Source organism: Luteimonas sp. GW821-FHT14E02, assembly GCF_058803905.1.
On record NZ_JBXAPK010000011.1, the window covers coordinates 1 to 56174 of the forward strand.

The following is a 56174-nucleotide window of genomic DNA, read 5'->3' on the forward strand; positions in this document are numbered from 1 at the left end:
GGGATTGCTGTGTCGAGAAAAGCGTTTTTCTTTGGTTCGTTTCTTTTGGGGCTTACCAAAAGAAATGAACTCGCCCCGACAGGGGCGAAACGCTGTTGCTCTTGAAGAACAGTAAGTACAACTCAAACCCAAACAACCTCCAGCTTCTCAAAAACGAAGCCCAAAAATCTCCCAGGAATCGCCCCCAGGCCCGATAACGCGCAATCAGAAACTCAGGCGCCCACTCACACTTCCAGCGTCGCCAGATCGCCCTTCGTTTCCAGCCAGGTCTTGCGATCGCCGGCGCGCTTCTTGGCGAGCAGCATGTCCATCAGCGAACGCGTTTCCGCATCGTCGTCGACGGTGAGTTGCACCAGGCGGCGCGTATCCGGATGGATCGTGGATTCGCGCAGCTGCAGCGGATTCATTTCGCCAAGCCCCTTGAAGCGGGTGACGTTGACGGCGCCCTTGAGCTTCTCGCGTTCGATGCGTTCCAGCAGCAGGCGCTTTTCCTCCTCGTCGAGCGCATAGAACACCTGCTTGCCCACGTCGACGCGGAACAGCGGCGGCATCGCCACGAAGACGTGGCCGGCCGCGACCAGCGCCGGGAAGTGGCGCAGGAACAGCGCGGTGAGCAGCGTGGCGATGTGCAGGCCGTCGGAGTCGGCGTCGGCGAGGATCACGACCTTGCCGTAGCGCAGGCCGGTGATGTCGTCCTTGCCGGGATCGCAGCCGATCGCCACGGCGAGGTCGTGCACTTCGGTCGATGCCAGCACGCCGCCGGAGGCGACTTCCCAGGTGTTGAGGATCTTGCCGCGCAACGGCAGGATCGCCTGGAAATCCTTGTCGCGCGCCTGCTTGGCGGAGCCGCCGGCGGAGTCGCCTTCCACCAGGAAGAGTTCCGTGCGCGAGAGATCCTGCGAGATGCAGTCGGCGAGCTTGCCGGGCAGGGCGGGGCCTTGCGTGACCTTCTTGCGGACGATCTGCTTCTCGGTCTTCAGGCGCGCGCTGGCGCGCTCGATGGCGAGCTGGGCGATGCGTTCCCCCAGATCCGTATGCTGATTCAGCCACAGCGAGAAGGCGTCGTGCGCGGCGCTTTCGACGAAACCGGCGGCCTGGCGTGAGGACAGGCGTTCCTTGGTCTGGCCGCTGAACTGCGGGTCGGTCATCTTCACGCTGAGCACGAAGGCGACGCGGTCCCACACGTCCTCGGGCGCGAGCTTGATGCCGCGCGGCAGCAGGTTGCGGAAGTCGCAGAACTCGCGCAGCGCGTCGGTGAAGCCGGTGCGCAGGCCGTTGACGTGCGTGCCGTGCTGCGCGGTCGGGATCAGGTTGACGTAACTTTCCTGCACCAGATCGCCCTCCGGCACCCAGGCCACGGCCCAGTCGGCGATTTCGGTGTCCTTTTTCTGCCCGCCGACGAACAGGTCCGCCGGCAGCAGTTCACGGTCGACGAGTTCGCCCTTCAGGTAATCGCGCAGGCCGTCCTCGTAATACCACTGCTCGCGCTCCTTGGTGGCTTCGTCGTACAGCTTGACGGTGAGGCCAGGGCACAGCACGGCCTTGGCGCGCAGCAGGTGCTTGAGCGCGCGCAGGCCGAACTTCGGCGTGTCGAAATATTTCGGATCGGGCCAGAAGCGCAGGCGGGTGCCGGTGTTCTTCTTGCCGACGGTGCCGACGACCTCCAGCTTGGAAGCACGGTCGCCGTCCTTGAACGACATCTTGTATTCGTTGCCATCGCGCTTGATGTACACGTCCACGTGCTTGGACAGCGCGTTCACCACGCTCACACCGACGCCGTGCAGGCCGCCGCTGAAGGTGTAGTTCTTGTTGCTGAACTTGCCGCCGGCGTGCAGGCGGGTGAGGATCAGCTCGACGCCGGGAATCTTCTCTTCCGGATGGATGTCCACCGGCATGCCGCGGCCGTCGTCGGAGACTTCGCAGCTGCCGTCGGCGAACACGGTGACTTCGATTTCGCGGGCGTGCCCGGCCAGCGCCTCGTCGACGGCGTTGTCGACGACTTCCTGGGCCAGATGGTTGGGGCGCGCCGTGTCGGTGTACATGCCGGGGCGGCGTTTGACCGGATCCAGCCCGGACAGGACTTCGATGTCTGCGGCGTTGTAGCGTGAACTCATTTACGGATTGAGACAGGTTTGTGAGGCGGCGCATAGCTTAGGCGATGTCGTTGCCTGCCGTCGTAGTGCGATCGAGCGAGTGGGATTCAGTGTGCCGTGACTCGTTCAGCCGCGAGCCGATCCGGACGGGGTAGGGTGGGCGCGTCGCAAAAGGGGCTTCCATTTCCCGATCCGCGACTACAGGAGAATTCCATGACCCATCGCAAAATCCTGCTGACCGCCGCCATCGCCGCTGCATTCGCGGCTCCGGTCGCGTTCGCGCAGCCGCAGGACACCGCCGACAAGGCGGCCCAGGCCGAACAGGCGAAGAAGGCCGCGGAAGCCAAGGCCCGCGAAGCCGAGCAGAAGGCGAAGGATGCCGAGCGCAAGGCCGCCAAGTCGCAGGCCGCGCAGCCGGAGGAAGAGGAAGAAGAGGAAGAAGAGGAACGCAAGAAGCCGTTCTGATCGCCATCTCGTCCTTCCGTCACATTTCGCTGTTTGATCCGAATGCCCCGGCCGCCTGGCCGGGGCATTTTCGTGATTGCGGAGGTCGCACAAGGCCAGTATCGTGACTACAGAGCCGACAGGGCGGCGTCTCGCTCCGTTCGCGTCAACTTTCATGGAGTGAATGCGATGAACCGTTCGATCGCTGTTGTCAGTGTGTCCCTGGCCCTTTCCGTTCTGGGCATGTCGCAGGCCGCCGCGCAGGACCTGCCCCCGCAATTGCAGATGGATTCCCAGCGCGCCGGCGTGGCGAGCGAGGGGTATCAGCAGGGCATGACCGATTCGGAACGCAATGAAGATCGTGCCGCGATCCAGGCCGAGAAGCAGAAGGAACAAGGAATCAACATGACGGCCTATGGCCAGGGCGGCAGTCCGGGCTATCCCGGCGCTGCGCGGGATGGCGACGGTTACGGTTACGGAGAGGACGAACTGTCCGGCCGCGCGATCGGCACCAGCGTGGGCAGGGCGGCGGCCGTCGATCTGGTCAATGCGGCGGCGGGCATCGCCAACCGGGCGATTCTGGTCCGTGACGAAGACCGCGGCGCGGATCTCTATGTCGACCAGGACGGCATGATCAGGAATCGGGAGCGCGGTGGGAACGGCGGCGCGCAGGGCCAATAATTTGAGGCACATCGCCGCTCGCGATCGGCATGGATCGTGACGCCGGCGACATCTCTGGCCGATCGGGGCATCTAGTCACGATGCCGGTTCGGCCCCACCGAACCGATGGTGGGATCGCTGCGATCCCGTGCTGATGGTGTGGTTCGGGACGACGCGCAGCGCCTGTGATCATCTGAAAGCGGTTTCCCGGCGAACTGCCGGGGACGGAATTTCGTGCATTTCAGCCGCGAATCGGCGGCTTTCCCGCGCCGCGCCGAATCGAAAGTGAATGAAGACGCCGTTCATTCACCCGCGATACGAAACCGGCTGCGTAGCGTGCGCCGCGTTGTCGAACAGCTGCCTTGCGGCTTCGCAACATTTCCCTTCGCATTCGCAGGAGATGGTACGAATGAATACTCGCAAGTTGATTCTGGCCAGCGTGGTCGCTTCGGTCCTGATGGTGCCTTCCGCCTTCGCGCAATCGGCCGGCGTGGAAGCGAAGACCGGTATCGGCGTCGGCGCTGATGCCGCCAAGGCGGGCGCACAGGCCGATGTCGGCGTCGGCGTGGATGCGGGCGCGGTCGGCGATGCCGCGCGCGGTGCCGTGAACACGGGCGGCAAGATCGGCAAGAAAGCGCTGAAGGCTGGCAAGCGCGTCGGCAAGAAGGCCGCGAAGACGGCACACGACGGGGTCGATGCGACCGGCAAGCTGGTCGACAAGACCACCGGCGCGGTCTCCGGCGGTGTCGATGCCAAGACCGGCGTGAGCGCGGGCGTGGCCGGTCATGAGATCGAGGCCGGCGCGGCTGCTGGCGCCGACGCAGGCGTGGGCGCCGGTGCGGTTGGCCGGACGGCGACCGGCGCGGTCGGCGGCGTGATCCAGGGCGCGACTGGCATCGCCGGCTCCGCCCTCGACACGACGACCGATGCAGGCACCGCCGCGACGGGCAAGGTTACCGATACGGCCGGCAAGGCCCTCGACGCTGTGGGCAACACCTCGGTTTCGGCCGGCGCGGATACGTCCGTCGGCGCGAATGCCGCAGCGGACGCGGCCAAGGCCGGTGCCGCCGCCGTCGATGCCAACGCTGATGCCGAGGCCCGCCTGAAGGCCGGCAAGACCGCGGAACCGGGCCACTGAACCTCGCGTCCCCGACGTAATACGCACCACGCGCCCCGGCCCGTCCGGGGCGTTTTTTTGGTCTACGGCACAGGGCGGTTAGAATATGGCTTTACGGCAGCGGCCTTGCCCATGACTCCCCTGATTTTTGTTACCGGCGGCGTGGTCTCTTCCCTCGGGAAGGGCATCGCGGCCGCGTCACTGGCTGCCATCCTCGAAGCGCGCGGGCTGCGCGTGACGATGATGAAGCTCGATCCCTACATCAACGTCGACCCGGGCACGATGAGCCCGTTCCAGCACGGCGAGGTCTACGTCACCGACGACGGCGCCGAGACCGATCTGGACCTCGGCCACTACGAGCGGTTCGTCAACGTCCGCCTGTCCGGCAAGAATTCGATCACCACCGGCAAGATCTACGAGAACGTGATCCGCAAGGAGCGCCGCGGCGACTATCTCGGCGCCACCGTGCAGGTGATCCCGCATATCACCGACGAGATCAAGCGCTGCATCGACGCCGCCACCGAGGGCTACGACGTGGCCCTGGTCGAGATCGGCGGCACCGTCGGCGACATCGAATCGCTGCCGTTCCTGGAGGCGATCCGCCAGATCCGCACCGATCGCGGCCCCGACAAGGCGCTGTTCATGCACCTCACCCTGGTGCCGTACATCGCCGCGGCCGGCGAGCTGAAGACCAAGCCGACCCAGCACTCGGTGAAGGAGCTGCGCTCGATCGGTATCCAGCCGGACGTGCTGCTGTGCCGCAGCGAACAGCCGCTGCCCGACGGCGAGCGCCGCAAAATCGCCTCCTTCACCAACGTGTCGGAGAAGGCCGTCATCTCGGCGGTCGATTTGGACAACATCCACAAGATCCCGATGTGGCTGCACGCCCAGGGCCTGGACCAGATCGTGGTGGAGCGCCTGCGTCTGGACAAGGCGGAGCGGTCGGCCAATCTTTCGGAATGGCTGGCCGTGGTCGATGCCGCCGAGCATCCGATCGACGAGGTCACCATCGCCGTGGTCGGCAAGTACGTCGATCACAAGGACGCCTACAAGTCGGTCGGCGAGGCGCTCAAGCATGGCGGCATCCGCCAGCGCACGCGCGTGCAGCTGAAATGGCTGGAATCGCAGGACATCGAGCGCAACGGCGCCGAGGCCGAACTGGCCGGCGTCGACGGCATCCTGGTGCCCGGCGGCTTCGGTGATCGTGGCTTCGAGGGCAAGGTGCTCACCGCGCAGTACGCGCGCGAGCGCAACGTCCCGTACTTCGGCATCTGCTACGGCATGCAGGCGGCGGTGGTCGATGTGGCGCGCAACCTGGCCGGTCTGGAAGGCGCCAACAGCACCGAGAACGACAAGCAGTCGCCGCATCCGGTGATCGGCCTGATCACCGAGTGGCGCACGCAGGCGGGCGAAGTCGAGCGCCGCAGCGAGGAAAGCGATCTCGGCGGCACGATGCGCCTGGGCCTGCAGGAACAGCGTCTGAAACCCGGCACCAGGGCGCGCGAACTGTATGGCAAGGACGTGGTCGGCGAACGCCATCGTCACCGCTATGAATTCAACAACCGCTACCGCACGCAGCTCGAGGACGCCGGTCTGGTGATTTCGGCCAAGTCGATGGACGACCTGCTGGTGGAGATGATCGAACTTCCCCGCCATCCCTGGTTCATCGCCTGCCAGGCGCATCCGGAGTTCCTGTCCACGCCGCGCCACGGTCACCCGCTGTTCGTCGGCTTCATCCGCGCCGCGCGCGAGCACAAGGCCGGCGGGCGCTTGCTCAAGGAGGCGAGCGCTTGAACCAGCGCGACCGACAACGCCGCGACTCGTACAGCCGGATCATTCCGTAAAGGGCATCGACCATGCATCACTCGCGCCTCTGTTCCATCCAGGTGGATTGCAATGTCTCCGATGTCGACGAGGCGGCGCGATTCTGGGCGGGCGCATTGGGCTTTCCCGTCGATCTGGATCATCCCGGCAGCCGCGAGAACTATCGCCAGCTGGCCACTCCCGACGGCGAGCCGATGGTGCAGATCCAGCTCGTGAACCACGAAAGCCGCGTGCACCTGGATATCGAAACCGACGATCTTCCCGCCGAAGTCGCGCGTCTGGAAAAGCTCGGTGCTACGGTACACAAGCATCTGGAGCGCTGGACCGTGATGCAGGCGCCGACCGGACAGCGCTTCTGCGTCGTGCGGGTGCAACGCGCCGGTTTTTCACAGAACGCCAATCGTTGGAGCTGATTTCATCCTATGAATCTTTGTGGCTTTGAAGTCGGTCTCGACCAGCCGTTCTTCCTTATCGCCGGTCCGTGCGTGGTCGAGTCCGAGCAGTTGCAGCTCGATGTCGCCGGACAGCTGAAGGAGATCACCTCCCAGCTCGGCATCAATTTCATCTTCAAGTCGAGCTTCGACAAGGCCAACCGCACCTCCGGCAGCAGCTTCCGCGGCCCTGGCATGGAAGAAGGCCTGCGCGTGCTCGCCGAGGTGAAGCGTCAGATCGGCGTGCCGGTGCTCACCGACGTGCATGAGTACACGCCGATGGACGAAGTCGCCGCGGTCGTCGATGTGCTGCAGACGCCGGCCTTCCTCGTGCGCCAGACCGATTTCATCAAGAAGGTCTGTTCGGCGGGCAAGCCGGTGAACATCAAGAAGGGCCAGTTCCTCTCGCCGTGGGACATGAAACCGGTGGTGGAGAAGGCCAAGTCGACCGGCAACCAGGACATCCTGGTGTGCGAGCGCGGCGCCAGCTTCGGCTACAACAATCTCGTCAGCGACATGCGCTCACTGAGCGTGATGCGCGATACCGGCTGCCCCGTCGTGTTCGACGCCACCCACTCGGTGCAATTGCCGGGCGGACAGGGCACCTCCAGTGGCGGCCAGCGCGAATTCGTGCCCGTGCTGTCGCGCGCCGCGGTCGCGGTGGGTGTGGCCGGCGTGTTCATGGAAACGCATCCGAAACCGGAAGAAGCGCTGAGCGACGGGCCGAATGCATGGCCGTTGCCGAAGATGCGCGCGCTGCTGGAGACGCTGCTGGAACTGGATCGCGTCACCAAGAAGAACGGCTTCATCGAATCCACCCTCTGACGATTCCCTCACAATGACAAAAATCGCCAAGATCCACGCCCGCGAAATCCTCGACAGTCGCGGCAATCCCACTCTCGAAGCGGAAGTGACCCTCGACGACGGCAGTTTCGGCCGCGCGATGGTGCCCTCGGGCGCATCCACCGGTGCCAAGGAGGCCGTGGAGCTGCGCGACGGCGACAAGACGCGCTACCTCGGCAAGGGCGTTTCGAGGGCGGTCGCCAACGTCAACGGCGCGATCGCGCAGGCATTGGCGGGCTTCGAGGCCGAGGACCAGGCCGGACTCGACAAGCGCCTCATCGATCTCGACGGTACCGAGAACAAGGGCCGCCTCGGCGCCAACGCATTGCTCGGCGTCTCGCTGGCGAATGCGCATGCGGTCGCGGCATCGAAGAAGCTGCCGCTGTGGCGCTGGCTGGCCGGTGATCGCGCGCCGGTGCTGCCGGTGCCGATGATGAACATCATCAACGGCGGCGCGCATGCCGACAACAATGTCGACCTGCAGGAATTCATGGTGCTGCCGGTGGGCTTCGACTCGTTCTCCGAGGCGCTGCGCGCCGGCACCGAAATCTTCCATGCGCTGAAATCGGTGCTGAAGGGCAAGGGCTTGAGCACGGCGGTCGGCGACGAGGGCGGATTCGCGCCCGATCTGCGCAGCAATTCCGAAGCGCTCGACACGATCCTCGAAGCGATCGGCAAGGCCGGCTATCACGCCGGCGAGGATGTGCTGCTCGGACTCGACGTCGCCTCCAGCGAATTCTTCGACAACGGCAAGTACCACCTGGTCGGCGAGAACAAGCGCCTGACCAGCGAACAGTTCGTCGACTTCCTCGCCGACTGGTGCGTCGAGTACCCGATCGTCACCATCGAGGACGGCATGGCCGAGGACGACTGGACCGGCTGGAAGCAACTCACTCAGCGCCTGGGCAACAAGGTGCAGCTGGTCGGCGACGACCTGTTCGTCACCAATCCGAAGATCTTCAAGGAAGGCATCGACCAGGGCGTGGCCAACGCGATCCTGATCAAGGTCAACCAGATCGGCACGCTGAGCGAGACGCTCGAGGCCATCGCCATGGCCGACGCGGCGAAGTACGCGTCCATCGTCTCGCATCGCTCCGGCGAAACCGAGGACACCACCATCGCCGACATCGCGGTGGCGACCACGGCCACGCAGATCAAGACCGGCTCGCTGTGCCGCAGCGATCGCGTCGCCAAGTACAACCAGCTGCTGCGCATCGAGGAAGCATTGGGGGCGAACGCCCGCTATGCTGGCCGCAATGCGTTCATCTCGTTGAAGCGCTGACGGCGGATGCGGGCGCTGCGCTTCGTCGCATTGTTGCTGGTGCTGCTGCTGGCATGGCTGCAGTACCGCCTCTGGTTCGGCCATGGCGGCGCGGGTGACGTTGCGGATCTGCAGAAGCAGGTGCAGCAGCAGGAACGCGACAACAGCGGTCTGCAGCAACGCAACGACGCATTGGCTGCGGAAGTGAAGGACCTCAAGAGCGCCGACGGCGGTGCCGCGGTCGAGGAGCGCGCGCGCAGCGAGCTTGGCATGATCAAGCCGGGCGAGACCTTCTATCGCATCGTCGAGCAGCGTCCGCAGCAACCACCGCAGGACGCGCCGCAAGAGCAGGAGGCCAAGCCATGACCTGGGCGGTCGTGCCAGCCGCGGGCAGCGGCAGCCGTTTCGGCGGCGACATGCCGAAGCAATACCTCACGGTCGCCGGCAGAACGTTGCTGGCGCATACGTTGCAGGCCTTGCTGGCGCATCCCAACGTCGAGGGCGCGGCCGTGGTGCTGGCCGAGGGCGATCTGCACTGGTCGGGCTGGTCTTCGTTCGAAGGCAAGCCTTTGCTCACCTGCATCGGCGGACAGGCGCGCGCGGATTCGGTGCTGGCGGGCCTCGCCGCGCTGCCGGATTCGGTGCGCATGGACGATTTCGTGCTGGTGCACGACGCCGCGCGGCCGAATCTGCAATTGGCCGATCTCGATCAGCTGCTCGAACGAGGCCGCAACGATCCGGTCGGCGCGATCCTGGCCTCGCCCGTGCGCGACACGCTCAAGCGCGCGGGCGACGACGGCGGCATCGATCGCACCGAGCCGCGCGAGCGGCTATGGCGCGCGCTGACCCCGCAGCTATTCCGGCGCCTGCAGCTCACGCGCGCGCTCGAAGCCGCGCGCGATGCCGGTGTGAACGTGACCGACGAATCGATGGCGATGGAGCGGCAGGGCCTGCGTCCGTTGCTGGTCGAAGGCGCGGAAGACAATTTCAAGATCACGACGCCGGCCGATCTGGCACGGTTCGAATTCATCCTCTCGCAGCGCTCCTGAGCCGCCAGGTCACGACGATGGACATCAGGATCGGACAGGGTTACGACGTGCATGCCTTCGGCGAAGGCGATCACGTCATGCTTGGTGGCGTGCGGGTGCCGCACACGAAAGGCGTCCTCGCGCATAGCGACGGCGACGTGGTATTGCACGCCCTGTGCGATGCGATGCTCGGCGCGCTGGCGCTGGGCGATATCGGCAAGCATTTCCCACCGTCCGATCCGCAGTGGAAAGGAGCCGACAGTCGAGCATTCCTGCGGCATTGCAATGCGTTGCTGCATGAGCGCGGCTGGCGTCTCGGCAATGCCGACATCACCGTGATCTGCGAGCGGCCGAAGGTCGGGCCGCATGCCGACGCGATGCGCGCGCTCATTGCCGGTGATCTCGGCGTTGGCGAGGATGCCGTCAGCATCAAGGCCACCACCAGCGAGAAGCTCGGGTTCACCGGTCGCGAGGAAGGCATCGCGGCGCAGGCCGTTTGTCTGCTCGTGCGCGCGTGAGCCGGGTTTCGGAGCAGAACCTCGATGTCCGATGAGTTCACCACGCTTCCGCGCGCCGCGGGAGGCCCGATTCTGTCGGCGCGTATCCGGATCACGCCCGAGGATTTCTTCGTCGAGGAGATCGACGGTTTCGAGGCGAGCGGCAGCGGCGAACATCTGCTGCTGACGATCGAGAAGCGCGGCATGAACACCGCGTTCGCCGCGAAACGGATCGCCGAACGGGCGGGTGTGGGCGAGGCGGCGATCGGCTACGCCGGGCTCAAGGATCGCCATGCCGTCACGCGGCAGCGTTTCAGTGTGCATCTGCCCAAACGCGTCGCGCCGGACATCGATGCGCTGCAATCCGACGACCTGCGCGTGCTTGCGCATGCATGGCATGCGAAGAAGCTGCCGCGCGGCGCGCTGGCCGGAAACCGATTCGTTCTGCGGCTTCGCGAGGTGGTGGGCGATCACGCCGCCATCGAAGATCGGCTGCGCGCCATTTCAGATCAAGGCGTGCCGAACTACTTCGGCGAACAGCGTTTCGGACGCGGCGGCGGCAACGTCGTCAACGCCTTGGCCATGTTCGCTGGACGGCGCGTGCATCGCGATCAGCGCACGCATCTGCTGTCGGCCGCGCGTTCGGAATTGTTCAATCGCGTGCTGGCGGCGCGTGTGGCGGAGGGTTCGTGGAATCGTCCGCTGGCCGGCGAGGTATGGATGCTCGATGGGAGCCGCAGCGTGTTCGGTCCGGAGTCGTGGAACGAAACGCTTGCCGAACGTTTGGCTCGCTTCGACATCCATCCCAGCGCACCGCTGTGGGGGCAGGGGGCGCTGCGTTCGACGGAAGATGCGTTGGAACTGGAGCAGCGCGTGCTTTCCGACGAGATGTCGCTGAAGCTTCGATCCGGCCTGGAAAAGGCGGGGCTCAGGCAGGAACGCCGCGCGATGCGGTTACGCCCGCAGGAATTGCATTGGGAATGGCAGGAGGACGGGGACTTGCAGTTGGCCTTCGCGTTGCCATCCGGTGCCTATGCGACGACCGTCTTGGCCGAGTTGGGTGAGATTGCAGACGCGCACGATGGCTAAAAGCCTCTAGAAAAATGCTCGTCATCGGGGCGAAAGCTCGTCATCCCGGCGAAAGCCGGGATCCAGCCTTTCGTTCCGTGAAATCTATCCCGAAGACAAGCTGGATCCCGGCTTTCGCCGGAATGACGGGAAAAGCGATGCGCGTGGCGAATCAGAGCGTGATGCGGCTCAGCGCGGCTTGAGCAATACCAGCACCGCGCCATTGCCACCTTGCGCCGCAGGCGCCGAGTGGAACGCCAGCACGTCGGCACGCTGACGCAGCAGGCGGTCGACGAGATTCTTGAGCACCGGCACGCGACTGTCGCCGTGCAGTCCCTTGCCGTGGATGACACACACGCAGCCGATGCCGGCGTCCCGCGCTTCCTTGAGAAACCGGCGCAGCAGAGTTTCAGCTTGCGCACTGTCGGCATGGTGGAGATCGAGTTCGTCCTGCGCGGCGTAGTCGCCCTGCCCGAGCCGGCGCAGCACGCGTGGCGGCACTTCGTCGCGTCGATAGCGCATCGTGTCGCCGGCTTCGAGGAACGAGGCTTCGAGCGCGCGCTGGAATTCGCTGCGCGCGTCCTCCTCGTCACGCCGCGCCATGCTCGGGACCGGGGCCGGCTTCGCCGCCGTCGGCGGCGCCGGCACGGCGGGCAGCTCGCGCACGGGGCCAATGGCCGCGCGGAACAGGGCGGCATCGTCCTCGGCTTCCGGGCCGGACGGCGGTTCGGGACTCCGCTTGGGTTTGGAGGGCTTGCCTGATGAGGCCATGCCCCAGCCTAGAAAATTTCCGCCCGGGTGTCAGCCAATGGCCGGTATCCCGGTGCGTTTCGGGCGTCGGCGCCCGGAATGGAGGGCGGAAGCGAAACAGGGCGGTGTTCGGGAAGCAGTTCCATTCAAACGCCCGTGTCCGTCTGGTCTTCCCGAACACCGCGTGGAGCCAGTTCAGCACACGCGGGCCGGGGGCGGCTGTGCCCCCTGTCAGAAATGACAGGGGCGCGCACGGCAAAAATGCGTTACAGCGAGCGTTACATGGCGATCAGCCCCAACGCCACCGCCCGCGCGCAGGCGGCGCGGCGGCCCTTCACCTGCAGCTTGCGTGCCGCCTGCTGCAGGTGGAAGTTCACCGTGCGCTCGCTCAGATGCAGGATCACCGAGATTTCCCACGAGGTCTTGCCGGCCGCCGACCAGCACAGCACCTCGCGCTCGCGCAGGCTCAGCTGCGGGACCGGCTGCCGGTTGCGCACCAGCCGGTCGAGCGAGGCCTGCAGACAGCTGACGAAATAGACCATCGCGCCGATGTCGCGGCCGATTTCGTTCAGATCGTGGGTGGAATTGGTGGAGAAGGTGATGAAAGCCCAGTCGAGACCGCGCGACCAGCTCGGAATGGTGATCCCGGCCGTCATGTCGAATTCGCCGGCGGCCTGCACCTGCCGCCGCGCGCGTTGCAGCAGCGAGGGCATGGGGCGGAGATAGCCGAATTGCCCGCGCGTGTTCCACGAAATCGCCGGCAACCCGGTCCGTGCGTGCTGGATGCGGGCATCGTCGCGCGCAACTTCCGGCCGGTGCAGGGCGGCGTATCTGTCGCCCCATTCGTTGTCGTAGTTCTGGAAGTAGTGATAGCCGACACGATCCGTCGTCGGGCGCAACAGTTTCGCCGCGAAGCCGTGATGTTCGAAGCCGAGCGCCGATGCGAAATCCGAGGTGGTCCGCTGCAGCGCCTCCATTGAACCAGCGTTCAATACACGCTGGATGTGATCCCCGTGTTGCATGAACTCTATCCAGGGCGATCCTTGAGGATTCATCTTAGTCGTTTTCGTGCTCCCGACCAGAGACGCATATCCGTTATCATTCACACTTTCCACGGAAAGCCCATGCGCATACTCGTCAGCAACGACGACGGCGTCGACGCCCCCGGCATCCGCATTCTGGCGGAAGGCTTGCGTAACGCAGGCCACGATGTGCGGGTGGTCGCGCCCGATCGCGATCGTTCCGGCGCCAGCAATTCGCTGACGCTGGACATGCCGGTGCGCGTGACGCGCCTGGATCAGCACACCTGGCGTGTGGCCGGGACGCCCACCGATTGCGTGCATCTGGCCCTGACCGGTATGTTCGACGACACAGCCTTCGACGGCGCCGCCGAGCCCGATATCGTGGTCTCCGGCATCAACAACAGTGCCAACCTCGGCGATGACGTGATCTATTCCGGCACCGTTTCGGCGGCGATGGAAGGGCGTTTCCTCGGCCTGCCCGCGGTGGCGGTGTCGCTGGTCACGGTCGATCACGACGCGCGCCACTACGAGACGGCGGCGCGCGCGGCGATGGAGATCGTGGCGCGGCTGAAGTCCGATCCGCTGCCGGCCGACACCATCCTCAACGTCAACGTGCCCGATCTGCCGTGGCACGAGATCCGCGGCTTTGAAGTGACGCGGCTCGGCAATCGCCATCGTTCCGAACCGTGCGTGCCGGCGCAGGACCCGCGCGGCCGCAGCGTGTACTGGATCGGTCCGGCGGGCCGCGAGCAGGACGCGGGGCCCGGCACGGATTTCCATGCCGTGCGCACTGGCCATATCTCGATCACGCCGATCCACGTCGATCTCACCCGCTACCAGGCGCTCGATCAGGTGGCGAGCTGGGTCGGCAGCCTGGCCGCCGAATTGCGCGGGGAGGCGGACGCATGACCGCGCGGATGCGTCTGGATCCTCAGGCGATCGGCCTGGGCATGACTTCGCAGCGCGTGCGCGATCGCCTGATCGAGCGCCTGCGAGAAAACGATATCCGCGACGAACGCGTGCTCAACGCGATCCGCACCGTGCCGCGTCACCTGTTCGTCGACGAAGCGCTCGCCACGCGCGCCTACGAGGACACCGCGCTGCCGATCGGCTTCGGCCAGACCATCTCGCAACCCTGGGTGGTGGCGAAGATGACCGAGGCCCTGTTCGTGGACGGTGCGCAGCCGAAGAAAGTACTGGAAGTCGGCACCGGCTCCGGTTATCAGGCCGCGATCCTGGCCGCGCTCGGGTTGGAAGTGCATACGGTGGAACGCATCGGCGAACTGCTGCGCACCGCGCGCAAGCGCTTCCGCGCACTCGGCCTGAACGTGCGCAGCAAGCACGACGACGGCCGCATCGGCTGGCCCGAGAACGGCCCGTTCGACGCCATCGTCGTCACCGCCGCGGCGCCGGCGCTGGTGGACGCGTTGACCGAACAATTGGCTGCGGGCGGCACGCTGGTCGCGCCGGTCGGTGGCGGCAATGCGCAATCGCTGCTGCGTCTGCGCAAGGACGCCAACGGCGTGATCGAGCAGACCACTCTGGCGCCGGTGGTGTTCGTGCCGCTGCTTTCGGGACTGGTCGATTGATGCCGGTCAGCGACGAGGCCGCTGTCGCCGCTTCTGCTCGTCATTCCCGCCTGTGCGGGAATGCGGGCTTTGAGAATATTCCCGAATGAAGCTCTTCGCACCGCTCTACGAGCGCGCACTCGTCTGGGCGCGCCATCCGCGCGCGCAATCCTTGCTCGTCGGGCTCAGCTTCATCGAAGCGATCATCTTCCCGGTGATGCCGGAGGTGATGCTGGCGCCGATGTGCCTGTCGCAGCCGCGTCGCGGCTTCTGGTTCGCCGCGCTGAGCCTGGCCGGATCGATGGCGGGCGCGGTGGTCGGTTACCTGCTCGGGCATTACGCGTTCGAACTGGTCAAGCCGCTGTTCGAGGCGCTGGGCTGGATGGATGCCATCAATCAGGGCATCCAGACCGTACAGACGAAAATGCAGGAGTCGCCCTGGTCGGTCTTCTGGTTCCTCGTGCTCGGCGGGTTCGCGCCGATCCCGATGAAGGTCTTCACCTGGGCCTCCGGCGTGGTCGGCGTGCCCTGGCTGCCGTATCTCGCCAGCATGGCGATCGGCCGCGGCAAGCGCGTGTTCCTGGTCGCGCTGGCGATCCGGCTGGGCGGCGAACGCGCCGAACGCGCGCTGCATCGCTACATCGAGCCAATCGGCTGGGCCGCGCTGGCGCTGATCGTGATGGGCATCGTCTACGTTGTATTCAGGGCGCATGCGGCATGAAGTGCCGTCGGAGACCGCAAGGGACGAGTATGTCGCGCAAGCTGTGGGCACGGGTTGCGATCGCATTGTTCACGGCCATGGTGCTGGCCGGATGCAGCAGCACGGTCGTGCGCGACAAGCGTTCGGGCCGTGTGGTGTCGACGCCGAAGTACGGTGCCACCGCCGTCGTCAATCGCGGCGAGACGCTCTACCGCATCGCCACCAACAACGGCATCAGCCCGCTCGATCTGGCGACCTGGAACAACATCCCCCCGCCGTACACCATCTACCCGGGCCAGCGCTTGCGCCTGTATCCGGGCAGCGGGCGGCGGCCGACCGCGTCGGTGCCGTCGCGCCGGCCATCCACCTCGACGCCTTCGCGTCCGCCGACCTCATCGACGCCGGCTCCGGTATCCGTCACGCCAGCCGCCAGTCCTTTCGCCTGGCGCTGGCCGACCGACGGCCAGCTCGTCGGCAGCTATGTCACCGGCGACCCGACCAAGCAGGGTGTCGACATCGCGGGCAACAGCGGCCAGCCGGTGCGTGCCGCTGGCGATGGGGTGGTCGTGTATTCCGGTTCCGGCCTGGTCGGTTACGGCGAGCTGATCATCGTCAAACACAACGAGGAATGGCTGTCGGCCTACGGCCACAACCGCGCGCGACTGGTCAACGAAGGCCAGATCGTCAAGGCCGGCCAGCAGATCGCCGAGATGGGGCGCAGCGGCGCCACGCGCGACATGCTGCATTTCGAGATCCGCTACAACGGCAGGCCGGTGGATCCGATGCAATACCTTCCGAGGCGGTAAACGCTCGCGCGATGCGGTCGCACGCGCTTGTTGGAGACGCAGATGCGGTATCGGCTGATGTTCCTGTTCGTGCTGCTGTCGTCGGGGATGCTCGCGTGCGGTTCCGTTCCGCGCGCTGACCAGGCGGCAAGCACCGATCCGACGAAGGAGGCCGCGATGCTCGCCGTCGTCACCCTCAATCTCTGGCACGACAAGGGGGATTGGCCGCATCGTCGCGCGATCATCGCTGATTCGTTGCGCGAATCGCGGCCGGATGCGATTTTCCTGCAGGAAGTGTTGCAGGACGAAAAGCTGCCGAACCAGGCCGCCGATCTCGCGCAACTGCTCGGCTACGAACACCACTTCGTTTCGATCGATCCGCCGACGAAAACGCGCCGCTACGGCAATGCGGTATTGACGCGGCATCCGGTGCTGGCGAAGGACGGCATTCCGCTGCAGCCGTCCGAGGACTATCGCGTCGCCGGACTGGTGCGCGCCGACATCGACGGGCGCCCCGTGAATTTCTACGTGACCCATCTGAACTTCACCGACAAGACCGGCGCGACGCGAGCACAGCAGATACGCGACCTGCTGGCCTTCGTCGACGCTACGCGCGGTGATGCGCCCTCCGTGATCGCGGGCGACTTCAACGTCGCCGCCGATGCGCCGGAGCTGGCGCCACTGCGCGCACGTTTCACCGACGCCTTCGCGGCGACGCATGCCGATGCGAACGCGCCGGCGAACACCACGCTCAATCCACACTACGAACATACGCCGCAGCGGATCGATCACGTGTTCCTGGAAACCGCCGCGTTCGAACCGGTGGAGACGAGGGTCATCCTCGATCAGCCCGACAAGGCAGGCGTCTGGGCGTCCGATCACTTCGGGATGTGGGCGCGATTCCGGCGGAAGTGAAACCGAGTGCAGGGCGTTCGGCAATCCGGGTTTGAAGCCTGAAGTCGAATCGCCGAAAGGATCATCGGCACGGCGAGGAACGCCTGCTGTAGTCGCCGCCCCAAGTGCGATGTCCCGCAGTATCCACGTGGATGCGCCGATCATCGTAAAGCCCGAGCCCGAAGCGACTTGCGGCGCCGGATGCGCGCCAGAACGCGCAAAGCCTGGTCACGCGAGTGGAATCCTCCGGCAAATCGAAATCGAGCGCGCTGTTGCGAAGATGCTGGCTGCGCGTGCTGCCGCCTTCGCAGCGATTGAACCCGGCATCGCGGTAAACCGATCCGACTTGGGCGCCTTCGAGCAGACCACGACGCCGCAACTCCTGCACCAAGCGCAAGGTCGGAATCATGCGATCCCATGCCTCGCGCGGCGGCACCACGAATTCCGATGCATCGCAGGAGCGCCAATGACGGCCGCTGCGCAGCAATTCCGGCATCGGCACCACATCGGCCACGCCCGCTTTGCGCAGATGCGCCGCATAGGCATCGGCCGAGCGCGCATGACCGGCCTCGCGCCACGCCGCATAGCGTTCGGCGGGCGAGGGCTCGAACCAGTCGCATGCCGCCAACAGCACGGGCAGCGCGAGGAGACAGGCGGCGACGCGAATCAGGCGGCGGGGAATATGAACCCGGCGACGACGCGCCGGCCTTCGCTGGCCAGCACGTTGAACGTGCGTGCGGCTGCGGAGTTGGTCATGGTTTCCAGCCCGATGCCTCGCGACAGGCAGGCGGCCTGTGCTTCGGGCGGTGGAAACGCCTGCGTGCCGCCGCTGCCGAGGACGATCAGTTCAGGCTCGAGCGCCAGCAGCGCGTCGAGATCGGCGGGGATCAGCCGCGCCACATCGGTCACCGGCCATTGTTCAATCAGCGCGGTCGGCGAGATGACGAAGCTGGCGTGCAGCGTGCGTTCGTTGACGAGGGCGTGGCGTCCGTCGGCGCCGCGCAGGAAATAGTCGTAATCCGGGCGTTCCAGCAGCAATTGCACGGAGGGCTCCTCGCGTTGACAGGTCCGAGGCGGTTCAGGCGCGCGGCAGCACGATCTGGCGCTTGTCCTTGCTCGGCCGGTACAGGATGGCGACATGGCCGATCCGCTGCACCAGGGCGGCGCCGCTGCGCTGGGCGAGTTGTTCGATCATCGCGTCGCGTGTTTCGCGATCCTCGGCGGCCACCTTCACCTTGATCAGCTCGTGGTGCTCGAGCGCGCCGTCGAGTTCGGCCACCAGGGCGTCGGTAATGCCCTTGCCACCGACCTGCAGCAGGGGCTTGAGGCCGTGCGCCTGGCCGCGCAGGAAACGGTTCTGGGCAGCGGTCAGGGCGAGCGACATGCGACGACAATCATCAAAGAGGGGGCTCAGAGTATCATGTCGCCCCGCAAAGCCCTGATTTGCAGGCATTTCCCCCGCCATATGGCTACCCGCAGCAAAAGCAGCCACCGCTGGTTGCAGGAACATTTCTCCGACCCCTACGTGAAAAAGGCGCAGGCGGAAGGGATGCGTTCGCGCGCGGCCTACAAGCTGGAGGAACTGGTCGCCCGCGACCGGTTGCTCAAACCGGGGATGGTGGTGGTTGACCTTGGCGCCGCCCCGGGTGGCTGGTCGCAATGGGTGCGGCAGGAGCTGGACCGCCTCGACGCCGCGCGCCCCGGGCGCGTGGTGGCTCTCGATATCCTGGAAATGCCCGCGCTGGCCGGCGTCGAGTTCCTTCATGGCGATTTCAGGGAAGATGCCGTCTTATCGAACCTTGAGACCAGCCTGGACGGACAGCCCGTCGACCTTGTCCTGTCCGATATGGCCCCCAATAAGAGTGGCGTGGATGCTGTGGATCAGCCCCGCGCCATGCATCTGGCGGAACTGGCGATGGATTTCGCCGACCGTCACCTGCGGACCGATGGCGCGTTCCTGATCAAACTGTTCCAAGGCGTGGGATTCGACGAGTACGTGCGGGAGCTGCGGCGGCGCTATGCCAAGGTGGCGATCCGCAAGCCGGCGGCCTCGCGCAAGCGGTCGCCGGAAGTGTATGCCCTGGCACAGGGCAAGCTGGCGCAGATGAAGTAAGGTAGCGGCGGTGCCGCGGAGCGAAATTGGATGAACGATTTAGTGAAGAATCTGCTGCTCTGGGTGGTGGTCGCCGTCGTGCTGATGATGGTGTTCCAGAGCTTCAACCAGAAGGGAAGCAGGGCGGGCGACGAAGTCGACTATTCGTCGTTCATCACCGATGTGCGCAGCGACCGCATGAAGCAGGTGAAGATCGCCAGCGACGAACGCCATATCGAGTTCACGCGCAGCGACAATACCCAGGGCAAGACCATCGCGCCGTTGCGTGACGACAAGCTCATGGACGACCTGGTGATGCACAAGGTCGACATCGAGCAGGCGCCGCCGGAATCGGGCAACCTGCTGTGGTCGTTGCTGCTCAATTTCCTGCCGGTGCTGCTGATCATCGGTTTCTGGTTCTTCATGATGCGGCAGATGCAGCAGGGCGGCAGCAAGGGCGCCATGTCCTTCGGCCGTTCGCGCGCCAAGCTGCTCAACGAGGACCAGACCAAGGCCACCTTCGCCGACGTCGCCGGTTGCGACGAGGCCAAGGAGGAAGTGGCCGAACTGGTCGAATTCCTGCGTGACCCGGGCAAGTTCCAGAAGCTCGGCGGCAAGATTCCGCGCGGCGTGCTGATGGTTGGTCCGCCCGGCACCGGCAAGACGCTGCTTGCCAAGGCGATCGCCGGCGAGGCCAAGGTGCCGTTCTTCTCGATCTCCGGTTCCGACTTCGTCGAGATGTTCGTCGGTGTCGGCGCCTCGCGCGTGCGCGACATGTTCGAGCAGGCCAAGAAGCATGCGCCGTGCATCATCTTCATCGACGAGATCGACGCGGTCGGCCGCCATCGTGGCGCCGGCCTCGGCGGCGGTCACGACGAACGCGAGCAGACGCTGAACCAGTTGCTGGTCGAAATGGACGGCTTCGAGGGTGGCGAGGGCGTGATCGTGATCGCCGCGACCAACCGCCCCGATGTGCTCGATCCGGCGCTGTTGCGTCCGGGCCGCTTCGATCGCCAGGTCGTGGTGGGCCTGCCGGACGTGAAGGGCCGTGAGCAGATCCTGCGCGTGCACATGCGCAAGGTGCCGCTGGCCGACAATGTCGAGCCGATGGTGGTGGCGCGCGGAACGCCGGGCTTCAGCGGTGCGGATCTGGCCAACCTCGTCAACGAGGCGGCACTGTTCGCGGCGCGCGAGAACGCCCGCGAAGTGCGCATGGATCACTTCGATCGTGCCCGCGACAAGATCATCATGGGCACCGAGCGTCGCTCGCTGGCGATGAGCGAGGAAGAGAAGCGCAACACCGCCTACCACGAGTCCGGCCACGCAATCGTCGGCCGCCTGGTGCCCGAGCACGATCCGGTCTACAAGGTGACGATCATTCCGCGCGACCGCGCCCTTGGCGTCACCGTCTATCTGCCCGAAGGTGACAAGTACAGCATCAACCGCACCGGCCTGGAGAGCAGGCTGTGTACGCTGTATGGCGGCCGCGTGGCCGAGGAACTGATCTTCGGCACCGACAAGGTGACCACCGGCGCGTCGAACGACATCGAACGCGCGACCAAGATGGCGCGCAACATGGTGACGAAGTGGGGGTTGTCGGAAGAGTTGGGCCCGATCACCTACGGCGAAGAAGAGGATGAGGTCTTCCTTGGGCGTTCGGTCACACAGCACAAGAACGTCTCCGACGACACCGCCCGCAAGATCGACGAGGTGGTGCGTTCCATACTCGACAAAGCCTACGCGCGCACCACGCAGATCCTCACCGAGAATCTCGACAAGCTGCATGCGATGGCCGACGCCCTGATGCAGTACGAGACCATCGACGCGCCGCAGATCGACGCGATCATGGAAGGCCGCGAACCGCCGCCGCCGGCCGGATGGAACAAGCCCAACGGCAAGGAGCTGCGGCCGCTGCCGCCGATCGGCGGACCTGCGGAGCAGACCTGACCGGGACCCTCGAGGCATTGCGATCAAGTAACGAACAGGCCAGAGTCCGCTCTGGCCTTTTTTCTTTGTGGAGTCCGGATGGAACAGGACAAAGCCGCGGTGGACAAGACCGAAGCCCAGAGCGCTCCCAGGCTCGGCCTCGGCAAGGGCATTGCCATTGGCCTCGTGATCGGATTGGCGGTGGGTGCGACGCTCGGAAACCTCGTCATGGGCGTGCCAATCGGTGTCGCCCTGGGGGTCGCGTTGGCCGGCTTGGAACTGAAGAAGCAGGCCGAGAAGAAGCAGGCCGAGAAGGAGCAGGTCGATTGATGTTCGATACCTCGCCGCAACTCGACTGCGCGGGGCGTGTGCTCCGGCTCGATCGTCCGCGCGTGCTCGGCATCGTCAACGTGACGCCGGATTCCTTCTCCGATGGCGGCGCGCATGACACGACGGAAGCCGCCGTCGCGCATGGCCTCAGGCTGGCAGAGGAGGGCGCGGACGCGCTGGATGTCGGTGGCGAATCGACGCGCCCTGGCGCGGACGAAGTGTCCGTGGAAGAAGAGTTGCGGCGGATCGTGCCCGTGATCGAGCGCCTCGCGCGCGAGACGGCGCTGCCGATCAGCGTCGACACCTCGAAGTCGGAAGTGATGCGCGCGGCTGTCGCCGCGGGTGCCGGCATGATCAACGACGTCTATGCGCTGCGCCGCGAGGGCGCGCTGGACACCGCCGCCGAACTTGGCGTGCCCGTGGTACTGATGCACATGCTGGGCGAGCCGCGTTCGATGCAGAGCGCGCCCGAGTATGACGACGTGGTCGGCGACGTGCACCGGTTTCTCGCCGAACGCATCTTCGCCGCCGAGATGGCGGGTATTCCCAAGAAGCGCATCGTCGTCGATCCCGGCTTTGGGTTCGGCAAGACGCGTGAGCACAATCTCGCGTTGCTGGCGCAACTGGAACGTTTCACCGAACTCGGCGTGCCGGTACTGGCGGGACTGTCGCGCAAGCGGACCATCGGCGACCTGACCGGCCGCGCGGTGCCCGCCGAGCGCGTGCACGGCTCGGTCGCCGCCGCGCTCATCGCCGCGCAGCGCGGCGCGATGCTGTTGCGCGTGCATGATGTGGCGGCGACGGTGGATGTGCTGAAGATATGGAGCGCGGTCGCAGCTGTGCCGATGCCGCGAGGAAAGCCCGCCACGCCAACGATTGTCTGGCCCGATGAATAATTTGTTCGTTGCAATCGGCTTGTTGATGATGATGGGTGCCACGGTCTGGTTCGTGGCGCCCTGCCTGCGTAAGAACCAGATTCCTCTGCGACAGAGATTCAAGAAGTGGCGGGAGTTGGTATCCGATGGATTCTGGGGGTTGGGCTAGGCATCCGGCGAAAGTCGTGGATCCAAGCCGTTCGGGTTTTCAATGCACATCGATTCCCGCCCACTCGCGATCGCCCTCATGGGCCCGACTGCTTCCGGCAAGACCGCGCTGGCGTTGGAATGGGCACGTCGCTTCGACGGTGAAATCATCAGCGTCGATTCCGCGCTGGTCTATCGCGGGCTCGACATCGGCGCGGCGAAGCCCGACGCGGAGGAGCGCGCGAGTGTTCCCCATCATCTGATCGACATCCGTGATCCATGGCAGACCTATTCGGCCGCCGAATTTGCCGAGGACGCGCGCAAGGCCATCGAGGACGTCACGTCCCGCGGAAAACTGCCCATCCTCGCCGGCGGCACCGGCCTGTACTTTCGCGCGCTACTGCAAGGTTTATCGCCAATGCCGGAAGCCGATGCGGCAACGCGCGCCGGCATCGAGGCGGAAGCGAACGCGCGCGGCTGGCCCGCCATGCATGCCGAGCTCGCGCGCATCGATCCGCCTGCGGCGGTGAAGATCCGGCCGAGCGACCCGCAGCGCATCCAGCGCGCGCTGGAGGTATACCGGCTGAGCGGCAGGCCGATCAGCGAATGGCAGCGCGATACCGTGGCGCCGGCGCGTTTGCCGTGCCGCGTGCTGAAGATCGTGGTGGCGCCGGCCGATCGCGCGGTGCTGCACGCGCGGATCGCCGCGCGCTTCGACGTCATGCTCACGGCCGGTTTCCTCGACGAGGTGCGGCGGCTGCGCGCGCTGCCGGAATTGCGGTCGCACCCGCGCCCGCGCGACCTGCCGGCGATCCGCGCGGTCGGTTACCGACAGGCCTGGGAGCACCTTGATGGGGACATCCCGGCCGAGGATTTCCGCGATCGCGCGATCTTCGCCACCCGTCAGCTCGCCAAGCGCCAGATCACCTGGCTGCGTGGCGAGCTGGATGCGCGCTGGTTCGATCCGGCCACGGACCGGGTGCGTCTGGAAGATGCGGTCAATCTGTTCCTGGGGTGAGGCCGCATGAGTGCGGCGGCGGCCCTTCAGGCGTCCGCTGTGTAACCGAACGCCCGGCCAGGGAGGGCGGGGCCGGCCGGTCGGTTAGCCGGCAAAGTCGCGCCAGTGATGGCAATTGCGTCAATTCACGCTCCTGAGCCCTCCACCCCGGGTACAAAAGAATTATTCCGCGACACGCGTCACCATCATGCCGCCAACATCGCTCAACTGTTGTATAACATCGTCAGCGCCGCCGTAGGGGTACGGGTCGGGCGTTGGGGGCGTAAGCCATAACAACAATAACCAAGCTGGGAAAATTTCAAATGTCTAAGGGGCAATCTCTGCAGGATCCTTTCCTGAATGCGCTGCGGCGCGAACGCGTGCCGGTTTCGATCTACTTGGTCAACGGCATCAAATTGCAGGGCACGGTAGAATCGTTCGACCAGTTCGTCGTGCTGTTGCGCAACACCGTCAGCCAGATGGTCTACAAGCACGCGATCTCGACCGTGGTGCCGGCCCGCAACGTGCGGGTGGGACCTGGCGGCGGATACGTCCAGTCGGGCGAAGGCGGTTCCGCTGAAGCGGACGGCGACGAATCGGAATAGACCAGGCAACGCTGATGACATCAGCGTTGCTTCAATCCGAACACCGAGAGGCTTGAACGCTCTTGTTTGAACGTTCCCGCAAGGGCGAACACGCATTGCTGATCCAACCCCACGCCGGCGGTCCGCCGGACGAGGGGATTCTGGAAGAATTCGCCGATCTCGCCCGTTCCGCCGGCGCGGGCGTCGCGGTGATACTCACCGCGCGCATCGATCGTCCCAATCCGGCCACGCTGATCGGCAGCGGCAAACTCGCCGAAGTGAAGGCCGCGGCCGACGCCAGCGGTGCCGATCTGGTGCTGGTGAATCATCCGCTCACGCCGGGCCAGGAACGCAACCTGGAGAAGGCGCTCGAGCGGCGCGTGGTCGATCGCACCGGCCTGATCCTCGACATCTTCGCGCAGCGCGCGCGCAGCTTCGAGGGCAAGCTGCAGGTGGAACTGGCGCAACTGCGCCACATGGCCACGCGCCTGGTGCGCGGATGGACGCACTTGGAGCGCCAGCGCGGCGGTTCCATCGGCCTGCGCGGCCCGGGTGAAACCCAGCTCGAAACCGACCGTCGCCTGCTGCAGAAGCGCGTGGAACAGTTGCAGAAGCGCCTCGACAAAGTGGAAGTGCAGCGCACGCAGATGCGTCGCGCGCGCGTGCGCAGCGAGATGCCGCGCGTGGCGCTGGTCGGCTACACCAATGCCGGCAAGTCGACGTTGTTCAACGCGCTCACCGGCGCGGAGGCCTACGCCGCCGATCAGTTGTTCGCCACGCTCGATCCCACCGTGCGCCGCGTGGTTTTGCCGGGGGGAGACATCGTGCTGGCGGACACCGTCGGTTTCGTGCGCGATCTGCCGCACGAACTCGTCGCGGCGTTCCGCTCGACGCTGTCGGAAGCGCGCGAGGCCGATCTGCTGTTGCATGTCATCGACGCCGCCGATCCGCTGCGCGAGGAGCGGATCGCCCAGGTCGATGCGGTGCTGCATGAAATCGGCGCTGGCGAGATTCCGCAACTACTCGTCTACAACAAGATCGACAGGATCGGCGTGCCGGATGAAGGCAGTGATCATCCCGAAGGCGGCGATCGCCTCAACAGCATCCGGCCGCGCCACGATCGCCTCGGCGGCGGTGAGGCGGATGCCGCGGTACGCGACCGTGTCTGGATTTCCGCGCGCGACGGCCTCGGTCTCGATCTGCTGCGCAGCGCGCTGGCCGCGCGCCTCGGACTGCGCCGCGTCCAGGCCGAGCTGCGCCTTCCGCCTTCGGCCGGACGCCTGCGCGCGCGCCTGCATGCGCTCGATGCGGTCCGCGAGGAGGCGCATGACGAGCATGGCTGGACGCTGTCCGTCGATCTCGCCCTCGCCGATGCCGAGCGCCTGGCCGGACAGGCCGATGGCGCGCCGCTGCGAGCATTGTTGACCGGGGCCGGATCGGACCCCGCATGATCCGATCCGGCCCGTTCCCGACCCGGTTTGCTTCAAGCGGCTTGCTCCAGGCGGTATGACTCGAGCCGCATGACCCACGCCGGGAACTTGCAACCGGGCGGTCGCGCCCCGACATTCCAGTAGAATGCCGCGACCCGCCGCTCTGCGGAGACGGGCGTGGCGACTTCCCAGATTTGGAGCAGGCATGGCCTGGAATACCCCCGGCAGCCCCGGCAAGAAAGACGAGGACGGGTCCGGCAAGAACGGGCAACGCAATCCCTGGCAGTCCAGGCGCGGCAGTGGCGGCGGCGGCGGATTCGGCGACTGGTTCAACAACCTGCGCGGATTCCCGGGCGGCACCCCCTGGCGCTGGCTCGGCCTGATCGTGCTGCTGTGGCTGGCCTACAGCAGCTTCGTGCTGATCGCCGAGCAGCAGCGCGGCGTGGTGCTGCGCTTCGGCCTGTTCTCGCGCGTGCTGCAGCCCGGCCCGCACTTCAAGCTGCCATGGCCGATCGAGAGCGTCACCAAGGTCGAGGCCACGAAGATCCAGAGCTTCAGCGACACCAACGTCCTGGTGTTGACCGCCGACGAGAACATCGTGCGGGTCGAAGTCAACGTGCAATACCGGATCAACGATCCGCGCCTGTACCTGTTCGGCACGCGCAACAGCAAGGAAGTGCTGGAGCAGGCCGCGCTCTCCACGGTGCGCGAGCAGATCGGTCGCTCCAACCTCGACACCGTGCTGGGCGCGCGCGAAGCGCTGGCGGTGTCGGCGAAGACGCAGCTGCAGAAATCGCTGGATGCCTACCGCACCGGCCTGGTCGTGACCGAACTCAACCTGCCCAACGCGCGCCCGCCCGAAGAGGTGAAGCCGGCCTTCGACGACGTCAACAGCGCGCAGCAGGACAAGGACCGCTCGATCAGCGAGGCGCAGGCCTACGCGGCCAAGCTCGTACCCGAGGCGCGCGGCCAAGCCTCGCGCGTGCGCACCGTTTCCGAAGGCTACAAGACCGCCGCCATCGCGCGCGCGACCGGTGACGCCGAGCGTTTCTCGCTGCTGGTCGATCAATACCGCGGCGCGCCGGATGTCACGCGCAAGCGCCTGTGGCTGGAAACCGTGCAGCACGTGCTGTCCGGCAATCGCAAGGTGGTCGGCGGCGACAGCCGTCAGCTGATCTACGTGCCGATGGCCGGGCAGAGCAACGCGGCTGCCGCCACGACGCTGCCGGTCGTGTCTTCCGACATGATCTCGCCGACGGTGAGCGCCACGCCTGCGGACAACGATCCGCGCGGGGATCGCACACCACGCACAGGTCGCGACCAGGAGCCGGGCCGATGAAACTCAATGCCGTGATTCTGACGATCGTGCTCGTCCTGCTGGGACTGATGAGTTCGGTCTACGTCGTGGCCGAGGGCCACACCGCCATCGTCCTGAACCTGGGACGGGTGACCCGCACCGACATCGAGCCCGGCCTGCACTTCAAGTGGCCGCTGGTGGAGACTGTGCGCGTCTTCGACCGTCGCCTGCAGGTGATCCCGGCCGATCCCGAGCGCTACCTGACCTCCGAGCGCAAGGACGTGAGCGTCGACTTCTTCGCCGTCGGCATGATCCAGGACGTGCGCGCGTTCTACCGCGCCACCGGCGGCGACGAGGAGATGGCGGTGAAGACGCTGTCGCCGATCATCACCGATTCGCTGCGCAACGAGATCAACTCGCGCACGCTGTCGCAGGTGGTGTCCGGCAATCGTTCGCAAGTGATCGGTCCTCAGCTCGATACCATCAACAAGGGCGCGGCCAACATCGGCATGCGCATCGTCGATCTGCGCATCAAGCAGGTCGATCTGCCCACCGACAGCGACGTCATCAAGCAGGTCTACCGCCGCATGAGCGCGCAGCGCCAGCAAGTGGCCAGCCGCCTGCGCGCGGAAGGCGAGGAACAGGCGCAGGGAATCCGCGCCAAGGCCGACCGCGACAGCGCCGTGATCATGGCCGAAGCCGAGCGCGATGCCCAGAAGCTGCGCGGTGAAGGCGACGCGGAAGCGGCGCGCATCTACGGCGTGGCCGCAAACAAGGACGCCGCCTTCTACGCGTTCCAGCGCAGCCTCGATGCCTATCGCGAGACCTTCAAGGACGGCAACGCCGTGATCGTGCTCGATCGCAACGATCCCTTCCTGCAATACCTGCGCAGCGACAAGTAAGGACGACGGGATGCGACACGGGTTCGCGCGATGAAAGATCTGCTGGCGGCGCTGTGCATCGCCGCCGTTCTCGAAGGCCTGCTGCTGTTCGCCTTTCCCGACATGTGGCGGCGCATGGCCGAACAGTTGCATGCGCTCGACAATCGCAGACTGCGTCAGGCGGGCGCGATCCTGCTGATCATCGGCTTGATCGCGCTGTATCTCGTTCGTAGCTGAGGCAGGGGCAGCGGTGCCAGAGCGCCGCTGTCATGTTGCCGTCGACCATCAGAGCCGAATCGTTGAGGTAGCGCATCGGCAGCGCGTCTCGCCAACGTCGCACACGCGGCCCTTGTGGCCTTTCATCCGAGTTGTCCTCATCGTGCCGCGCGACCGGAACGCGCGGCTACCGCCAGCGGAAGGATGCCGCGCCAAAGCGGTGCTGCCTTTAGGGGCTGATCGGGAGAAGAGGGGATCGGCATACCTGTGCTCCAGAAGGCCGCAAGCAGGCTAATCGTCTTGATTGTGCTGAAAAAGAACATAATTTGCATGAAAAATGCAGAATGGTCGCGTAATCGGACAGGCTGATCGCGATCACTTCGAAGGCCGCATGGTCTTCCTCCGCGTTGCCGACGGCCTGTCGTTCCGCGCGGCCGCTGGTCGCCGAGCGGATCGTCGACGGCTGGCTCGTTCCCGTGCTGGCGCCGTACCTGCCGAAGGACCGAGGGATGCTCCTGTGCTATCCCCGCCGCGCGCAGTCGCGGCGGGAATTGCGCGCCCTCGCCGGATTCGCGCGAAATCATTTCCGGATCCGATGCGTGGCGTCGCGTCCAGGGTGGCGACGGCCCGACAAAACCCGGATAATGCACAAAAGCCGGATGGGCCGCTTCGCAGCTGGAGCAGCCCACCGGCTTTTTCCGTGCATGGCTTCCCGGTCGTGCATTCCCCTACGGGCAGGAGTTGAAGTGATGGGTCAATCAGTCGTGGTCTTGGGCGCCCAATGGGGCGATGAAGGCAAGGGCAAGATCGTCGATCTGCTCACCGAGGTGATCGGTGCCGTCGTTCGTTTCCAGGGCGGACACAATGCCGGCCATACCCTGGTCATCAACGGCAAGAAGACCGTGCTGCACCTGATTCCCTCCGGCATCCTGCGCCCCGACGCGCTGTGCCTGATCGGCAACGGTGTGGTGATCAGCCCGGCGGCGCTGAAGAAGGAAATCGAGGAACTGGAGAGCGGCGGTGTCGACGTGCGCTCACGCCTGAAGATCTCCCCGGCCGCCCCATTGATCATGCCGTACCACATCGCGCTGGATCAGGCGCGCGAAAAGGCCGCCGGCGGCAAGGCCATCGGCACCACCGGCCGCGGCATCGGCCCGGCGTATGAAGACAAGGTGGCGCGCCGCGGCATCCGCGTCGCCGACCTGCATTATCCCGATCAGCTGGCCGAGAAGCTGCGCGCCGCGCTCGACTATCACAACTTCGTGCTGACCAAATATCTAGGCGTCGACGCCGTCGACTACCAGGAGACCTACGACGAGGCCCTGGCCTTCGGCGAATACGTGCAGCCGATGAAGTCCGACGTCGCCGGCATCCTTCACGACCTGCGCAAGCAGGGCAAGCGCGTGCTGTTCGAAGGCGCGCAGGGTTCGCTGCTCGACATCGACCACGGCACGTATCCCTACGTCACTTCCAGCAACACCACGGTGGGTGGCGCGCTCGCCGGCACCGGTGTCGGCGCCGACGCCATCGACTACGTCCTCGGCATCGCCAAGGCCTACGCCACGCGCGTCGGCGGCGGCCCGTTCCCGACCGAACTCGACGACGAAGTCGGGCAGGGCATCCGCGACCGCGGCCAGGAATACGGCGCCACCACTGGCCGTCCGCGCCGCTGCGGCTGGATCGACCTCGTCGCCCTCAAGCGCGCCGTCGCCATCAACGGCATCAGCGGCCTGTGCATCACCAAGCTGGACGTGCTCGATGGCATGGACAAGCTGAAGATGTGCATCGCCTACCGCTACCGCGGCAAGGAGACCGAATACGCTCCGCTCGACGCCCAGGGCTGGGACGAGTGCGAGCCGGTGTACCTCGAATTCCCCGGCTGGAAGGAAAACACCCATGGCATCACCGAATGGGACAGGCTGCCGCCCGCGGCGCGCGCCTACCTGCGCGCGCTGGAGGAACTGTCCGGGTGCCCGCTGGCGATCGTGTCCACGGGGCCGGATCGTGAGCACACGATGGTGTTGCAGGATCCATTTGCGTGACGGATATCCCATCGCGCTTCTCGGAGGCGCGAAGCTTGCTCCTCCCGAACCAACCGAAAACCCCGCGCTGCGGGGTTTTTCTTTGAGACAAATCCGATTTCGAGGATTCGAGCGAATCAAGTCTGTTGCCTTGGTTGCGTGCTCGATTGCGCGCGGATATCGGCGATGCCTGCCATTTGTTTGCGTCCGCTTTCACTTTGTTCTCGCCGACGCAAGAGATGCGATGTTCATTCCATAGCATCTTGATTTTGCGCGGTGATACGACTGTGGATACAAGAGACTGCTTATTTGACAGCTGTTGAAATTCATGTATAGAGTCTTCATGCGGCATCGTCTGAGAATGTTGCTGATGCAAGTCGGCTCACGATGGAGAGGCCGCGAGGCTTGAAATCGATGTCCGGTGAGGCGGCGGTTTCAATATGCGAAGCAGCCGCTCGCCGGGTTCCAGTTCAGAACTCAAGGAGAGGACCAGGCAATGCAAAGCAACGATATCGTCTCGGGTTGGCTCACCGGCGCGGATAGCGTCGATGGCTACGAGAACCCGGCTGGGCCGCTGTATATCGAAGGCGAAGGCGCGGTTGACGAAGCCATGATGTATCCGGAGACGCACTCCACGTCCGTATCGACCTGTCCGAACGGCCGCTGCTACTGCTGCGTGTGAGCGAATCGCAGAACCACCGACGCGCACCCCTCCGGGGTGCGCGTTGTTTTTGCGCGACGCATAAGTCGCTTCCCACATCCTAGACACGAGACACGATGACCGAAGGCCATATACCCGAGGGCTTCCGTCCGATCATCGAGCATTTCACGGCGGCCGCACGCGAGGAATTCGCGGCCACGCTTGCGGAGTATTCCTCCGGTATCGATGCAGAAGAGTCGAAGCTGATCCGTTCGGCCACCGGACAAGCGTTGTATGCCAATGCGCGGCTCAAGCTCAATCGCGTTCTGCTGGTGGAATTGCATGCCGCGAAGCACGAAGGCGAATTGACCGCAGGGGACGAGGCGGGACGTTTCGGACAATTCGTTGCCAAAGCACTGCGTGACGAATTCGTCGAACACTTGCGCCTCCGCTATCCACCGCTGCTGCCGCGCCTGCGGCGGACGCTAAGCCAACAGCGCGGCGCGATCGAAGCCCTTGTCGCGCGCTTGGTCGCCGACCGCGCGGCATTCGCCGAATTGCTCGGTCGAGCCCCTGGCCGCCTGATCGGGATCGCCCTGGACCAAGGTGATCTGCACGCGGGCGGGCAGACCGTAGTGCGGCTCACATTCGAAGCCGGGCAGATCATGTACAAGCCGCGTTCGCTTCGCATCGATGCGGTGCTCGACGGGTTCCTCGCACGCGTATTCGACGATGCGGAACGCATCCGCGTGCCTGCGGTGCTCGATCGCGGTGACTATGGCTGGGCCGCTTTCGTCGAACACCGTTATTGCGATGGCGACGATGAATTGCGCAGGTTCTATCGAGGTCTTGGGCACTGGCTGGCGATACTGCGCCTGCTTGGAGGCACCGATATCCATCTCGAGAACCTGATCGCCGTGGGCCCGGTGCCGGTGGTGGTCGATGTGGAAAGCCTGTTTGCCCTCGTCCGGCCGGTAGCGCCTTCGAATTATGGGCAGGCCTACGATCTTGCCCAGACACTCATCCACAGCTCCGTCCTGCGCACGGGTATCGTGCCGTTTCGCACGCGTGCCCTGGGCTTCGGTCGTGCGGATCTTTCCGCCGCCGGCGCGTTGCCGGGCGAGCAGCCCCAATTGCAGGTTCCTGTCATCGCCGATGACGGCACGACCGATGCACGCGTGAAGATGGTCGAGTCGGACATGGCAACGTCGAAGAACCATCCCAGTCCGAACCCCGACGTATCGCGCTACTGGGATGACATCAGCAACGCTTTTCTCGAAGCCTCGGAGCAACTGCGCCGGCTCGATGCCGATGGCGGACTCGAACCCTTGCTGTCTGCCTTCGAGGGCTGCCGGGCGCGCGAGGTTCGGCGCGCGACTCAGATCTATGTCGAAATCGGCCGCATGCTCTGGCATCCGGCTTCGCTGCACGAAGAGGACAAGGCGATCGAACGCGCCCGCGCGTTGTTCTCCCGCAGTGTCTCTGGCGTGGCGCCGTCGCACGATGAGGTCGCCGGCGAAATCGAAGACCTGCGCCATGGCGATATTCCGATCTTTGTCGCGTCGTTGACGCGCGAGCGCATTGCCGAAACTCTGGCCAACTGGCGCGCGATGCGGATCGAGCTTGAGGAAATGACGATCCGCAGTTCTCTGGTCGTCACTCAGCTCAACAGCGGCGCCGATGGGCCGAGCGAACGTGACAGCCGTTCGCACTTCGCACGTCAGCCGCACGGTGCGAGGCTTGACGCGCGCAGGCGGGAGTTGGCCGCCGATACATCCGAACGTCTGTTGCGATTGGCTGTGCGCGGCGATGACGGTTCGGCGACCTGGATCACGCCGGAAAGCTTCGGCACCAAGGGTTGGCATGTGCAGCCGCTGCGGGGAGACGTTTATTTCGGTCTTGGCGGCATGGCCGTCGCCCTGGCGGGTTACCGCCATGAAATCGAATACGGGCGCGCCGACGAGGTGCCGGGTGTCGACGAAGCGCTCGAGGGCGCCTTGCAAGTCTTGCAGGCGATGACCGAACACGAGACACCGCCGACCGTGGGCGGCTTTACCGGCCATGGTGGCCGCATTTGGGCCTGGCTGGTATTGCATGATTTGTTGGGGCGGCCGGAGTTACTCGCCAATGCGCGCACGTGCGCGGAGGCGCTCGAACAAAAAGGTTTCGAAGAGGACCGGCATCTCGACATCACCGACGGCACCTGCGGCGCCATCGTGCCCTTGCTCGGTCTTGCCGAGGCGACTGCCGATCCACGTTGGCTGGCATCGGCGGCGCGCGCCGCGAGACATCTGGAGTCGACGGCACGCGTAGACGAGCGGGGAGCGCATTGGTACACGCTGGATCTCCCCGATCCGATCGGTGGTTTCGCGCACGGCACCTATGGCATCGGATGGGCATTGGCGCGTCTGGCACTGACCGGCGCCGGCGATGAAGTCGAACGTCAGCGCTGGAGCACGCTCGCCGATGCCGCGTTCGCATTCCAGGATTCACTGTTCGAAGAGTCCGTAGGTAACTGGCGAGATGTTCGCATGCAAGCGGCGGTGAACTTCCCCACCTGGTGCAATGGCGGGGTCGGCATCGGCCTGGCAGCGGCCGATCTGTATGCGCGCAGTGGCGATCCTCGCCATCTGCGGGATCTGCGTCGCGCGGTATCGGCGGCACGCGGGCAATGGGGTTTCACGCATACGCTCTGCCACGGTGATTTTTCGCTGTGGGAATTGCTGATGCGTGCGTCTGTGCTCGATCCGGAAGCCTCGGCCATCGATCGCGACGAGGCGACGGCGCAAGTCGTTTCAGGGATCGAGGAGCACGGCATCGTCGGCGGCATCACCCGCAAGGCGTTCACTCCTGGTCTGATGACGGGCCTGGCTGGTGCGATTCATTCACTCAACCGCATGCATCCCGATTGCGATCTTGCTTCGCCGCTGTTGCTCGAATGCAGGCGGCAATCAGTGCCTTGAACAAGCGAAATGGTCTGATGGAAGCGGCGGCCTGAAGATCAGATCGCCGTTTCTTTTGTTCTGGATCGCTTCCGCCTGGCTTGCGCTCTATCGGGAGTGAGGTGTTGCCCAGCGTTGAAGCACGGTTATCGCCCCGAGGCCGCAGTTCCCATCCACTATGAGCGTGCGCTCAGTCGTGGCCGGTGTGAGGCCCGCAAATATCGGGAGCGTCAACCGCGCCGAGCTGCTTCGATCGCTGCGATATCGATCTTTCTCATTTTCATCATGGCGTCGAATGCGCGCTTGGCTGCCGCTCGATCAGGATCGGCGACCGCAGCCATCAGGGCGCGCGGCGTGATCTGCCACGACAATCCCCACTTGTCCTTGCACCAGCCGCACTGACTTTCCTGACCGCCGTTTTCGACAATCGCGCTCCACAAGCGATCCGTTTCGGCCTGATCTTCAGTCGCAACCTGGAACGAGAAGGCTTCGCTGTGCTTGAACGCCGGCCCTCCGTTCAGGCCAAGACAAGGAATGCCCATCACCGTGAACTCGACGGTCAAGACATCGCCCTGCTTGCCATCAGGATAGTCGCCAGGCGCACGATGGAGAGCGCCCACCGTGCTGTCCGGAAACGTCTTTGCGTAGAACTCCGCGGCTTCCAGTGCGGTGCCGTCGTACCACAGACAAATCGTATTCTTGCTGGCCATCTCAGTGCTCCCATGTTTTTTTGCGGTTACGTGCATTCAAGTTACACAGGCAGCCGAACTGCGCCGGCACCTTGCGTCGTGTCATGACGGTGCGACTGCACGATCGCTTCACGGTGCCGATCAGGCGGAATCGTATCCGCAAATGGGATCAGGAGCATGGTTGGCACGCGTTTTCGAGATGCCTGCCTCAAGGTCTATTGCAGCGTTAATGGCAAGGATTACCGGAGCCTGAAGTCATGATCCGCGCCGCAAGACAATCCATTCAAGCCGACGCCACTTCGTGGCGCGGCTTGATTCAGGCGTTGCGGATGTCTGCCCTTTGCCGATAAGGGTATCGAGGTCAAGTATCCAAGCAGAATCAGGCATTAGAACCTTAACCTTCCTTTTTTCCGACGCTCACATTCGCCGGCTCGCCGCCGCCTGGCACGACAGTGATGCTGATCTGCGAAGGATTCCGCGTGTCGTGATGAACGGAGTTGTGCGCGATCACGCTCTCGGTCTCGTCGTAATTGTTGCCGCCCGTGTTCAAGTTGCGATCGAAGCGCGGGAAATTGCTGCTGGAGATCGCCACCCGCAGTTTATGCCCGGGCTTGAAGTAATTGCTGGTATCGATTGGCTGGAATGTAACCTTGTAAATATTGTCTGGTTGCATCCATGCGAGAGGCTTGTCGTAGCCGTCGCGATAACGCATGCGCTGGATGTTCTCCGTGATGTTGTAGGCATTGCCATCCGGATGCACGTCAATGATCTGGAAGGTGAAATCCGTATCCTTGGCGTTCGAGGACACGTATAACGTAACCGTGATCGGTCCACTGACTTCCATGCCTTCCTTGAAGGGCTCCGTGTCGTAGACCAGGATGTCGTTGCGCGTCTCATGGGCGCGCTGATCGAACGCGCCGAACTTCACCGCATTGCCTTGGCAGCATCCGCCTCCGCCGAAAGTCGGCACGGGGTTCGTGGGGTCATAAACAAAGGTGTCCGGTCGATCTTCGGTGTCGGGCTGCGATGTCAGCTTACCGTCGCCGTACAGCGTGTTCGCCTTGCCGCCGCTGCTGAAGTGGTAGGTGCGTGTTTCCGCGCCCTTCGGTGGCCAGGTGGAGGATTTCCGCCACTTGTTCTCGCCCATCACGTAGTAGAGCACCTTCGGCTGTTTCTTCAGCAGGCCATTGTCCTCGCCTTTCAGGAAATGATCGAACCAGCCATAGACCAGATCGTCGTAGTCAAGGCGCGGATCGCCCACGCTCAAGTCGCCGATCTTCGTCTCCTCCGTATCGCGCGTGTAGCCGCAGTGCAACGAAGGCGAGATGACCGCGTACTGTTGCTCCGAAATCTCCTTGCGGGCGGTGCGGCGCACCCAGTTGTATGCAGCCAGATTCGGTGAGACCGATACGTCGTACCAGCTCATGAACCACAGCCCGGGCCGGTTGACCTTCATGCCCTCGTGCCACAGGCCACCCTTGCGCCAAGCCGGATCGCTGGGCGTGCGCGCGACCATGTTGCCGCCGGTGGGGATCGGCATCGGATCGGCGAACATGCCCGAGGGGCCGTCCACGGATTTCAGGATGTCCTTCAGGGGCAGGTGCCGGAACGCCTTTTCCCAATCCACGTATGGCGTCAGCGGTTCCAGATCGAACATCTTCGATGCGCGGATCAACTCGCTTTGCGGCGTGTTCGGCGGAAATGCCGGCCGCACCTGGTTCTGCTGGTCATACAGCCAGGAAAGAAACAGCAATTGCACGGCACCACCGCGATACCAGTTGCCTTGTTCCCAGTACGGGCCAACCTGGCCAACGCCAGCGCCGAAGCCCTGGACATTGAAGGTGGTAAATGCAGGATCGTCTTCCGAGACCACCGCCAGCTGCCATTCCGCGGTCGACGAGCAGCCGGTGGTGCCGACCTTGCCGTTGGACCAGGGTTGCGAGGCCAGCCAGCGGACCGCATCGACGCCATCGCTGACCGGGGCGCCCAGGATTTCGTAGTTGCCTTCGGAAAAGAAATGGCCGCGTTCGTTCATCTCGACGTAGGCGTAGCCGCGCTTCACCGCTGCCAGCTCGTCGCTCATGTCGTTCGGGGCGCCCAATCTCACGTTCCAGAAATTGAAGTTGTATGGCGTGCGCACGAAGATGATCGGCACCTTGCCCTTGGCGTTCTTGGGGCGGTAGATGTCAGCGGCCATGCGTTTGCCGTCGCGCATCGGCACCATGACCTTGCGTTCGACGATGGCGATGTCCTGCAGTTGTTTCTCGACATCGTTGCGCTGCTGGATCAGTTTGGCATTGGCGCTTTGCTGTTGCGCCAACGCTGGCGTGCCGGCGATCAGAGTCAGGCTAATTGCGGCGGCGTAGACGAAATGCCGGCAAGGAGCGGCGTGCTGCATGCGGAGTTCCCCTTCCTGTTCAGGACATCCGAGTATCCATGATCTTGGCGTTTTAAAAATGTGCCTTTTTTCCTGCCTTTCGCCGAATCCAAACGGTGAGGCGGATTTCAGGAATCCTTACTCATGGGGACGCATCGTCGCCAGCCGAAGGAAGGCTTCGTGCTGATAGCGGCTCATGCGCAATTGCTGTCCCGTATCCATGGTGACGACGTGATGGCCGTTGAACCAGGGATGGATGGTCTTGACCCGGCGCACGTTGATGATCGCCGAGCGATGGATGCGGGCGAAATGGCGAGGATCCAGCCGGGTGGCGAGCGTCGCCATGGTTTCGCGCATCTCGTGAACGCGGTCGGCGAGATGAAGTTCGACGATATTGCGATTGGCCTTGATCCAGACGATGTCGTCGACGTTGATGAAGACGAGATGCTCGTCGATGCGCACGGGGATGCGTTCCAGATACTGGTCACGCTGGCGCAGGGCGTCCAGGGCTTGCAGAATCCGGGTGGAATCCTCATTGGCGGTTTGCAAGCGCGCCTTCGCGCGTCGCAGGGTTGCGGCGAAGCGGTCGCGGCTGAAGGGTTTGACGAGGTAGTCGACGGCGTTGGCTTCGAACGCCCGCACGGCGTATTGCTCGTAAGCGGTGACGAAGATGATGGCCGGCATGCGCTCCGCGCCGATTTCGGCGACGACGTCCAGGCCGGTCATCGCCGGCATCTGGATGTCCAGGAAGACGAGATCGGGTGATCGATCGCGGATCGCCGCGACCGCGGAGATGCCGTCGCCGCATTCGCCGAGCAATGCGATGTCCCGATCCTCGCGCAGCAGCCGCACGATCGCGCGGCGTGCGATCGGTTCGTCGTCGACCACCAGCGCGGTGAGGCTCATGCGATGACGTGCTCCGGCATCTCGTCCGGTTCATCGAGTTCACGAAAAGGCAGGCGGATTCGACAGGACACGCCTTCCGGCCAAGTCATGTCCAAGCGGATATCCGCATGATCGCCGTACAGTTCCTTCAGGCGCAGCCGCGTGTTGGAGAGGCCGATCCCATGGCCTGAGGCTGCGCTGTCAGGCTCCAGCATGCTGTTGCGGTTGCGCACTTCGATGCACAGGACGTCGCCTTCGCGACGGCTTTCGATCTCGATGCGATCGGCGCCGACGCGCTGGCCGATGCCGTGGCGAATGGCATTCTCGACAATCGGTTGCAGTACCAGGCTGGGAACGGCGCAGTTCAAGGTATCCGGTGCGACGTAGACCTGGGTGGTGAGGCGATCCTTGAAGCGATTGCGCTGGATGCCGAGGTAGAGGTCGAGCAGATCCAGCTCGCGTCGCAAGGTGATTTCCTGGCCGTCATAGTCTTCCAGGAAGGCGCGCAGCAGTTCACTGAGGCGTAGCAGCATGTCTTCAGCAGACCGTTTGTCCTCGTCGAGCAGGGTGACGATGGCATGCAGCGTGTTGAAGAGGAAGTGTGGCTGCAGCTGCGTTTTCAAGACTTGCAACCGAGATTGCGCGAGTTCGGTGGCGAGCTGGCTTGCTTCGACTTCCCGGCGCGACTTTTCCGCCTGAAAATGCAGCGCGTGCTGCAGCAGAACCAGCGCCCAGTAGGTCAGCAGGCCGGTGGCCATGTGCTGGCCGATGAATTGCTCGATCTGCTCGAAGAGCGAGCTCGGTTCGAACAGGCTTGAAACGGCGGCACCAATGATGACGGCGATTGCAGTCACGCCAACGCTTGCAACCAGATGGAAGCGGATCGCGGACAGGCGTCCGGATGGCTGGATCGGATGGCTCGCGGCAAGGCGGAATACCAGTGGCGCGAGCGCGGCCCAGGTGTACCACTGGATCATCGACCAGCGCAGGTAGACGAACACCGACCAGACCTGTCCGCCAAGCAATGCGTCGTGGATCAGTCTTTGCACGGCAAACGCCAAGACGATCAGCGACCACAGCGCGAGGTAGCGGGTTGCGTCGATTTCCATGTCGCCGAGCCGGATCTTCATCGCGTCTTCCCGTTTCCCGTGTGGGAGGCGCCATCGTAAGCGCGGGAATCCGTGGCTGAAAAGCGCCAAAGGGCATGGCTACGATTCGTGGCGTTGTGACGACGATTCGTCCCGGATCGATTGCCGGATCCGCCCGGAGTGGGCCAGATGGAGGCGCCGGTGCAGGTGCTTCGAGCCGCTGCGGCCGGTTGTTCCCGACCCGAGCCGGAGGCCGTTGCCATGCGAATGATCGCCGCTTTTTTCCTCGTCCTGCTGCCGCTTGCGGGCATCGCGCACGCATACGCGGAACCTGCGACACGTTATCTGGAATTGATCAATCGTGCCCACGACAGCATCGTCTCGCTGGCGATCGCCGCCGAGGGAAGCGATGTGTTTCGTGATTTGCCCATCGATGCTCCCCTGCAGGGAGGCGGGAGTGCGACCACCTTGGCCATCAGTGGCGAAGTCTGCCGCTACGACATCCGCATCTCGTTCCGGGGTGGTCGATCGCTGCTCTACAAGGGCGTGGATGTTTGCCGTTACCGTGGCCTGCGCGTACATGCGCCATGAATGAGCACGGCTGTGGAGGACATTGAAGTCTCCCAGTGGCGTCTGTTCGCCATCGCGGACGGATATCACTGTCTGTCCGCGTTTTTTTGATTCCGTCTTAACAGCTGTCTGCGCATGGTGGCGTAAAGCCAGGAGCGCGGCATGCGATACAAGCACTTCCGTTTCGGCAAGGGATTCCGCGTAGCGTTCGCCGTGCGCAAGACGCAGGCGGCGGAGATGGTCATCGCGCCCGGCGACAGCGAAGGCGGGCCGGACAATCGCCATCGCGGCACGGACCAATGGCTTTATGTGGTGTCGGGAACCGGGCTGGCGATCGTCGAAGGTGCGAGGCAAAAACTTCGCGCCGGAAGTCTGCTCGTGATCGAGCGTGGCGAGCGTCACGAGATTCGCAATGTCGGACGCACATTGCTGAAGACTGTGAATATCTACTCGCCACCGGCCTATCGGAGCGACGAGAACCCGCTTCCCGCGGGGAAGGGTTAGCGCCGCAAAAAAAAGAAGGGGCGCCGGAGCGCCCCTTCTGGATCATGCCTCGGTTTCTTCCTTGTAGGCATCCACCGGGATGCAGGCGCACATCACATTCTTGTCGCCGTAGACGTTGTCCACGCGCGCCACCGGCGACCAGTATTTCTGCAGCTTGAGCACCGGCAACGGGAAGGCGGCCAGTTCGCGCGGGTAGGCGTGGGTCCACTCGCTGCCCGCCACCATTGTGGCGGTGTGCGGCGCGTTGCGGAGCGGGTTGTCCTCGCGGTCGAGTCGCCCGTCCTCGATGGCGCGGATCTCCTCGCGGATCTCGATCATGGCATCGATGAAGCGGTCGAGTTCGTGCAGGGATTCGGACTCGGTCGGTTCCACCATCAGCGTGCCGGCGACGGGGAAGCTGAGCGTCGGCGCGTGGAAGCCGAAATCGATCAGGCGCTTGGCGACGTCTTCGGCGCTGATGCCGGTGCTGTCCTTGAGTGGCCGCAGATCGAGAATGCACTCGTGCGCGACCAGTCCATTGCGGCCGGTGTAGAGCGTCTTGTAATGCGGCGCGAGACGCTTGGCGATGTAGTTGGCGTTGAGCAGGGCCACCTGCGTGGCCTTGCGCAGGCCGGCGGTCCCCATGAGGGTGATGTACATCCAGCTGATCGGCAGGATCGAGGCGGAACCGAAGCTGGCCGCGCTGACCATGCCGACATCTCCTTCGCTACCGAACGTGCGCGGCAGGAACGGAGCGAGATGCGACTTCACCGCGCACGGGCCGACGCCGGGGCCGCCGCCGCCGTGCGGGATGCAGAAGGTCTTGTGCAGGTTGAGGTGCGAAACGTCCGAACCCCACTTGCCGGGCTTGGCGAGGCCGACGAGGGCGTTCATGTTGGCGCCGTCGGTGTACACCTGGCCGCCGTGCTGGTGGATGATGTCGCAGATCGCGACGACGTCTTCCTCGAACACGCCATGCGTGGACGGGTAGGTGATCATCAGCGCGGCGAGTCGGTCGGAGTATTTCTCGGCCTTGGCGCGGATGTCGTCGAGATCGACGTTGCCGTTGCCGTCGCACTTGGTCACCACGACGGTCATGCCGCACATGTGCGCGGATGCCGGGTTGGTGCCATGCGCGGATTCGGGGATCAGGCAGACGTCGCGATGGTCTTCGCCGCGCGAGCGGTGATAGGCGCGGATGGCGAGCAGGCCGGCGAATTCACCTTGCGCGCCGGAGTTGGGCTGCAGGCTGACGGCATCGTAGCCGGTGCATTCGACCAGCATCGCTTCGAGTTCGTCGATGAGCTGCTTGTAACCCGCGGTCTGTTCGACCGGCGCGAGCGGATGGATGTTGGCGAACTCGGGCCAGGTCACCGGGATCATCTCGGCGGTGGCGTTGAGCTTCATGGTGCAGGAGCCGAGCGGGATCATGGTGCGATCCATCGCCAGGTCCTTGTCGGCGAGCTGGCGCATGTAGCGCAGCAGTTCGTGCTCGCTGTGATGGGTGTTGAAGACCGGGTGCTGCAGGAACGCGCTCTTGCGCGCCGATGTGGCGGGGATTGCGTCGGTGGTGTCAATGTCGAGCGCATCGATGTCATCGATGTTTGCATTGAAGAGACCGGCCAGCACGATCACATCGTTGCGGGTCGTGGTTTCGTCGAGGCTGATGCTCAGGTTGCTGCCATCGATGCGGCGCAGGTTGATGCGCTGCGCCTGGGCCTTGGCGTGAATCGCACCGGCATCGACGCCGGTGACATGCAGCGTGTCGAAGAAATCACCGCCAACAACAACGCCGGCCTTGCGCAGCGCGGCGGCCAGGATCGCGGCCAGGCGATGGGTGCGGCGTGCGATGCGAGCGAGGCCATCGGGGCCGTGGTAGACGGCGTACATACTCGCCATCACCGCCAGCAGCACCTGCGCGGTGCAGATGTTGGACGTGGCTTTCTCGCGACGGATGTGCTGCTCGCGCGTCTGCAGGGTGAGGCGGTAGGCGGGCTTGCCTTCGGCATCGATCGAGACACCGATCAGGCGGCCCGGCATCGAGCGCTTGTAGGCGTCGCGGCAGGCCATGAAGCCGGCATGCGGACCGCCGAAGCCGAACGGCACGCCGAAGCGCTGGCTGTTGCCGACGACGATGTCCGCGCCCCATTCGCCGGGCGAGGCCAGCAGGGTGAGGGCGAGCAGGTCGGTGGCGACGGCGACGAGCGCGCCGCGGGCGTGCGCGGCTTCGGTGAGCGCGGCGTAGTCGCGGATCGTGCCGCGCGTGTCGGGATACTGCAGCAGCAGGCCGAAGGCGTCGACGCTGGCGGCCTCGGCGTCGTCGCCGATGTGCAGGACGATGTCGAGCGGCTCGGCGCGGGTCTTGAGCACTTCGATCGTCTGCGGATGCACGCCATTCGACACGAAGAAGATGTCGGACTTCGATTTCGCCGAACGCTTGGCCAGTGTCATCGCCTCGGCGGCGGCGGTGGCCTCGTCGAGCAGCGAGGCGTTGGCGATCTCCATGCCGGTGAGATCGGCCACCATGGTCTGGAAGTTGATCAGCGCTTCCATGCGGCCTTGCGAGATTTCCGCCTGGTAGGGCGTGTAGGCGGTGTACCAGGCCGGGTTCTCGAGGATGTTGCGCAGGATGACGTTCGGCGTGTGTGTGCCGGAATAGCCCTGACCGATGAAGCTCTTGAACACCTGGTTCTTGTCAGCGATGGCGCGGATCTTGGCCAGCGCCTCGACTTCGGTGATCGCCTCGGGCAACGCCAGCGGCGCGGGCGACTTGATCTTGCCGGGCACGATCGCATCGGTCATCGCATCGAGCGAGTCGTGGCCGATGGCGCGCAGCATCTGCGCGATTTCGGCGTCGTTGGGGCCGATATGGCGCTCGACGAAGGCGGAGTGGTCTTCGAGTTCGCGCAGGGAAGGCGAGGTGCGCTGGGGCAGATTGTGATGGGGCAGGCCGTTGTTCGACATGGCAGGGGCGTCCGGAAGGGCTTCGGGAACATGACCGACAACAACAGCCGGGCCGATGACGGCCGGGCGTGCGTCGCCGCACGTTGGATGCCCCTCTGTCCTTTTGCCTGAGAGTTTGGAAGCGGCCCGTTTTGGACCTGCCTCGTGCCCCTTCGGCGCCGGTTCCGCGCCTGTGCGGGCGGGTCGGTCTCTCCAGAGTTTGCCGCGTGTGTTGCGTGTGGTCTTTGGGCCTGAGCGATTACGGGCGTTGCGCCTTCGGCAGCGAGTCCATGCCCATCGAGGGCCGGCCCACTTCTCCCACGGGACTGCGGGCGAATTATAGCCTGCGCCGGGGGCTTCCCGCGCCCCCGCCGCCCGGGTACCGCGACACGCGGCTCTTGTCAGGAATGCCCCTGCCGGGAATCCGTGCAACAGAACGTCCCGGCCAGGCAGCGCGGCCGGCAATTCTTTAACATATGCGCTCTGCGTTGTTCCTCACGTGTCTTCTCAAGGCCGCCATGTCCGCGCCGCCGCTCCAGGCTCCTTTCCAGCTTCGCCAGATCGACCATGTCGTGCTGCGCGTGCGCGACAGCGCACGCATGCAGGCTTTCTACTGCGAGGTGCTCGGCTGCACCATCGAACGGCGGCAAGACGAAATCGGACTGGTGCAGTTGCGGGCGGGGCAGTCGCTGATCGATCTGGTGGATGTCGCTGGCAAGCTCGGCCGTGCCGGTGGTGCCGCGCCGGGAGCGGAAGGGCACAATCTCGATCATCTGTGCCTGCGCGTCGAGCCGTTCGATCGCGAGGCGATCATCGCGCATCTGCAGGCGCATGGCGTGCCGGTCGGTGACTTCGGTTCGCGCTATGGCGCCGAAGGCGAGGGCCCCTCGCAATACCTGTCCGACCCGGAAGGAAACACGGTCGAGCTGAAGGGGCCGCCCGACATCGCCAGTGCCTCGGTCGCGACTTCCGCCTGACATGACGCCTTCAACGATACCGACGCGACGGCTCGCGGTACTGCTGGCCGGGCTGGCGATGTTCGGCCCATTCTCCATCGACACGATTTTTCCGGCATTCCCGCAGATCGGCGCGCAGTTCGGCGCCGACAAGCTGGTGATGCAGCAGACCATCAGTGCCTATCTGATCGCTTATGCGGCGATGAGCGTGATCCATGGCCCGCTGTCGGATGCGTTGGGTCGGCGACGGGTGATCCTCGCGGGGCTCGTGATCTACGTCATCGCCTCGATCGGCTGCGCATTGGCGACGGACTTGCCGATGCTGCTCGCGTTCCGCGTGCTGCAGGGCCTGTCGGCGGGCGTGGGCCTGATCGTCGGACGCGCGGTGATCCGTGACGTGCTGCACGGCGACGACGCGCAACGCTTGATGAGCCAGGTATCGATGATCTTCGGTATCGCACCGGCGATCGCGCCGATCATTGGTGGCTGGCTGCTCGGTTGGGGCCGCTGGCCGATGATCTTCTGGTTCCTGGTCGCGTTCGCGTTGTTGCTGATCGCGACGACCTCGCTGTGGCTGCCGGAAACGCATCCGAAGCAGGCGCGGCTGCCGCTGCAGCCAAGGCCGCTGCTGCGCGGCTATCTGGGGATTTTCATCAATCCGCGTTTCCAGCGTCTGGCGGCAGCGGGTGCGTTCAACTTCGCCGCGCTGTTCCTGTACATCGCCTCGGCGCCGGCGTTCGTGCTCGATCTGCTGAAGTTGAACGAGCGCCAGTTCGCCTGGTTCTTCGTGCCGATGATCGGCGGCATGATGGTGGGCGCATTCCTGTCGGGACGCGCGGCCGGGCGTGTCAGTGGTTCGCGGCTGGCCGGGATCGGCTTCGCCTGCTGTGGCGTGGCGGTGACCGCGAACATCCTCTACAACGTGTTCGCACCGCAGCTGAGTGTGCCGTGGGCAGTGTTGCCGGTGATGCTCAACTCCTTCGGCGTAGCGCTGGTGTTCCCGATCCTGACGCTGGCAATCCTCGACATGTATCCGCGCCAGCGTGGTTCCGCGTCTTCGTTGCAGGCGTTCACGGGGCTAGCGATGAACGCCCTGGTGGCCGGCGTGCTATCGCCGTTGCTGAGCGACAATGGGTTGCATCTGGCGCTCGGCGCAGCGGTTTTCACCTTGCTCGGATGGCTGTGCTGGCGCTGGGAGATGGTGCGCAAGCATCACAAGGTGCCGGAAGTGCCGGCGGAGCCCGCGGCACTCGAACCGACGGAGCGTTTGTAAACGCAAGCACGGAATCGTCAGCGTTTTCGCGGCGGGCGATTCGTTGATTTTCTTACAGTCGGGTTAGCGTCTTGGCGATGATAAGCATCGAAAACGGTGACGACATGGTCGACGAACGCGCGCACTTTCGGCACATGCTGGCGATCGGGCGGCCACAGCAGCCAGTTCTCGTTTTCATCCTGCGCGACTAGCGCATCCGTGAGCACGGGCTGCAAGGAGCCGTTGGCGAAGGCGGGCAGCGCCGCGTAGCGCGCGATGGAGGCGATGCCGATGCCGGCTAATGCGGATAGCCGCACGGCTTCGGGATCGCTGAGCACGATCGTCTGCGGCACCTCGACACCGCATCCGCTCGACAGGGGCGGTAGCGGCCAGGGACGAACGCGGCCCGTGGTCGGGCTGCGATAGCGGATGCAGCGGTGGTGCGCGAGATCGGCGGGTGTTTCCGGCATGCCTTGTTCCTGCAGGTAGCCTGGTGCCGCGCACAGCAGCGAGCGTTCCGGTCCAAGATTACGGCCACGCAGACTGGAGTCGGGTGGCGCGACGCCTCCGCGCAGCACCAGATCGTAGCCTTCGGCGACCAGATCGACCTGGCGGCTGTCGAAATCGATGTCGAGAAAGATGTCGGGATAGGCGCGCATGAATTCACGCAGCGACGGCAGCACGAGCGCGCGGCCGATGCCGGGCGCAAGGCTGATCTTCAGGCGTCCGCGTGGCCCGGCATCCGCTTGCGCGAGTGAGGCTTCCGCCTGTGCGATCGCCTCGAGAATGCGATCGGCATGTTCGAGCAGGAGCAGACCGGTTTCCGTGAGGCTGAGCTTGCGCGTGGTGCGCGCGAACAGCGTGGTGCCGAGCCGCTCCTCCATGCGCCGCACCGCCTTCGCCACGCCCGAGGGCGTGCCGCCCATGCGTTCGGCGGCCTTGACGAAGCTGCCGGCACGCGCGGTCTGCACGAAGGCGACGAGGCCGCTGCTGGCGCGATCGCCGAAGACTTCATTCAGGATATTTTGTCGTGAATTATCCGACATGGCGGTTATTTAACCGGATATTGGGGACAAATTAGGCTGTTCGAACCTCCCAGACAACCCCGGCGCCATGAACCGCGAAGCCATCATCACCACGACCTCCCTGACCGAGCCGGAATCCGGCTCCCGTCTGTTCTCGCCCGCGATGCTGGGACGGCTGCGATTGCGCAATCGCCTGGTGATGTCGCCGATGCAGCAATACCAGGGCACCGTCGACGCCAGCGCCACGGTGTACCACGCGCATCACTATGCGCGCCGTGCCCGTGGGGGTGTCGGGCTGGTGATGGTCGAGTCGACCGCGGTCGCGCCGGAAGGGCGGTTGTTCGGCGACGACATCGGTCTCTACCGCGATGCACATGTGGTGCCGTTGCGCGCGGTGGTCGATGCGGTGCACGCCGAGGGTGCGGCGATCGCGGTGCAACTCAGCCACGGCGGGCGCAAGTCCTTCCGCAGCGCGGGCCCGTTGCTGGCGCCGAGTGCGATCGCCTACGACGACACTTACGGCGTGCCGGAGGCGATGACGCAGGCGCAGATCGCGAAGGTCATTGCCGACTACGAACGCGCGACCCGATACGCGCTCGATGCCGGTTTCGACGCCATCGAACTGCATGCTGCGCACGGCTTCCTGGTCCATCAGTTCATGTCGCCGATCAGCAATCATCGCGATGATGAGTACGGCGGCTCGGCGCACAATCGTGGGCGTTTCCTGCGCGAAGTGTTCGCGGCGGTTCGTGGCGTGGTTGGGCCGGATTACCCGCTGCTGGTGCGCGTGTCCGGCAGCGACTTCGATCCGGAAGGATTGACGCCGGAGGCGGTGGCGGAACTGCTGCTGCCGCTGCGTGAGTTGGGGCTGCAGGCGGTGGACGTATCGGCCGGTGGCCTGTCGCCGAAGGTGCCTTACGGTATCGGCGTGGAATACCAGGTACCGTTCGCGTCGACGATCCGCCGCGCGCTGGACGTGCCGACCATCGCCGTCGGCCTGATCCGCGGCGCCGATCGCGCCGAGGCGATCCTGCGCGAGGAGCATGCGGATTTCATTGCAATCGGGAGGCCGCTGCTCGAGCGCCCCGACTATGCCGATGATCTGTGCCGCGATCTGTCCGGCCGCGCGCTCGCGGCGTGATCCGGAACGTGCGCTGACAGGTTGACCACTCCTCCACCCGGGCCTGTCATTCCCGCATTTGCGGGAATGACGAGAGATTCCGGATTCAGCCTTTCTTCGGCGCGGGTTTTGACTTGTCCGGCTTCGCCGCGGTTTGCGAGTTGTCCGCCGGCATCGTCCAGCCACAGGTCTGGCCTTCGTTTTCTTTCTTCAGCCATTCCTGCAGCGGGCCGAAATACTCCAGCATCGGCGCGGCATCGAATTTGCCGCTTCCGGTGAGCTCCTGCATCGTCGTCTGCCAGGGCTGGCTCGCGCCCTTGTTCAGCATCGACCAGAACTTTTGTCCGGCGACCTTGTTGCCGTAGAAGCTGCAGTTGTACAGCGGCCCCTTGTAACCGGCGGCGTTGCACAGCGCCTTGTAGAACTGGAACTGCAGGATGTGCGACAGGAAGTAGCGGGTGTAGGGCGTGTTGCCGGGGACGTGGTACTTGGCGCCCGCATCGAAGAACTCCTCGCCGCGCGGCGTCACCGGCGCCACGCCCTGGTATTGCGCCTTCAAACGCCACCAGGCCTTGTTGTACTCGTTCGGCTTGATCGTGCCGTCGAACACGCCCCAGCGCCAGCGATCGATCATCAGGCCGAAGGGAAGGAACGACACTTTCGCCAGCGCCATGCGCATCTGCGAATTGATCAACGTCTCCTGGCTTGGCTGCTGCTCGCCGACCAGGCCGATGGTGTGCAGGTATTGCGGCGTCATCGCCAGCACGATGGTGTCGCCGATGGCTTCATGGAAGCCATCGTTGGCGCCGTTCTGGAACAGCGGCGGTTGCTTGTTGTAGGCGAGGTCGTAATAGATGTGGCCGAGCTCGTGGTAGATCGTGGTGAAATCTTCCTCGTTCGCCTTGATGCACATCTTGATGCGCACGTCGCCGGACATGTCCATGTCCCAGGCGCTGGCGTGGCAGACCACGTCGCGGTCGCGCGGCTTGATCAGCTGTGACTTCTCCCAATAGCTGGCGGGAAGCTTGGGCATGCCGAGCGAGACGTAGAAATCCTGCGCGCGCTCGTTCATGCGTCGTGCCTGCGTGAACTCGGCCTGATGCACGATGTCGGCTTCGCGGCCGGCGGGAATGGTTTCGTTTTCCTTGACCAGCAGATCGTTGAGGCCGGCTTCGTACTGCTTCTTCAGCGCGGCGGTGATGTCCAGATCGCCGGCGTCCGGATAGGGCGCCAGGAAGCCCCAGAGGTTGCTCCAGTCCTGCTGCCACATGTTGCCGAGCAGGTGCGCCGGCAGCAGGCCGCCGCTCACCGAGCCCTTGCCGGGGTACTGTGTCTCGAGCTTGGTGCGCGCGTAGCAATGCAGTTGTTCGTACAGCGGCTTGACCTGTCCCCAGAGGCGGTCGGTTTCGGCGGCGAACTCCGTCGGCGACATGTCGTAGCCGGAGCGCCACATCTCGCCGGCGTCGGCATAGCCCATGTCGTGCGCGCCCTCGTTGACGAGAGCGACGAAACGCTGGTATTCGCCGCGCATCGGCTTGGCGATGGTGTGCCAGCCCTGCCAGGCTTCCAGTTGCTGGTTGTAGTCGCGGTTGTTGCGCAGCACGTCCTCAAGGTCGCCGAGCTGGCGGCAGCTCTTCGGATCGTTCACGTCGCGGCACCAGGCGCCCGCGCCGTACTGGCCTTCCAGATCGGTGGCGATGGCCGTGAGTTCGGCCAGCTTGGCCGGGTCCTTCGGCGGCGGCATCGCCGTGTTGAGCTTCAGCAGATTGATGGCGCGCGCGGTCTGCGGCGACATCTTCTGGCCTTCGAAACGCTTGGCCTGTTCGAGCCAGCGGTTGAGCTGCGTGAGGAAGCGTTCGTTGCCCTTGGCGGCCAGCAGCTTGGTGTCGTCGTTGATGTAGGTGCTCGACAGCCATTGCGAGGCCGTGAATTCCGGGTACATCTCTTCGTACTCGCGGTTGACGCGTTCGATGAACTCGTCGGCGGTCTCGTCCTTCGGGACGTTGTCGGCGCTCTGCTCGGTCTTGGACGAGTCCTTGCAGCCGGCGATCGCCAGCGCGCAGGCGAGGGCGAGGAAGGCGGTGCGGGCAGCGAACGGGAGGTTGCGGCGATGGCTCACTGGCGAGTCTCGGGCACGCGCTACAGGGGCGCAGGTGCGGGCAGGCTAGTGGGCTGGGCAGGGGATCGCAAGTGTTGGAAGGTAGGGAAAATGCCTTTCTTGTTCTATGTCAACGATTGTGTCGTGGCTGATATCGATGAGTATCGATCGGCTTCGGTTAATCGTGTGCTCCCATCCGTGGCGCGACTGCGCTGGCTTCGGATGTCCGGCCCGGCCGTTCATGGCCGGGCGTTCGAGGCCGCAGCAGACGCCTTGTGGGCGTCCGCCAGCACGCGGCCGCTCACTCTCACCCCAACGCCGGATCGCTGAAACTGGCCGTGCCTGTCTCGACATGGCCGGCGAGCCGGCGCAGGTAGCCGCTGTCGCTGCTGGAGGTGATGCTGAGGTCGTACCAATGATCGCTGCCAGCGATCGACCAGACGTCGTCCACGCTGGCGCCCGCGCCCAGCGTGTGCGTGCGCGCGGGTTCGCTGCTGTAGCGGTTCGGTTTCACCGTCAGCGTGCAGGCCGCGGTGCCCTGATTGCGCAGGCGCAGCAAGAGGCGGCCGTTGGCGGCGTCGTAGATCGCTTCCACTTCCGGCTGTGCCTTGCCGGCGCCGGCCAGGAGGATGTCGCCCTTGAATTCGCGCAGGAATCCGTTCGGCCCGAAGGCGCGCAGGTCGTACTTGCCGGAGGTGTACTGCACCGAACTCCAGTAGTCGGACAACCGCTTGCCCGCTTCCACGGTGTAGAACCACGGACCGTCGCTGCGGTTCTGCGAATAGACATTGAAACCGGCGCCACCCGCGCCACTGTTGACGAAATCGAGCCAGTACTTGCCGGCGGCGATATCGACGCGGCCATGCACGTGCAGCGCATAGGGCAGGGCACAGGCGGGGCGGCGACCGCTTTCCTGGCTCGGCATGGTCTGCTTGCTGGGTACGCGCGGCGGATTGAGCGCACAGCTGGCATCGGCGTCGCTGATGCTGTCGCCGGTGTCGGGTAGCGCGGGCCAGGCGGTGTCGGGATCGGCGAATTCGAGCGCGGTGGTGAGGTCGCCGCAGACCGCGCGGCGCCAGGCGCTGATGTTGGGTTCCGGCACGTTGAAGCGCTGTTCGAGGAAGCGGATCACCGAGGTGTGATCGAACACCTGCGAGTTCACCCAGCCGCCCTTGCTCCACGGCGAGATCACCAGCATCGGCACGCGCACGCCAAGGCCGACGGGCACGCCGTTGTAGTTTTCCGTGGCGGTGTCGACCGTGCTCAGGCCGAGATTGCGATCGATCGCCGGCAGATGCGGCGCGGCGTGGTCGAAGAAGCCGCCGTTCTCGTCGTAGTTGATGATGAACACCGTCTTCGACCAGACCGCGGGATTGGATGCCAGCACTTCCAGCAGGCGCGCGGTCAGCGATTCGCCGTAGGCGGGCGTCGCGGAGGGATGCTCGCTCATGATGTAGGACGGCACGATCCACGACACCTGCGGCAGCGTGCCGTTGCGGACGTCGTTGGCGAAGGCCTCGATCAGATATTCACCGCGCGAGCTGTCCTTGTTGCCGACATTGGAGCCGGGCACGACGGCGCGGCCGCGCTTGTACAGCTCGGAGGATGTGTCGAGCTTGCGGAAGTTCTTGAAGTACGCCAGCGAGTTGTCGCCGTAGTTGTCGTACTCCTGATACACCTTCCAGCCGACGCCGGCGGCCTGCAGGCGTTCGGCGTAGGTCGTCCAGGTGTGGCCGACGAAGTTCGGATTGTCCTTCGTCATGTCGCCGGTCCAGTTGCCGTCGTCGGCGTTGTTGACGGCTTGCGGGCCGTAATCGCCGACGGTCATGCCGCTGGTGCCGGTGAACAGGTGCATGCGGTTCGGATTGGTGGGGCCGTGATGCGAGCAGTAGTAGGCGTCGCACACCGTGAACGCATCGGCCAGCGCGTAATAGAACGGGAGATCGGTGCGGGTGAAGTGGCCCATGCAGAACTGGCCCTTCACCTGGACCCAGGCGTCGTAGTTCTTCCACAGCGAGTGCGAACCTTTCCAGCTGTGGTCGATGTCGGACAGGCATTGCGCCGCGGTCTTGTCGGTGTCGAGATGGAATGGCAGCGTGGTGGTCTTGCTGCCGATCCTGTTCGGCTGCTGCCACACGGTCTTGCCGCCGGGCAGCGGGATCGGCCGCGGATCGCCGAAGCCGCGCACGCCGCGCAAGGCGCCGAAGTAGTGATCGAAGGAGCGGTTCTCCTGCATCAGGATCACCACATGCTGCACGTCGTTGATGGTGCCGGTGACATACGAGGCCGGTACTGCGAGTGCATCGCGGATCACCTGCGGCAGAAATTGCATGCCGGCCACAGCGCCCGCCGAAGTGGCCGCCATTTTCAGGAAGTGACGCCGACGTTCAGACACCATGGGTTCGCCCTCGCGGATTGCGCAAAGGCGAAAGTATCAGGAATGCGGTTTACAAAGGGGTGACGAATTTCGTCGGTTGGAGCGGCGATGTCGTAACGAAAGAATCCAGTCGCGTATGGTTTCGAATCGAGGTCTTCGTTTTCACGTTTTCGTGACGCGCCCGGTGCATCCGGCGAACAGATCGAACTCGGGCTGATAGAGATTCGTGTGCACCTGCATCAATCCGAGCACGGAGTGGAACAGGTTGTCGTGGCTGGCGGGTTTCTGAGCCGTTTGCCGCAGGCAGTTCAGGTCGAGCTTCTGGTCGCGAAGGAAGTCTGCGGAGAACCACATCACCATCGGGATGCGGGTCTGTTCCTGGGGGGCGATCGCATACGGCACGCCATGGAGGAACAGTCCTTTCTCGCCCAGCGACTCGCCGTGGTCGGACGCGTAGATCAGCGCGGTGTCGTAATTCTCCTGTTTTCTCAGGAACCCGATCGTCTCGGCGACGAGGTGGTCGGTGTACAGCAATGCGTTGTCGTAGCTGTTGACGATCTGTTCGCGGCTGCAATCACCGAGTTCGTCGGTGTCGCAGGTGGGGACGAAACGGCGGAAGCGTGGAGGATACCGCTCGAAATACGCCGGGCCATGATTGCCGAGCGTGTGCAGTACCACGATGCGATCGCGCCCGTTGGGTGCGATCCGCGCGCCGAGGTCATGCAGGAGGATTTCATCGAAGCAGCGCTTGGCATTGCACAACGCGGGATCCTTGCCATCGACGACGGATTCGAACGGCAACCCATTGCAGACGCCCTTGCAGCCGGTCTGATTGTCGAGCCAGAGTGTCGTCACACCGGCGCGATCGAGCACGTGCAGCAACGATTGATGGCGGCGGATCGTGCTCTCGTTGTAGTCGTGACGACCCCACGGCGAGAACAGGCAGGGCACGGAGACTTCTGTGCTGGTGCCGCAGGATTCGGTCTGCGGGAAGTTGACCAGATCGGGTAGCGACGCGAGTTCGGGCGTGGTCCGGCGTGCGTATCCATCCATTCCCCAGTTCGCTGCGCGCGCGGTTTCGCCGAGGACGAAGACCAGCAACCGCGGTTTGCTACCGGGCGCGCGCGATGCCTGTTTCGCATCCTCTCCGATCGGCAGCAGCGGCGCATGTGCCTGCCGTTCGTCGAGGAGCAGGACCTTGCTCGCGGACACGATGTAGTTGGCGGGCGTGACCAGATAACGCACTTCGCGCTGGTTGCGGATCAGCGCCGACAGATCCTTGAACGCGAACATCGCACCCGCCACGCCAAGCAGCACCATCGCGACGAGGAAGCCGGCGCGCATCGCGAGCGCGCGCGTCCACGTGCGCTCGGGGAAGCGCAGACGCCAGACGAGCAGGCTGGGAAGCACGCCGAGCAACAGAAGATAAGGCAGCAATCCCGGAACGATGAGTTCGCTGGCCTCGCGGGTCTCGGTATGCAACACGTTGCGGAGCATGTCCGCATCGAGATACAGGTTGTAGGCGTTCATGTAGTACGCCGCGCCCGCGCTGACCAGGAACAACAGGGTCAGCAGCGGCTTCGCCGTCCAGCGGGTGAGCACGAGGCCGAGCAGGAAGGCTTGCAGTGCGACGATCAGGATGACCAGGGTCACGACCAGACGCCAGGAGGTATCGAGCTGCGCGATCGCGTGCCAGAAGCTGAGGTTGTAGCAGGCCAGGAAGAAGACACTGGCAAGCAGGGCCAACACTTCCAGCCGCATCGTCGGCCGGAAAGCCAGCCATCTCGGCAGGGCGATGCGGGGCAATGCGCTGCGGGGCAGGGTGCTCATGGCGAAGCCTCCTGCACATGCTCGCTGCGCGTGATCGCAGCCGCGACGTTGCGTCGCGCGGCCAGGGCCGCGCGTGCCAGCGACCATCGCACCGTCGCCCGATGCAACAACAATGCCATCAGCCAGCACAGCATCAGCGACCACACGTCGTGCGAGAGGAAATGCGCGCCACGCAGCTGCTGCGAGATGCCGAAGACCAGCCCGGCCACCAGGCCGACGCCGAGTCCGAACCAGCGCCATTCGCGTCGCGTGCTCAGGAAGAAGAAGTACAACGACACCCAGGCATAGCCCGCGCTGGCATGGCCGGCGGGGAAGCAGCCGCTGGAACGCAGCGAGGCGGGACGGGCATCGAAGAGGCCGAAGTAGGGGCGGCCGCCGCCATAGGCCGTGAGATCCCAAGGGCAGTCCATGCGGGTCGCATGCTTCAGGTACGACACCAGCAGGGTCGACACGACCACGGACAAGGCCAGGCAGACGAGCGAACGGCGCAGATGCGCCCAGTCGTTTCTGCGCCACGCCGCGATCGCGAATGCCACCACGACCAGCCAGGCCAGCACGCTGAGGCGCTTGCCGCCGACATGGATGATCTCGGTGGTGAGCACGATGTCCTGCAAGGCCCATCGATGGCCTTCGAGAGTGAAGATCCAGTCCGCGATCCGGCGATCACCATCGAGGCCGAGCAGCACGAAGTTCGCCGCCACGAAGGCAAGCAAGGGAAGCAGCAGCTGCCGTGTCGCCCACGCGGGCGGCAGCCAGGCGGGCGCGGCGCCGTCGGCGAAGCCGCGGCGTTGCGAGATGCTGCCGCCGAGCGCCGATAGCCGTGCTCCGGACAGGAAGGGGAAGGGCCTTGCGCTTCGCAAGGCAGGGATGGGTTCGGACACGCTCGCTGACTCTGCCGGTCGTTCTTCGCGGCGGCATGTTGGTCGCGGCGCTGTCGGAGAGCAGTCGGAACGGTGTTGGCCGGGCGTTAAACGGAGATCGCGGGGCGAAATGGTGGCGATTCGTTCAGCGGAGCTTGTGCGAACATGGCATTCCCACGTTTTTTCGACAGGCGCCATGCACAGTAGGCAGGCTCGACGGAAGGGACGGCTGCGGGCCGATCAGGAGGTAGCGGGTCATGCGGCTGTTGGTCGTTGAAGACAACCAGAACCTGGTGGCGAACCTCTTCGACTATTTCGAGTCGCGCGGCCACACCCTCGATGCCGCGCCCGACGGGATCACCGGCCTGCATCTGGCCGTCACCCAGGCCTACGACGCGGCGATCCTCGATTGGATGTTGCCACGCATGGATGGCCAGGAAGTCCTGCGCCGCCTGCGAGACGAATACGGCAGCGGCCTGCCGGTGCTGATGCTCACCGCGCGTGACGAGTTGCCGGACAAGATCGCCGGTTTCCGGGCGGGGGCCGACGATTACCTGACCAAACCGTTCGCGCTGCCGGAACTGGAAGTGCGCCTGGAGGCGCTGGTCGCGCGCGCCGCCGGCCGCGGCCGCAGCCGCACGCTGGAAGTGCACGATCTCAGGCTCGATCTCGCCACGCTCGAAGCCACGCGCGCCGGCAAGCCGCTGCATCTGTATCCGGCCTGTCGCAAGCTGCTGGAGACCTTGATGAAGGCGAGCCCGGCCGTGGTGACGCGCGAGCAGCTGGAATATGCCCTGTGGGGCGACGAGCCGCCGGATCGCGACATGCTGCGTTCCCACATCTACGAGCTGCGACGCAGCGTCGACGGGCCGTTCGACGTCAAGCTGGTCCAGACCGTGCCGCGGGTCGGATACCGGCTGGCGCCCGACGGAGGTGGCACGGGTGCGTAGGGCCAGCCTCCAGCTCCGCATCACGGTTGGCGTGATCGTCTACATGCTGCTGCTGTCGCTGGCGGTGGTCTACCACGGCGCCACCGTCAACGAGCGCGCGGAGCGATTGTTGTGGCGTTCGCTGCTGCAATCCGAACTCGACCATTACCTGGCCAGGCATAAGGAAGATCCCGACTATCACTGGCGCGATACCGACGACGTCATCCTTTACGACAGCAACGAGCCGCGCAAGATTCCGCAGCGATTGACCACGCTGTCCCCCGGTCTGCACGACGACATCAAGGTCGATGGCCGCGAACGCGTCGCGTTGGTCAAGGACCAGGCGGGCAGGCGCTTCATCGTCTCGCTCGACATCACCAGCTTCGAGGACGAGGAGCGCCATCTGTCCACGTTGATGGTGGGTTCCGCGTTGGGCGGGCTGTTACTGTCCGGCATTCTCGTCGCCTGGGGATTGCGCCGTCTGGCCAAGCCGCTGGCGAAGCTCGCTACGGACATCGCCACCTTGCAGCCGGACCGTCCCGCGCAACGCATCGAGCCCGGGCCGCGAGCCAGCTCCGAACTGGTGGTGATCGCCGACGCGGTCAACGGCTACATCGAGCGCAACGCACGCTTCGTCGAACGCGAACGTGCGTTCATCGACAGCGCCAGCCACGAGCTGCGCACGCCGATCGCGGTGATCGCCGGCGCCAGCGAGATTGCCCTCGACCAGCTGACGTTCGCACAGTCGGACGCACCCGTCGCCACGCGCCAGCAGCTGCAGCGCATCCTGCATACCGCGCGCGGCGTGGAGCAGCTGATTTCGCTCCTGCTGGTGCTGGCGAAGGATCCGCGGCGGCTGGCCGGCATCAGCGATCGTTTCCGGCTCGATCAGTTACTGCCCGAGATCATGGAGGATCACCGCCACCTGTGTGCCGACAAGAACCTCATGCTCGAACTGGCGCCGCTGCCGGCCTGCGAAGTGGTCGCGCCGCTGACGATCGTGCAGGCGGCGATCGGCAACCTGCTGCGCAACGCCATCGAGAACAGCGATCGCGGCACGATCGTGATCACGCTGCGGCCGGAGGCGGTTGTGGTGATCGACGATCCGGGTCACGGCATGTCGCCGGAGGAGATCAGCGCGATCTACGCCCGCATCGCACGCGGCGGCGGCAGGCGCGAGGGCAACGGCATCGGCCTTGATCTGATCGCGCGGCTTTGCGAGCACTTGGGCTGGAATCTGAAGCTCGAACCGCGCGCACAACGCGGGACGCGCGCGACGCTGGATCTCGGACGCACGCTGGCGACGGCGGGTGGGGCGCGCTAGTTTCG

52 protein-coding genes and 2 riboswitches are annotated in these 56174 nt (G+C 64.8%); of the genes, 36 read left to right on the forward strand and 16 right to left on the reverse strand.

The window, feature by feature from the left end:
* Positions 1–224: 224 nt before the first annotated feature.
* Complete coding sequence (gene parE / locus AC1RNP_RS16250) at positions 225–2114, reverse strand: DNA topoisomerase IV subunit B (RefSeq protein WP_493052327.1); 1890 nt, start codon at positions 2112–2114, stop codon at positions 225–227.
* A gap of 192 nt (positions 2115–2306) precedes the next feature.
* Between parE and AC1RNP_RS16255 the strand changes: the two genes are divergently transcribed.
* From AC1RNP_RS16255 to truD, 11 genes are all read left to right on the forward strand, one after another.
* Complete coding sequence (locus tag AC1RNP_RS16255) at positions 2307–2558, forward strand: hypothetical protein (protein WP_493052328.1); 252 nt, start codon at positions 2307–2309, stop codon at positions 2556–2558.
* A gap of 168 nt (positions 2559–2726) precedes the next feature.
* Positions 2727–3218, forward strand: a complete 492-nt coding sequence (locus tag AC1RNP_RS16260; protein ID WP_493052329.1) for a hypothetical protein — start codon at positions 2727–2729, stop codon at positions 3216–3218.
* 388 nt (positions 3219–3606) lie between these two features.
* Entirely contained in the window at positions 3607–4335 is a 729-nt protein-coding gene (locus AC1RNP_RS16265) for a hypothetical protein (RefSeq protein ID WP_493052330.1), read from the forward strand.
* Between the two features lie 111 nt (positions 4336–4446).
* Positions 4447–6108, forward strand: a complete 1662-nt coding sequence (gene pyrG, locus AC1RNP_RS16270) for a CTP synthase (RefSeq protein WP_493052331.1) — start codon at positions 4447–4449, stop codon at positions 6106–6108.
* A 62-nt stretch (positions 6109–6170) separates the two neighbouring features.
* Positions 6171–6551, forward strand: a complete 381-nt coding sequence (locus tag AC1RNP_RS16275) for a VOC family protein (protein ID WP_493052332.1) — start codon at positions 6171–6173, stop codon at positions 6549–6551.
* Positions 6552–6560: 9 nt separating this feature from the next.
* Positions 6561–7394 carry a 3-deoxy-8-phosphooctulonate synthase gene (gene kdsA, locus AC1RNP_RS16280; protein WP_493052333.1) on the forward strand — a complete coding sequence of 278 codons (834 nt, stop codon included), beginning with the start codon at positions 6561–6563 and terminating at the stop codon, positions 7392–7394.
* Positions 7395–7407: 13 nt separating this feature from the next.
* Positions 7408–8694 (forward strand): phosphopyruvate hydratase, encoded by a 1287-nt coding sequence (eno, locus tag AC1RNP_RS16285; protein ID WP_493052334.1) that lies wholly within the window; start codon positions 7408–7410, stop codon positions 8692–8694.
* A gap of 6 nt (positions 8695–8700) precedes the next feature.
* A complete protein-coding gene (gene ftsB, locus AC1RNP_RS16290; RefSeq protein ID WP_493052335.1) occupies positions 8701–9039 on the forward strand; it encodes a cell division protein FtsB in 339 nt (112 codons plus the stop codon).
* The gene (gene ispD, locus AC1RNP_RS16295; RefSeq protein ID WP_493052336.1) at positions 9036–9722 is read left to right on the forward strand and encodes a 2-C-methyl-D-erythritol 4-phosphate cytidylyltransferase; all 687 of its coding nucleotides are present in this window, start codon (positions 9036–9038) and stop codon (positions 9720–9722) included. Before ftsB ends, ispD begins: the two co-directional genes overlap by 4 nt.
* 17 nt (positions 9723–9739) lie before the next feature.
* On the forward strand, positions 9740–10219 hold the full coding sequence (ispF, locus tag AC1RNP_RS16300; protein ID WP_493052337.1) for a 2-C-methyl-D-erythritol 2,4-cyclodiphosphate synthase: 480 nt from the start codon (positions 9740–9742) through the stop codon (positions 10217–10219).
* Between the two features lie 24 nt (positions 10220–10243).
* Positions 10244–11287, forward strand: a complete 1044-nt coding sequence (truD, locus tag AC1RNP_RS16305; protein WP_493052339.1) for a tRNA pseudouridine(13) synthase TruD — start codon at positions 10244–10246, stop codon at positions 11285–11287.
* 168 nt (positions 11288–11455) lie between these two features.
* Here the strand turns inward: truD and AC1RNP_RS16310 are convergent, their stop codons facing one another.
* A complete protein-coding gene (locus tag AC1RNP_RS16310) occupies positions 11456–12037 on the reverse strand; it encodes a Smr/MutS family protein (protein WP_493052340.1) in 582 nt (193 codons plus the stop codon).
* Positions 12038–12294: 257 nt separating this feature from the next.
* A complete protein-coding gene (locus tag AC1RNP_RS16315) occupies positions 12295–13038 on the reverse strand; it encodes a helix-turn-helix transcriptional regulator (protein WP_493052341.1) in 744 nt (247 codons plus the stop codon).
* Positions 13039–13140: 102 nt separating this feature from the next.
* Here AC1RNP_RS16315 and surE point away from each other — a divergent pair, with 102 nt between their 5' ends.
* The 5 genes from surE to AC1RNP_RS16340 all read left to right on the forward strand — a co-directional run bounded on the left by surE (position 13141) and on the right by AC1RNP_RS16340 (position 17006).
* Positions 13141–13947, forward strand: a complete 807-nt coding sequence (surE, locus tag AC1RNP_RS16320) for a 5'/3'-nucleotidase SurE (RefSeq protein ID WP_493052342.1) — start codon at positions 13141–13143, stop codon at positions 13945–13947.
* Positions 13944–14627, forward strand: a complete 684-nt coding sequence (locus AC1RNP_RS16325) for a protein-L-isoaspartate(D-aspartate) O-methyltransferase (protein WP_493052343.1) — start codon at positions 13944–13946, stop codon at positions 14625–14627. Before surE ends, AC1RNP_RS16325 begins: the two co-directional genes overlap by 4 nt.
* An 85-nt stretch (positions 14628–14712) precedes the next feature.
* Complete coding sequence (locus tag AC1RNP_RS16330) at positions 14713–15327, forward strand: YqaA family protein (protein WP_493052344.1); 615 nt, start codon at positions 14713–14715, stop codon at positions 15325–15327.
* A complete protein-coding gene (locus AC1RNP_RS16335) occupies positions 15324–16112 on the forward strand; it encodes a peptidoglycan DD-metalloendopeptidase family protein (protein WP_493052345.1) in 789 nt (262 codons plus the stop codon). The genes AC1RNP_RS16330 and AC1RNP_RS16335 overlap by 4 nt, the downstream gene beginning before the upstream one ends.
* Before the next feature lie 42 nt (positions 16113–16154).
* On the forward strand, positions 16155–17006 hold the full coding sequence (locus tag AC1RNP_RS16340) for an endonuclease/exonuclease/phosphatase family protein (RefSeq protein ID WP_493052346.1): 852 nt from the start codon (positions 16155–16157) through the stop codon (positions 17004–17006).
* Positions 17007–17067: 61 nt separating this feature from the next.
* Here AC1RNP_RS16340 and AC1RNP_RS16345 read toward each other — a convergent pair whose 3' ends face one another.
* The 3 genes from AC1RNP_RS16345 to yhbY are packed head-to-tail and all read right to left on the reverse strand — an operon-like array spanning position 17068 to position 18369.
* The gene (locus AC1RNP_RS16345; protein ID WP_493052347.1) at positions 17068–17619 is read right to left on the reverse strand and encodes a D-Ala-D-Ala carboxypeptidase family metallohydrolase; all 552 of its coding nucleotides are present in this window, start codon (positions 17617–17619) and stop codon (positions 17068–17070) included.
* 32 nt (positions 17620–17651) lie between these two features.
* Positions 17652–18029 (reverse strand): Mth938-like domain-containing protein, encoded by a 378-nt coding sequence (locus tag AC1RNP_RS16350; RefSeq protein ID WP_493052348.1) that lies wholly within the window; start codon positions 18027–18029, stop codon positions 17652–17654.
* Positions 18030–18063: 34 nt separating this feature from the next.
* Positions 18064–18369, reverse strand: coding sequence for a ribosome assembly RNA-binding protein YhbY (gene yhbY, locus AC1RNP_RS16355; protein WP_493052349.1), 306 nt, complete (start codon positions 18367–18369; stop codon positions 18064–18066).
* Positions 18370–18450: 81 nt separating this feature from the next.
* Between yhbY and rlmE the strand changes: the two genes are divergently transcribed.
* The 13 genes from rlmE to AC1RNP_RS16420 all read left to right on the forward strand — a co-directional run bounded on the left by rlmE (position 18451) and on the right by AC1RNP_RS16420 (position 33384).
* Entirely contained in the window at positions 18451–19098 is a 648-nt protein-coding gene (gene rlmE / locus AC1RNP_RS16360) for a 23S rRNA (uridine(2552)-2'-O)-methyltransferase RlmE (RefSeq protein WP_493052350.1), read from the forward strand.
* Between the two features lie 30 nt (positions 19099–19128).
* On the forward strand, positions 19129–21024 hold the full coding sequence (ftsH, locus tag AC1RNP_RS16365) for an ATP-dependent zinc metalloprotease FtsH (protein WP_493052351.1): 1896 nt from the start codon (positions 19129–19131) through the stop codon (positions 21022–21024).
* A 78-nt stretch (positions 21025–21102) separates the two neighbouring features.
* The gene (locus AC1RNP_RS16370) at positions 21103–21333 is read left to right on the forward strand and encodes a hypothetical protein (RefSeq protein WP_493052352.1); all 231 of its coding nucleotides are present in this window, start codon (positions 21103–21105) and stop codon (positions 21331–21333) included.
* A complete protein-coding gene (folP, locus tag AC1RNP_RS16375) occupies positions 21333–22229 on the forward strand; it encodes a dihydropteroate synthase (protein ID WP_493052353.1) in 897 nt (298 codons plus the stop codon). The genes AC1RNP_RS16370 and folP overlap by 1 nt, the downstream gene beginning before the upstream one ends.
* Before the next feature lie 190 nt (positions 22230–22419).
* A complete protein-coding gene (miaA, locus tag AC1RNP_RS16380; protein ID WP_493052354.1) occupies positions 22420–23373 on the forward strand; it encodes a tRNA (adenosine(37)-N6)-dimethylallyltransferase MiaA in 954 nt (317 codons plus the stop codon).
* 302 nt (positions 23374–23675) lie between these two features.
* On the forward strand, positions 23676–23957 hold the full coding sequence (gene hfq, locus AC1RNP_RS16385) for an RNA chaperone Hfq (protein ID WP_493052355.1): 282 nt from the start codon (positions 23676–23678) through the stop codon (positions 23955–23957).
* A 62-nt stretch (positions 23958–24019) separates the two neighbouring features.
* Entirely contained in the window at positions 24020–25387 is a 1368-nt protein-coding gene (gene hflX, locus AC1RNP_RS16390) for a ribosome rescue GTPase HflX (RefSeq protein WP_493052356.1), read from the forward strand.
* 184 nt (positions 25388–25571) lie between these two features.
* Complete coding sequence (gene hflK, locus AC1RNP_RS16395) at positions 25572–26705, forward strand: FtsH protease activity modulator HflK (RefSeq protein WP_493052357.1); 1134 nt, start codon at positions 25572–25574, stop codon at positions 26703–26705.
* Positions 26702–27565 (forward strand): protease modulator HflC, encoded by an 864-nt coding sequence (gene hflC, locus AC1RNP_RS16400; protein WP_493052358.1) that lies wholly within the window; start codon positions 26702–26704, stop codon positions 27563–27565. Before hflK ends, hflC begins: the two co-directional genes overlap by 4 nt.
* Positions 27566–27595: 30 nt before the next feature.
* The gene (locus AC1RNP_RS16405) at positions 27596–27781 is read left to right on the forward strand and encodes a DUF2065 domain-containing protein (protein WP_226469815.1); all 186 of its coding nucleotides are present in this window, start codon (positions 27596–27598) and stop codon (positions 27779–27781) included.
* A gap of 728 nt (positions 27782–28509) precedes the next feature.
* Positions 28510–29802, forward strand: a complete 1293-nt coding sequence (locus tag AC1RNP_RS16410) for an adenylosuccinate synthase (protein ID WP_493052359.1) — start codon at positions 28510–28512, stop codon at positions 29800–29802.
* 475 nt (positions 29803–30277) lie between these two features.
* Positions 30278–30463 (forward strand): DUF6229 family protein, encoded by a 186-nt coding sequence (locus AC1RNP_RS16415; protein WP_493052360.1) that lies wholly within the window; start codon positions 30278–30280, stop codon positions 30461–30463.
* A 95-nt stretch (positions 30464–30558) separates the two neighbouring features.
* The gene (locus tag AC1RNP_RS16420) at positions 30559–33384 is read left to right on the forward strand and encodes a type 2 lanthipeptide synthetase LanM family protein (protein WP_493052361.1); all 2826 of its coding nucleotides are present in this window, start codon (positions 30559–30561) and stop codon (positions 33382–33384) included.
* 209 nt (positions 33385–33593) lie between these two features.
* Here the strand turns inward: AC1RNP_RS16420 and AC1RNP_RS16425 are convergent, their stop codons facing one another.
* The 4 genes from AC1RNP_RS16425 to AC1RNP_RS16440 form a co-directional block, all read right to left on the reverse strand.
* A complete protein-coding gene (locus tag AC1RNP_RS16425; RefSeq protein WP_493052362.1) occupies positions 33594–34073 on the reverse strand; it encodes a VOC family protein in 480 nt (159 codons plus the stop codon).
* A 373-nt stretch (positions 34074–34446) separates the two neighbouring features.
* The gene (locus tag AC1RNP_RS16430) at positions 34447–36450 is read right to left on the reverse strand and encodes a CocE/NonD family hydrolase (RefSeq protein WP_493052363.1); all 2004 of its coding nucleotides are present in this window, start codon (positions 36448–36450) and stop codon (positions 34447–34449) included.
* Positions 36451–36567: 117 nt separating this feature from the next.
* Positions 36568–37335 carry a LytR/AlgR family response regulator transcription factor gene (locus AC1RNP_RS16435; RefSeq protein WP_493052364.1) on the reverse strand — a complete coding sequence of 256 codons (768 nt, stop codon included), beginning with the start codon at positions 37333–37335 and terminating at the stop codon, positions 36568–36570.
* Positions 37332–38444: a sensor histidine kinase gene (locus tag AC1RNP_RS16440; protein WP_493052365.1), complete on the reverse strand. Its 1113-nt coding sequence runs from the start codon at positions 38442–38444 to the stop codon at positions 37332–37334. Before AC1RNP_RS16440 ends, AC1RNP_RS16435 begins: the two co-directional genes overlap by 4 nt.
* Positions 38445–38591: 147 nt before the next feature.
* On the opposite strand from AC1RNP_RS16440, the gene AC1RNP_RS16445 reads away from it, so the two are divergent.
* A complete protein-coding gene (locus AC1RNP_RS16445; RefSeq protein ID WP_493052366.1) occupies positions 38592–38993 on the forward strand; it encodes a hypothetical protein in 402 nt (133 codons plus the stop codon).
* A 141-nt stretch (positions 38994–39134) separates the two neighbouring features.
* A complete protein-coding gene (locus tag AC1RNP_RS16450; protein WP_493052367.1) occupies positions 39135–39476 on the forward strand; it encodes a cupin domain-containing protein in 342 nt (113 codons plus the stop codon).
* 42 nt (positions 39477–39518) lie between these two features.
* Here the strand turns inward: AC1RNP_RS16450 and gcvP are convergent, their stop codons facing one another.
* Positions 39519–42419 (reverse strand): aminomethyl-transferring glycine dehydrogenase, encoded by a 2901-nt coding sequence (gcvP, locus tag AC1RNP_RS16455; protein WP_493052369.1) that lies wholly within the window; start codon positions 42417–42419, stop codon positions 39519–39521.
* 85 nt (positions 42420–42504) lie between these two features.
* A riboswitch (glycine riboswitch) is annotated at positions 42505–42625 on the reverse strand.
* Between the two features lie 2 nt (positions 42626–42627).
* Positions 42628–42729, reverse strand: a riboswitch (glycine riboswitch).
* Positions 42730–42916: 187 nt separating this feature from the next.
* Here gcvP and AC1RNP_RS16460 point away from each other — a divergent pair.
* Together AC1RNP_RS16460 and AC1RNP_RS16465 are read left to right on the forward strand one after the other, a co-directional pair.
* Positions 42917–43375: a VOC family protein gene (locus AC1RNP_RS16460; protein WP_493052370.1), complete on the forward strand. Its 459-nt coding sequence runs from the start codon at positions 42917–42919 to the stop codon at positions 43373–43375.
* A gap of 1 nt (position 43376) precedes the next feature.
* Positions 43377–44627, forward strand: a complete 1251-nt coding sequence (locus AC1RNP_RS16465; protein WP_493052371.1) for a multidrug effflux MFS transporter — start codon at positions 43377–43379, stop codon at positions 44625–44627.
* A gap of 17 nt (positions 44628–44644) precedes the next feature.
* Here the strand turns inward: AC1RNP_RS16465 and AC1RNP_RS16470 are convergent, their stop codons facing one another.
* Positions 44645–45652 carry a LysR family transcriptional regulator gene (locus tag AC1RNP_RS16470; protein ID WP_493052372.1) on the reverse strand — a complete coding sequence of 336 codons (1008 nt, stop codon included), beginning with the start codon at positions 45650–45652 and terminating at the stop codon, positions 44645–44647.
* A gap of 67 nt (positions 45653–45719) precedes the next feature.
* On the opposite strand from AC1RNP_RS16470, the gene AC1RNP_RS16475 reads away from it, so the two are divergent.
* Entirely contained in the window at positions 45720–46772 is a 1053-nt protein-coding gene (locus AC1RNP_RS16475) for an oxidoreductase (RefSeq protein WP_493052373.1), read from the forward strand.
* Between the two features lie 85 nt (positions 46773–46857).
* Here the strand turns inward: AC1RNP_RS16475 and AC1RNP_RS16480 are convergent, their stop codons facing one another.
* The 4 genes from AC1RNP_RS16480 to AC1RNP_RS16495 all read right to left on the reverse strand — a co-directional run bounded on the left by AC1RNP_RS16480 (position 46858) and on the right by AC1RNP_RS16495 (position 53937).
* Positions 46858–48870, reverse strand: a complete 2013-nt coding sequence (locus AC1RNP_RS16480) for a M2 family metallopeptidase (RefSeq protein WP_493052374.1) — start codon at positions 48868–48870, stop codon at positions 46858–46860.
* Positions 48871–49156: 286 nt separating this feature from the next.
* Positions 49157–51247 (reverse strand): phosphocholine-specific phospholipase C, encoded by a 2091-nt coding sequence (locus tag AC1RNP_RS16485; RefSeq protein ID WP_493052375.1) that lies wholly within the window; start codon positions 51245–51247, stop codon positions 49157–49159.
* 141 nt (positions 51248–51388) lie between these two features.
* Positions 51389–53056, reverse strand: coding sequence for a phosphoethanolamine transferase (locus AC1RNP_RS16490; RefSeq protein WP_493052376.1), 1668 nt, complete (start codon positions 53054–53056; stop codon positions 51389–51391).
* Positions 53053–53937, reverse strand: a complete 885-nt coding sequence (locus tag AC1RNP_RS16495; protein WP_493052377.1) for a phosphatase PAP2 family protein — start codon at positions 53935–53937, stop codon at positions 53053–53055. Before AC1RNP_RS16495 ends, AC1RNP_RS16490 begins: the two co-directional genes overlap by 4 nt.
* 236 nt (positions 53938–54173) lie before the next feature.
* Between AC1RNP_RS16495 and AC1RNP_RS16500 the strand changes: the two genes are divergently transcribed.
* Positions 54174–54866: a response regulator transcription factor gene (locus AC1RNP_RS16500; protein WP_493052378.1), complete on the forward strand. Its 693-nt coding sequence runs from the start codon at positions 54174–54176 to the stop codon at positions 54864–54866.
* A gap of 43 nt (positions 54867–54909) precedes the next feature.
* Positions 54910–56169: a sensor histidine kinase gene (locus AC1RNP_RS16505; RefSeq protein ID WP_493052449.1), complete on the forward strand. Its 1260-nt coding sequence runs from the start codon at positions 54910–54912 to the stop codon at positions 56167–56169.
* Positions 56170–56174: the final 5 nt, after the last annotated feature.

Coding starts and splice junctions, on each gene's coding strand:
- hfq (WP_493052355.1), top strand. CDS start 23,676: ATGTCTAAGGGGCAATCTCTGCAGGATCCTTTCCTGAATGCGCTGCGG.
- AC1RNP_RS16255 (WP_493052328.1), top strand. CDS start 2,307: ATGACCCATCGCAAAATCCTGCTGACCGCCGCCATCGCCGCTGCATTC.
- AC1RNP_RS16505 (WP_493052449.1), top strand. CDS start 54,910: ATGCTGCTGCTGTCGCTGGCGGTGGTCTACCACGGCGCCACCGTCAAC.
- truD (WP_493052339.1), top strand. CDS start 10,244: ATGTCCGATGAGTTCACCACGCTTCCGCGCGCCGCGGGAGGCCCGATT.
- AC1RNP_RS16310 (WP_493052340.1), bottom strand. CDS start 12,037: ATGGCCTCATCAGGCAAGCCCTCCAAACCCAAGCGGAGTCCCGAACCG.
- AC1RNP_RS16260 (WP_493052329.1), top strand. CDS start 2,727: ATGAACCGTTCGATCGCTGTTGTCAGTGTGTCCCTGGCCCTTTCCGTT.
- AC1RNP_RS16465 (WP_493052371.1), top strand. CDS start 43,377: ATGACGCCTTCAACGATACCGACGCGACGGCTCGCGGTACTGCTGGCC.
- ftsH (WP_493052351.1), top strand. CDS start 19,129: ATGAACGATTTAGTGAAGAATCTGCTGCTCTGGGTGGTGGTCGCCGTC.
- AC1RNP_RS16470 (WP_493052372.1), bottom strand. CDS start 45,652: ATGTCGGATAATTCACGACAAAATATCCTGAATGAAGTCTTCGGCGAT.
- AC1RNP_RS16420 (WP_493052361.1), top strand. CDS start 30,559: ATGACCGAAGGCCATATACCCGAGGGCTTCCGTCCGATCATCGAGCAT.
- ftsB (WP_493052335.1), top strand. CDS start 8,701: ATGCGGGCGCTGCGCTTCGTCGCATTGTTGCTGGTGCTGCTGCTGGCA.
- AC1RNP_RS16435 (WP_493052364.1), bottom strand. CDS start 37,335: ATGAGCCTCACCGCGCTGGTGGTCGACGACGAACCGATCGCACGCCGC.
- AC1RNP_RS16265 (WP_493052330.1), top strand. CDS start 3,607: ATGAATACTCGCAAGTTGATTCTGGCCAGCGTGGTCGCTTCGGTCCTG.
- AC1RNP_RS16370 (WP_493052352.1), top strand. CDS start 21,103: ATGGAACAGGACAAAGCCGCGGTGGACAAGACCGAAGCCCAGAGCGCT.
- AC1RNP_RS16490 (WP_493052376.1), bottom strand. CDS start 53,056: ATGAGCACCCTGCCCCGCAGCGCATTGCCCCGCATCGCCCTGCCGAGA.
- yhbY (WP_493052349.1), bottom strand. CDS start 18,369: ATGTCGCTCGCCCTGACCGCTGCCCAGAACCGTTTCCTGCGCGGCCAG.
- AC1RNP_RS16330 (WP_493052344.1), top strand. CDS start 14,713: ATGAAGCTCTTCGCACCGCTCTACGAGCGCGCACTCGTCTGGGCGCGC.
- AC1RNP_RS16405 (WP_226469815.1), top strand. CDS start 27,596: ATGAAAGATCTGCTGGCGGCGCTGTGCATCGCCGCCGTTCTCGAAGGC.
- eno (WP_493052334.1), top strand. CDS start 7,408: ATGACAAAAATCGCCAAGATCCACGCCCGCGAAATCCTCGACAGTCGC.
- kdsA (WP_493052333.1), top strand. CDS start 6,561: ATGAATCTTTGTGGCTTTGAAGTCGGTCTCGACCAGCCGTTCTTCCTT.
- AC1RNP_RS16475 (WP_493052373.1), top strand. CDS start 45,720: ATGAACCGCGAAGCCATCATCACCACGACCTCCCTGACCGAGCCGGAA.
- AC1RNP_RS16340 (WP_493052346.1), top strand. CDS start 16,155: ATGCGGTATCGGCTGATGTTCCTGTTCGTGCTGCTGTCGTCGGGGATG.
- AC1RNP_RS16500 (WP_493052378.1), top strand. CDS start 54,174: ATGCGGCTGTTGGTCGTTGAAGACAACCAGAACCTGGTGGCGAACCTC.
- AC1RNP_RS16440 (WP_493052365.1), bottom strand. CDS start 38,444: ATGAAGATCCGGCTCGGCGACATGGAAATCGACGCAACCCGCTACCTC.
- ispF (WP_493052337.1), top strand. CDS start 9,740: ATGGACATCAGGATCGGACAGGGTTACGACGTGCATGCCTTCGGCGAA.
- gcvP (WP_493052369.1), bottom strand. CDS start 42,419: ATGTCGAACAACGGCCTGCCCCATCACAATCTGCCCCAGCGCACCTCG.
- AC1RNP_RS16325 (WP_493052343.1), top strand. CDS start 13,944: ATGACCGCGCGGATGCGTCTGGATCCTCAGGCGATCGGCCTGGGCATG.
- AC1RNP_RS16335 (WP_493052345.1), top strand. CDS start 15,324: ATGAAGTGCCGTCGGAGACCGCAAGGGACGAGTATGTCGCGCAAGCTG.
- AC1RNP_RS16410 (WP_493052359.1), top strand. CDS start 28,510: ATGGGTCAATCAGTCGTGGTCTTGGGCGCCCAATGGGGCGATGAAGGC.
- AC1RNP_RS16450 (WP_493052367.1), top strand. CDS start 39,135: ATGCGATACAAGCACTTCCGTTTCGGCAAGGGATTCCGCGTAGCGTTC.
- folP (WP_493052353.1), top strand. CDS start 21,333: ATGTTCGATACCTCGCCGCAACTCGACTGCGCGGGGCGTGTGCTCCGG.
- parE (WP_493052327.1), bottom strand. CDS start 2,114: ATGAGTTCACGCTACAACGCCGCAGACATCGAAGTCCTGTCCGGGCTG.
- AC1RNP_RS16485 (WP_493052375.1), bottom strand. CDS start 51,247: ATGGTGTCTGAACGTCGGCGTCACTTCCTGAAAATGGCGGCCACTTCG.
- AC1RNP_RS16425 (WP_493052362.1), bottom strand. CDS start 34,073: ATGGCCAGCAAGAATACGATTTGTCTGTGGTACGACGGCACCGCACTG.
- AC1RNP_RS16315 (WP_493052341.1), bottom strand. CDS start 13,038: ATGCAACACGGGGATCACATCCAGCGTGTATTGAACGCTGGTTCAATG.
- AC1RNP_RS16460 (WP_493052370.1), top strand. CDS start 42,917: ATGTCCGCGCCGCCGCTCCAGGCTCCTTTCCAGCTTCGCCAGATCGAC.
- pyrG (WP_493052331.1), top strand. CDS start 4,447: ATGACTCCCCTGATTTTTGTTACCGGCGGCGTGGTCTCTTCCCTCGGG.
- ispD (WP_493052336.1), top strand. CDS start 9,036: ATGACCTGGGCGGTCGTGCCAGCCGCGGGCAGCGGCAGCCGTTTCGGC.
- AC1RNP_RS16445 (WP_493052366.1), top strand. CDS start 38,592: ATGGAGGCGCCGGTGCAGGTGCTTCGAGCCGCTGCGGCCGGTTGTTCC.
- rlmE (WP_493052350.1), top strand. CDS start 18,451: ATGGCTACCCGCAGCAAAAGCAGCCACCGCTGGTTGCAGGAACATTTC.
- hflC (WP_493052358.1), top strand. CDS start 26,702: ATGAAACTCAATGCCGTGATTCTGACGATCGTGCTCGTCCTGCTGGGA.
- miaA (WP_493052354.1), top strand. CDS start 22,420: ATGCACATCGATTCCCGCCCACTCGCGATCGCCCTCATGGGCCCGACT.
- AC1RNP_RS16415 (WP_493052360.1), top strand. CDS start 30,278: ATGCAAAGCAACGATATCGTCTCGGGTTGGCTCACCGGCGCGGATAGC.
- AC1RNP_RS16275 (WP_493052332.1), top strand. CDS start 6,171: ATGCATCACTCGCGCCTCTGTTCCATCCAGGTGGATTGCAATGTCTCC.
- hflK (WP_493052357.1), top strand. CDS start 25,572: ATGGCCTGGAATACCCCCGGCAGCCCCGGCAAGAAAGACGAGGACGGG.
- surE (WP_493052342.1), top strand. CDS start 13,141: ATGCGCATACTCGTCAGCAACGACGACGGCGTCGACGCCCCCGGCATC.
- AC1RNP_RS16430 (WP_493052363.1), bottom strand. CDS start 36,450: ATGCAGCACGCCGCTCCTTGCCGGCATTTCGTCTACGCCGCCGCAATT.